General features: G+C 46.1%; 33 protein-coding genes and 2 pseudogenes (1 of these 35 running past the window's edge). 31 read left to right on the top strand and 4 right to left on the bottom strand.

What is annotated here, in order from left to right:
• The first annotated feature begins 283 nt into the window (after positions 1 to 283).
• Positions 284 to 409, top strand: coding sequence for a PadR family transcriptional regulator (locus MKY96_RS17045; protein ID WP_340941843.1), 126 nt, complete (start codon positions 284 to 286; stop codon positions 407 to 409).
• An 84-nt stretch (positions 410 to 493) separates the two neighbouring features.
• Complete coding sequence (locus MKY96_RS17040) at positions 494 to 1,321, top strand: permease prefix domain 1-containing protein (RefSeq protein WP_340941841.1); 828 nt, start codon at positions 494 to 496, stop codon at positions 1,319 to 1,321.
• A gap of 111 nt (positions 1,322 to 1,432) precedes the next feature.
• On the opposite strand, the pseudogene MKY96_RS17035 reads toward MKY96_RS17040, so the two are convergent.
• Positions 1,433 to 2,083 (bottom strand): annotated as a pseudogene (locus tag MKY96_RS17035) (type I glyceraldehyde-3-phosphate dehydrogenase); the annotation flags it as partial.
• A 189-nt stretch (positions 2,084 to 2,272) separates the two neighbouring features.
• On the opposite strand from MKY96_RS17035, the gene MKY96_RS17030 reads away from it, so the two are divergent.
• Positions 2,273 to 2,872: a TetR/AcrR family transcriptional regulator gene (locus MKY96_RS17030; protein ID WP_340941840.1), complete on the top strand. Its 600-nt coding sequence runs from the start codon at positions 2,273 to 2,275 to the stop codon at positions 2,870 to 2,872.
• 127 nt (positions 2,873 to 2,999) lie between these two features.
• Here the strand turns inward: MKY96_RS17030 and rarD are convergent, their stop codons facing one another.
• Positions 3,000 to 3,902, bottom strand: coding sequence for an EamA family transporter RarD (gene rarD, locus MKY96_RS17025; RefSeq protein ID WP_340941839.1), 903 nt, complete (start codon positions 3,900 to 3,902; stop codon positions 3,000 to 3,002).
• Between the two features lie 404 nt (positions 3,903 to 4,306).
• On the opposite strand from rarD, the gene MKY96_RS17020 reads away from it, so the two are divergent.
• On the top strand, positions 4,307 to 5,806 hold the full coding sequence (locus MKY96_RS17020) for a hypothetical protein (RefSeq protein ID WP_340941838.1): 1,500 nt from the start codon (positions 4,307 to 4,309) through the stop codon (positions 5,804 to 5,806).
• Between the two features lie 107 nt (positions 5,807 to 5,913).
• Positions 5,914 to 6,720 carry a hypothetical protein gene (locus MKY96_RS17015; RefSeq protein ID WP_340941837.1) on the top strand — a complete coding sequence of 269 codons (807 nt, stop codon included), beginning with the start codon at positions 5,914 to 5,916 and terminating at the stop codon, positions 6,718 to 6,720.
• 356 nt (positions 6,721 to 7,076) lie between these two features.
• On the opposite strand, the pseudogene MKY96_RS17010 reads toward MKY96_RS17015, so the two are convergent.
• Together MKY96_RS17010 and MKY96_RS17005 are read right to left on the bottom strand one after the other, a co-directional pair.
• A pseudogene (locus tag MKY96_RS17010) lies at positions 7,077 to 7,604 on the bottom strand (aldo/keto reductase).
• A 52-nt stretch (positions 7,605 to 7,656) separates the two neighbouring features.
• A complete protein-coding gene (locus MKY96_RS17005) occupies positions 7,657 to 7,800 on the bottom strand; it encodes a hypothetical protein (RefSeq protein WP_340941836.1) in 144 nt (47 codons plus the stop codon).
• Positions 7,801 to 7,931: 131 nt separating this feature from the next.
• On the opposite strand from MKY96_RS17005, the gene MKY96_RS17000 reads away from it, so the two are divergent.
• The 26 genes from MKY96_RS17000 to MKY96_RS16875 all read left to right on the top strand — a co-directional run.
• A complete protein-coding gene (locus MKY96_RS17000) occupies positions 7,932 to 9,464 on the top strand; it encodes a carboxylesterase/lipase family protein (protein ID WP_340941834.1) in 1,533 nt (510 codons plus the stop codon).
• A gap of 278 nt (positions 9,465 to 9,742) precedes the next feature.
• Positions 9,743 to 11,110 carry a cytochrome ubiquinol oxidase subunit I gene (locus MKY96_RS16995; protein ID WP_340941832.1) on the top strand — a complete coding sequence of 456 codons (1,368 nt, stop codon included), beginning with the start codon at positions 9,743 to 9,745 and terminating at the stop codon, positions 11,108 to 11,110.
• Positions 11,107 to 12,120 (top strand): cytochrome d ubiquinol oxidase subunit II, encoded by a 1,014-nt coding sequence (locus MKY96_RS16990; protein WP_340941831.1) that lies wholly within the window; start codon positions 11,107 to 11,109, stop codon positions 12,118 to 12,120. The genes MKY96_RS16995 and MKY96_RS16990 overlap by 4 nt, the downstream gene beginning before the upstream one ends.
• A complete protein-coding gene (gene cydD, locus MKY96_RS16985) occupies positions 12,121 to 13,881 on the top strand; it encodes a thiol reductant ABC exporter subunit CydD (RefSeq protein WP_340941829.1) in 1,761 nt (586 codons plus the stop codon).
• A complete protein-coding gene (gene cydC / locus MKY96_RS16980) occupies positions 13,878 to 15,599 on the top strand; it encodes a thiol reductant ABC exporter subunit CydC (RefSeq protein ID WP_340941827.1) in 1,722 nt (573 codons plus the stop codon). Before cydD ends, cydC begins: the two co-directional genes overlap by 4 nt.
• A 355-nt stretch (positions 15,600 to 15,954) precedes the next feature.
• A complete protein-coding gene (locus MKY96_RS16975) occupies positions 15,955 to 21,429 on the top strand; it encodes a type I polyketide synthase (RefSeq protein ID WP_340941825.1) in 5,475 nt (1,824 codons plus the stop codon).
• 24 nt (positions 21,430 to 21,453) lie between these two features.
• Positions 21,454 to 24,489, top strand: a complete 3,036-nt coding sequence (locus MKY96_RS16970; RefSeq protein WP_340941824.1) for a type I polyketide synthase — start codon at positions 21,454 to 21,456, stop codon at positions 24,487 to 24,489.
• Between the two features lie 26 nt (positions 24,490 to 24,515).
• Entirely contained in the window at positions 24,516 to 29,150 is a 4,635-nt protein-coding gene (locus MKY96_RS16965) for an amino acid adenylation domain-containing protein (protein WP_340941821.1), read from the top strand.
• A 31-nt stretch (positions 29,151 to 29,181) separates the two neighbouring features.
• On the top strand, positions 29,182 to 39,426 hold the full coding sequence (locus MKY96_RS16960) for an amino acid adenylation domain-containing protein (protein WP_340941819.1): 10,245 nt from the start codon (positions 29,182 to 29,184) through the stop codon (positions 39,424 to 39,426).
• A 15-nt stretch (positions 39,427 to 39,441) separates the two neighbouring features.
• On the top strand, positions 39,442 to 41,472 hold the full coding sequence (locus tag MKY96_RS16955) for a condensation domain-containing protein (RefSeq protein WP_340941816.1): 2,031 nt from the start codon (positions 39,442 to 39,444) through the stop codon (positions 41,470 to 41,472).
• Between the two features lie 22 nt (positions 41,473 to 41,494).
• Positions 41,495 to 41,737 (top strand): acyl carrier protein, encoded by a 243-nt coding sequence (locus tag MKY96_RS16950; protein WP_076073529.1) that lies wholly within the window; start codon positions 41,495 to 41,497, stop codon positions 41,735 to 41,737.
• Positions 41,721 to 42,674 carry a thiamine pyrophosphate-dependent dehydrogenase E1 component subunit alpha gene (locus tag MKY96_RS16945; protein ID WP_340941815.1) on the top strand — a complete coding sequence of 318 codons (954 nt, stop codon included), beginning with the start codon at positions 41,721 to 41,723 and terminating at the stop codon, positions 42,672 to 42,674. Before MKY96_RS16950 ends, MKY96_RS16945 begins: the two co-directional genes overlap by 17 nt.
• Complete coding sequence (locus tag MKY96_RS16940) at positions 42,652 to 43,677, top strand: alpha-ketoacid dehydrogenase subunit beta (protein WP_340941813.1); 1,026 nt, start codon at positions 42,652 to 42,654, stop codon at positions 43,675 to 43,677. The genes MKY96_RS16945 and MKY96_RS16940 overlap by 23 nt, the downstream gene beginning before the upstream one ends.
• A gap of 11 nt (positions 43,678 to 43,688) precedes the next feature.
• Entirely contained in the window at positions 43,689 to 44,795 is a 1,107-nt protein-coding gene (locus MKY96_RS16935; RefSeq protein WP_340941809.1) for a 2-oxo acid dehydrogenase subunit E2, read from the top strand.
• Positions 44,796 to 44,844: 49 nt separating this feature from the next.
• Positions 44,845 to 48,186: a thioester reductase domain-containing protein gene (locus tag MKY96_RS16930; RefSeq protein WP_340944605.1), complete on the top strand. Its 3,342-nt coding sequence runs from the start codon at positions 44,845 to 44,847 to the stop codon at positions 48,184 to 48,186.
• A 49-nt stretch (positions 48,187 to 48,235) separates the two neighbouring features.
• Positions 48,236 to 49,006, top strand: a complete 771-nt coding sequence (locus MKY96_RS16925; protein ID WP_076073539.1) for a hypothetical protein — start codon at positions 48,236 to 48,238, stop codon at positions 49,004 to 49,006.
• A 3-nt stretch (positions 49,007 to 49,009) separates the two neighbouring features.
• A complete protein-coding gene (locus MKY96_RS16920; RefSeq protein ID WP_340941808.1) occupies positions 49,010 to 49,495 on the top strand; it encodes a hypothetical protein in 486 nt (161 codons plus the stop codon).
• A 20-nt stretch (positions 49,496 to 49,515) separates the two neighbouring features.
• The gene (locus MKY96_RS16915; protein ID WP_340941807.1) at positions 49,516 to 50,337 is read left to right on the top strand and encodes a thioesterase II family protein; all 822 of its coding nucleotides are present in this window, start codon (positions 49,516 to 49,518) and stop codon (positions 50,335 to 50,337) included.
• A 37-nt stretch (positions 50,338 to 50,374) separates the two neighbouring features.
• Positions 50,375 to 51,298, top strand: coding sequence for an ABC transporter ATP-binding protein (locus MKY96_RS16910; protein WP_076073545.1), 924 nt, complete (start codon positions 50,375 to 50,377; stop codon positions 51,296 to 51,298).
• A gap of 29 nt (positions 51,299 to 51,327) precedes the next feature.
• Positions 51,328 to 52,461, top strand: coding sequence for an ABC transporter permease (locus tag MKY96_RS16905; protein WP_340941805.1), 1,134 nt, complete (start codon positions 51,328 to 51,330; stop codon positions 52,459 to 52,461).
• Positions 52,371 to 53,606 (top strand): ABC transporter permease, encoded by a 1,236-nt coding sequence (locus MKY96_RS16900; protein WP_340941803.1) that lies wholly within the window; start codon positions 52,371 to 52,373, stop codon positions 53,604 to 53,606. Before MKY96_RS16905 ends, MKY96_RS16900 begins: the two co-directional genes overlap by 91 nt.
• A 41-nt stretch (positions 53,607 to 53,647) precedes the next feature.
• Positions 53,648 to 54,337, top strand: coding sequence for a 4'-phosphopantetheinyl transferase family protein (locus tag MKY96_RS16895; RefSeq protein WP_340941801.1), 690 nt, complete (start codon positions 53,648 to 53,650; stop codon positions 54,335 to 54,337).
• 29 nt (positions 54,338 to 54,366) lie between these two features.
• Entirely contained in the window at positions 54,367 to 54,903 is a 537-nt protein-coding gene (locus MKY96_RS16890) for a hypothetical protein (RefSeq protein WP_340941799.1), read from the top strand.
• Positions 54,904 to 54,956: 53 nt separating this feature from the next.
• A complete protein-coding gene (locus MKY96_RS16885; RefSeq protein ID WP_340941798.1) occupies positions 54,957 to 56,612 on the top strand; it encodes an FAD-dependent oxidoreductase in 1,656 nt (551 codons plus the stop codon).
• A 16-nt stretch (positions 56,613 to 56,628) separates the two neighbouring features.
• The gene (locus MKY96_RS16880; RefSeq protein WP_340941797.1) at positions 56,629 to 57,339 is read left to right on the top strand and encodes a 2Fe-2S iron-sulfur cluster-binding protein; all 711 of its coding nucleotides are present in this window, start codon (positions 56,629 to 56,631) and stop codon (positions 57,337 to 57,339) included.
• Between the two features lie 50 nt (positions 57,340 to 57,389).
• A protein-coding gene (locus MKY96_RS16875; protein ID WP_340941796.1) for an LURP-one-related/scramblase family protein crosses the window boundary here: on the top strand, positions 57,390 to 57,671 show its 5' portion. 207 nt of this gene lie beyond the right edge of the window; only the first 282 of its 489 coding nucleotides appear in the window; the start codon lies at positions 57,390 to 57,392; the stop codon falls past the right edge of the window.

Raw genomic sequence — 57,671 nt, 5'->3', positions numbered from 1 at the left:
TCGGAGTATAATGCGCTGTTGCTTTAACGGGACTAAAAACGTTTTTAAGTGAAAAGAATTACGTAGTATGAATGAAATTCATTTCATATAGTAGATAGTGGAAACAAAGCTTTGACTTGCGTCACATAATGAAGCTACAAGGATTAACTAATCAAAAGCTCGTGGTTTAGACAGCACTACCTTGCAGTATGGAATACTTTGCATTATAAATAAATTACAAATCATAACATTCATGGTAACATAGAAATGAGGAAATGGAAGTAAAAATAGAGAATAGTTCGTATTGAAAGAAGGCACTCTTTACTTTTGCCTAAAGTGGCTTGAAAAGAACGAGTTGATTTATTCATACTGGAGCGATGAGCAAGTACCAGGTAGAAGAAGGAAATATTATAACATTACGCCCTTGTAAAAGAGATTTATACAGAAAAGTGCCTTTAATGGCGATTTATCAAAAGTATAATTGATACATTTTTTGGAGGGAGGAGATTAGAAAATGAAGCAAATCGAAGTATTTGTCGACTCAGTTTATCAAAACGCTAGTGGAAACAAAAAAGAAATAGATGAATTAAAAGCTGAAATGCGAAGCCACCTTCTGGAAGCAGTTTATGAACTGAAGAAAGACGGGAAATCAGACCAAGAGGCAATTAAACTTTCAATCGAACGTTTTGGTGGAGAGCAAGAAATACGCTTTGAAACTAACCAACATCATCACAAAAAAAGGCTATTTGAAAAAGGATTATTGTTTGCAGCAATAACGGCACTTATAGTTGCTTTACTCTCATTTCAATTCCTCTATCAAAGAGAGGAATTAAACAGTAATGATTTTCCACATCGCATTAACGAAAAAATAATAGATATTCTAAATGGCCAAGAATCAATTTCAGAAGAAGTAAAAAATGAACTAGAATTTATTGTACAAAGTAATAAAAGAATTCATCAAATAGATATTTATAATATTCAAGGTTTTGAGGAAGATGAATTATATAAGAAACTGGAAAATTCTAAGCCGATTTATTCATACTTTGAAGATGTTAGTAAACCTAAGTGGTTATGGGCAGGGTATAATCGCGGTGGTAACGGCATGGGAAACTGGTTTGTGTATACATCAGCATTTGGTTACTATGTAGTATCTTTTTTGATTCTTTTTTTCGGTATCGCTCTTTATTGGGCTCTATTCACGATATGGGCAATTGCCTATGCATTTCACACTACAAAAAAAGTAAGTGTCTTATGGATGTTGTCGTTTTTGTTCTTTAACATCATCGGATTTGCCGCCTTCTATTTGACTAATAAAAAGCGCATACATGAAATGAAAGTCTGATTTTAGGCATTTCATTTTTTGGACGGAGAAAATGAGATGATAGTTCGCCATATATGGTAAAAATGGTATAGTTAACAATATCATGATTCTTCATTGGAATGGAGAGGGGACTATGGCTTTAGCAGCACCAGTGGAGTAAGGAACGATGTCCTCTGCTGCCGCCCGAGCTGCGCGGAAATTTCCTTTTGAATCTGGCGCATCAAGGGTATTCTGGTTGCCTGTATAGGCGTGAACGGTGGTCATCAACCCGGACTGGATGCCAAATGTATCGTTCAAAGCTTTAGCCATGGGAGCGAGACAATTCGTTGTGCAAGAAGCAGCGGAAATGACGGTTTCTGTTCCGTCCAGTGTATCATGGTTTACGTTATATACGATGGTCTTCATGTCGCCTGTTGCCGGAGCGGAAATAACGACCTTATTGGCTCCGCCTTTCAGGTGCAGCTCTGCCTTTTCTTTGGTGGTGAAGAAACCGGTACATTCGAGTACGATAGCTACGCCAAGCTCGCCCCAGGTAATGTCTTCAGGGTTGCGGTTGGCCAGCACTTTAATTTCTTGGCCGTTAACAGAAATAGCTCCTTCATGAACCTCGATATCGCCTTGGAAGGTGCCTTGTGTAGTATCATATTTGAGCAGATGCGCGAGCATTTTGGCGTCAGTTAAATCGTTTATCGCTACAACCTCGACATTCTCCATTTCCTGAATGCGACGGAAAGCGAGTCTACCAATTCGCCCAAAACCATTAATGCCTACTTTTATTTTCATTGAATACTCCTCCTGATTCGTTTCAAACTCATTCCAAAGCCAAACAAGTTTGCCTTAAGAATGGGTTTGTTTTATAATAAAAGATACCGATTGGTACCTTTTATTATATCAGAACTTAAACCTTTGGCAAGGTTTCGGCTTAAATTTTGATATAATGTTAATTTAGAATAAGATCATCTGGAGGAACCTATGAAAAAAGGAGATCGGACAAGAGAGCACATTATTATGAAATCGTCAGCAATCTTTAATCAAAAAGGGTACGCTGGTACATCGTTAAACGATATTATTGCCGACACCGGGATTAAAAAGGGGGGCATCTATCGGCATTTTACCAATAAAGATGAGATTGCACTTGAAGCCTACAGCTACGCTGCCAGTATAGTTAACAGCAAATTTGCTGAGGCGGTCGGCCGGGAGCAGTCTGCGTCAGGAAAATTGCTTGCTTTTTTTCACGTATATGAAGATGTTGTGGGTAATCCACCATTTGTTGGCGGATGTCCTATGCAGAATACAGCAGTAGAAAGTGATGATACTCATGAGGAGCTTCGGGACCGGGCAAGACAAGGGCTGCATAACCATTTGGATACGCTAAAAAGTATCATTCTGAGCGGGATAAATAGCGGGGAGTTTAAGGAGGATTTGAATGCGGATGCACTTGCATCATTTACCTTTTCCTTGCTCGAAGGAGGTATTTTACTCAGCAAGTTAGACGGGGATAATAAGCATATGCATATGAATACAGCATCCTTTGCATTCTATTTACAGAATTGTTGTTTGAACAATAGTTAAAGCCCAGCGCTTTTTTTCATGAGGCCGCCTCGTTTCGGGAGATTGCAGGGGTATTAACCCTTTACCGAAGGAGGCGGCTTTTTGTCTTTTTGGCTAACTGACATCTGAAGGTCTCGTCAGATACTCGTCATACATAGTTTTTATCATGTTGAACATTCACCTTCACGACTTTGGTGCCACGAACGGATGCCACAGCGTATATAACAAGCGCTATCCAAATGAGTGCAAAGCCGATGAGAAGGGTAGAGGAAACCGATTCTTTAAACATAAAGATGCTCAGTATCAGCATGATTGTCGGTCCGATGTATTGTACGAATCCGAGTGTGGAGAACGCCATGCGGGCGGCTGCCCGTGCAAAGAAGAACAGCGGCAGTGCCGTTACTGCGCCCGAAAGGAGTAGTCCGATGAACATGGACGGAGGCAGTGTCCAGGCCGTCGCCTTGCCCGCGGAGGCCAGATAGACCCAGTAGCCGAGCGCAAGGGGGAGAACTACAACCGTTTCCGACAACAAGCCTACAGAAGCATCTAGAGCAATCTTTTTTTTCGCAAGGCCGTATAAGCCAAACGACGCTGCCAGCGAGATGGCGACCCACGGAAATCGTCCATAGTCGATTGCGATGAGGAGCACCGCCGCGCCAGCGACGGCAATCGCGAGCCACTGGCCCCGATTCGGCTTCTCATGAAGGAAGACGATCGCTAGTAACACGTTCAGCAGCGGGTTTAAATAATAGCCGAGGCTTGTCTCAACGACATGGTTGTTGTTGACAGCCCAGATGAAAATGAGCCAATTCGCAGCGATCAACAGTCCGCTGGTGGTGAGCGACAGCAGGAGCGAACGGCTAGTCACAATCCGCTTCATATCACCCCAGCGGCGCTGGACGGTGACGAGAAGAGCCATGAAGACAAATGACCAGACAACCCGGTGTGATAAAATCTCGCCTGCAGGCACATCATTAAACACCTTCCAGTAAAGCGGGAGCACTCCCCACATGATATAAGCGATAATTGCGTTGATTAACCCATTATTCATAATTAAATTCCTTCTTCCCGCCCCGATTTCTGTTCAGTGCCCCGTAACGCCAATTCATTGTAACACAATTCGTTACGTTCGTATTTTTCATCTTTTTATCTCCTTTTGTGTACTCTGGTTTGGATATCCGAGCCCGGCGCTATTTCATTCTTGAACAGCATGTGATACCAGTGAAAGGCAAGACGGGTCCATCCTAAATCCTGAACAGAAAGAACGAACACAATGAAAATTCCTGTCACGGGAGGTACGGGTCATTAATTAAACGTAAGATCTATATTCAATTCTTTAGTTTTTGAAATAAATGTTGAATTAGAGAGTTATATTACATCCCTCAAATCTTATTAATGTTAATCTTGTCTGCAAGATGCATTTTTAAATAATAAAGGTGATGAATTTTTTGGAGGGTGATTAAGAAATTGCAGTTTAATCAAAGTAAGTTTTTAGAGATTTATAAAAATAAATTTAGTGAAGAATTTTTTTTGGATTTTTCTCAAGAATTTGGACTTTCCTATGAAGAGTTCTTGAAGCAACAGTTTGAGGAAAAAAAGTATAAGGTGAAGGAACTTGCTACTTTTTTAGGCTTGAGTGAAAGGGAAATTAAGCAGCACCTTAAGTTCTACTCCATAAAGAAAACGATGGATTTTAGACAATGGCCTCGAGAACTAGCTGGAAGTATGTTTATTTATGTTTTAAGAGCCTTTTTAGGGCTTTTAGGTGCCATACCTGTTTTTCATTACATGGGTTACCTTATATTGTATGGATATTTTTTTGGCGCAGCAGATCATTCTTTGTTAGATGTACTTATTAAGGACGTTCCCATAAGTCGTTCCACATGTTATATCGCTGGATTTATATTTACAGCTATCTCCATTTTTTGGATTTCATCGGCCTTTTTATATCGTCATGTTGGAAAAGTGTTTTTTATTTTTAGTATGCTTTATTTTCTTTTTGCTACTTCCATGAGCTTTATGTTTATATTTTTCTCAGCTAATAGTTCTTTTAGTATTCCTGTTCTGGGGAAGTTTCTTTTAGTTTGGTTATCTCCAGCGCTTGTAGCTGCAATTATTTGGGGCTCAAACTACTTAGCCCAAAAATCATATATGTATGCTAAAGAAATTATTCTGGGGGTGCTTTCCGCTGCGGTTTCCTTTTTTCTGTTGAGGATATTAAATATGATTTGGATTGTACTTATCTATATCGGGCTAGCTGTTATATTTTCTGTTTTATTTATTTATATCTCTAAAAATTGTTCTAAACCTAAGGCAGAGATAAGTGCGGACAGTGACATTTCTTCCAAAAAAGTAATGGACTTCACCTTAAAAGAATTTATGGCCTATATTTCTCTTGTAGTATCTTTAATGATTGTAATTGTATTTCCCTTAACCTCATTCGTTGTGTTTTCAACAGGGAATTATCTGGGATTTAGCTTATCTACTTTTGACTTGTTAAAAAGTGAAAACATTCTAGTTAAAGACAGTGTAATTAAAGGGAAATTGGTTTCTAAAGATGACGATAATTTATACATCTCAACAACTTCTCGAACTCTATTAGAAATAAGTAAAGATGCTTCAATCCAAATCACAAGCTCAACTGCCAATCAAGTTTTTACTGGAAATTCAGCAAATTGGGAAGTACGTATAATTGTATCATTTAATAGTGATGAAGTTTGGTACACTGGCGTAATTAAGAAGAATAATTCGGATACAATTGATGAAATTTCTTATGAATTAGATGAACAGTCCTTAATTGGTCTAGAATACCCAGATCCATCTGAAGAATTTTATATTATCGATAAATTAAGTGATATCAGTTTTAAAGGCTTCAGTTCTATTAATATTAGCTGGGTTGAAGATGGGAAACCTCAAGAGGACAAAATACTACTGAAATCTACTAACTCCGAGTAAATGAATTAGATTATTGCCCAATTCTACTCTCGATAGGGAAGTCGTTTTTTGTTCGCGAAGTTTATAACACAAATTTGTTCTTGTTCTACACTAATAAGGAGAATTAAATGAATACAATAATTCAAATTGTTAATTTTTTTAATTATGGTGTAGTTGGTATAGTTATAGGCGCTTTTATTGGGCTTACAACAGGCTACTATTTCTCAACAAGAAAACTTATTTCTTATCAGACCGTTACTATCCCACTCTACTTTTCTGATATGAGCAGGGCACCCTTACATGGTTTCTATAAAGGTATCCCAGTCAGTAAATTGAGAAGGACTTACTTCTATGTTTGGAACTCCGGAAATACTGCCATATTGAGTAATGATGTACCCACATTGTCACCTGTTAGATTGGTTTGGCAAGATAATTTTGATTCAGCAGTCGCAGTTCCATATGTACATTTGCTCAAAAGAACCAATGCATCTAATAATATAAAATTAAAACCCTACATATATGAAATTACATTTGAATATTTAGGTGTCAATGATGGACTTGTACTAGAAGTGATTCATACAAAAGCTGTTAAATTTCAATTAAGCGGTACAATCATTGGTTCAAAAAAAAGCAACTTAATTAAGAGAAACGTTTCAATGTTTTTTGGAAGAAAGCTTCGCCATGTAAGACCTCGTATTTTTTTTATCACATTTTTAATCGTCATAACGTGTATGCACGTCTATAGTAGATTTACTGGTTTTTATCCATTTTTCGGTATTTATAGTTTTCCCAATCAAGCTATGTACTTATTATTTTTAAAGTTTTTTTCTTTATTTTTAATTTTATTAATCTTTCTTCATAAAGATATTCCCCGAAAATTAACTTTTAACATCTATTCACGGGTAACGAATACTCTCAATGATAGTGATCAGTAGCATCTTCATTGTTTGGATAAGCTCCAAATTCTAGCAAGCTATAGTTGATTACACTTGAAGGCATCAAATGAGCCCAAACCTCCTAAAGGCTTGGGCTCTTACTCACCATCAATCCCTCGTAAAATTCTCCAACATCCCAGCCGGATACCGACTGCCGGCAGATCCGTGCGGGAGGATCTCTCGAATACGCTGAAGATCAGCTTGGTTGAACTGAACATTCACAGCGCCAATGTTTTGCTCCACCTGCGCAGCGCTGCGTGTACCGGGGATCGGGACGATATGTCCTCCTTGGTGAAGAAGCTAGGTAGGGCCAATTGTGCTACCGAAATCCCTTTGGCAGAAGCAAGCTCTTTAAGTTACTCCGTTGCTTGTAGATTGTAGATATAGTTCTCTCCTTGCCAACGTTCATCGAAGCGGCGCATATCGCCTTCGGCGTACTCGTGAGAGGGTTTCACCGCATCGTTCAGGAACCCTCTGCCTAATGGAGAGTACGGTACCAGACCCAATTCATTCAGGGTTGCCAGGATATCGTCCTCGATCTCGCGTTCGAAGATGGAGTATTCCGTCTGAAGCACGGACACTGGGGTAACCGCGTGAGCCCGGCGGATGGTTCTGGGACCCGTATTACTCAACCCTAAATATTTCACTTTCCCTTCTTGGATAAGATCTCAAACGACCCCGGCTACCTCTTCGACAGGAACATCAGGATCAGGAATATGCTGAAAGAGAACATCAATGTAATCCGTCTGAAGATCTGCTACTTTACGAATATTGTCGGAACGGCTATTAAAGCGTGTTCCGGGTTGCTTGGCGGTCATGTCGAAGCCAAATTTGGTAGCCAGGACTACCTTGTCACGAAAATCCCTCACGGCTGTACCCAGCAACTGTTAATTGTGACCCGTTCCATATCCGTATAATTCTGCTGTATCAAAGAAGTTAACTCCAAAGCTCATAGGCCCGGCGTATCGTCGCTATGCCTTCTTTTTCATTGGAAGGACCGTATGCCATGGTCATCCCCATCGTACCCAAACCCATAACAGAGAATTCTATTCCTTGTTGACCGAGAATGCGAGTTTTCAATGTAGTTCCTCCCTTAGCACCGGCATGTTAGAATAGATCAATTACGGCCCTGCTTAGATCATTGTTTTGAGGCAAGGGGTCTATTAGAATTTGGGGGTAAGCAACGATGTGGATGTAAAGGAGACGGTAATGTGCTTAGATTGGTCAATGTGGAGAATGGCACGGTAAAAGGCTTGCCCGCAGCCGATCCCCGGATTACGAGCTTCAAGGGAATACCTTTCGCAGCTCCGCCTGTAGGCGAGAACCGCTGGCGGGCACCGCAGCCTGCCGAAGACTGGGAGGGTGTTCTTCAGGCCCACGAGTTCGCACCGGTCTCCATGCAGGTCAGACAGGAGCTGGATGATAACAATATCTATACCCGTGAGTGGGCGGTGGAGCCGGATATCGCGATGAGCGAGGATTGCCTGTACCTGAACGTATGGACCCCGGCCAAGCAGGCGGACGAGAAGCTACCCGTCTATGTATGGTATTTCGGCGGCGGGCTCCAGGTGGGCCATCCGGCGGAGATGGAATTCGACGGGGAACGGATTGCCCGCAGAGGGATTGTGGTGGTGACGATTAACTACCGGCTGAATATCTTCGGCTTCCTATGTCATCCCGAGATTACGGTGGAATCGCCGGAGGCGCCCGCCAACTTCGGCAACCTTGACCAGCAGGCCGCTACCCGCTGGGTGAAGCGCAATATTGCCGCCTTTGGCGGTGACCCGGACAACATCACCATCGGCGGGCAGTCTGCGGGCGGCGGCAGTGTCATGAGCCAGCTGACCTCTCCGCAGAACGAAGGATTGTTTCAGCGGGCGATTGTTGAAAGCGGTATCTTCACCGACCTGTATCCGGGAACCCTGCTGCCGCCGCTACGGGGGACGTTGCAGGAAGCGGAGCAGGACGGCATCGAGTTCTTTAACTATCTGGGTGTATCCTCCCTCGCGGAAGAGCGGAAGCTGGATGCGGTCTATCTGCGGGACAAGGCAGTAGCGCTTGGCGGGTTCTGGGGCACCGTTGCGGACCAGAAGTTCCAGGTGGGCAACCCGTTCGATCTGTTCGTGCAGAACAGACGCTTGAAGGTGCCAATTATGCTAGGCCATACCTCCTCCGAGTTCTTCAGCACTCCGAATGTGCAGTCCTACGGGGAGCTCAAGCAGCTTGCGGCGGACATGTTCGGGGAGGATGCGGAGACCTTCCTGAAGCTTAGCGGCGCTAGGCCGGATGCTGTTCAGGAAGCGGCGGAGCGGGCAGCGGTAAGCGGGGTCGAATACGCCATCCGGATCGCCGGGCAGGCGAATGCGGATACCGGAAGCGAAACCCCGCTCTATTACTATAACTTCGATGAGGAGATTCCGGGATGGGATAACCCGGGCACCTTCCACTCGGTGGATCTGTGGTTCTTCTTCGAGACGCTGGCCAAGTGCTGGCGGCCGTTTGTCGGCAAGCATTATGATCTGGCCCGCCAGATGTGCAATTATACCGCTCACTTCATCCGTACCGGCGACCCGAACGGACAAGATTCCACAGGCGAAGCATTGCCGCGCTGGGAGCCGTACACCCCGGAAGCACCTTACGGGATGCTGTTCGCAGACAAGGCGGAGTTCTCCAGAGAACAACCGGGCGAGATCATGAATTTTCTGGTGCAGCAGTACTTCAAGAAGAGTGGCAGTCCGGTCTGAGGGGATTCTGCTCTTGATAGGATCAGCGGCAGTTTAAGACTTTATTTATTGAGTCTTAGATTGCCGCTGTTTTTATTGCCGGACCATCCCTTACCATGTTATTCCCTATCTAACAATAGCCCGATAGAGTAGTTTCGGCGGTATTCACTAAGATGTAAGAAAGAGTTGATGCTTCCATGAACGTTTGAAGGCAAAAAGGTGACCGGAGCCGATTTACTTAAAATTAAAGATATAATAATTCAAAATATCTACGATTTTTATAAGGAGGCACTACCGTAATGGGCATCGATACCGTGCTGTGGAGCAGACTGGTGACAGGCTTGACACTGGGGTTCCACGTTATTTTCGCAACAATTGGCGTTGGGGTTCCGCTGATGATCGCTATTGCAGAATTCATGGGCATACGCAAAAAAGACCCTCACTACACGCTGATGGCGAAGAGATGGGCCCGCGGGTTTGTCATTTCTGTAGCGGTGGGTGTGGTGACAGGTACAGCGATTTCATTGCAGCTGGCCTTGGTCTGGCCGAATTTCATGAAGCTGGCCGGTAACGTGATTGCGCTCCCGTTATTTATGGAAGTGTTTGCTTTCTTTTTTGAGGCCATCTTCCTGGGCATTTACCTCTATACCTGGGACCGGTTCAAAAAACCGTATATCCACTGGCTCCTTACGATTCCGATTGTTGCCGGTGCCGGGATGTCCGCTGTTTTTATCACGACCGTAAACGGGTTCATGAATCAGCCCGAGGGCTTTGCTATGGCGGGAGGGCAATTCATCGCAGTGAATCCGGTGGAGGCGATGCTGAATACAGCGACGTTCTCCAAGGTGTTCCATGTCTTAAGCTCAGCCTATCTGACCGGAGCTGCACTGCTGGCAGGCATTGCCGCGTTCGCACTCCTGAAGAAGGGTGCCTCCGAATACCATAAAAAAGCGCTGAAGCTGATGATGGCCGTGGTGATGGTGTTTGGACTGCTGAATGCACTTGCTGGAGATACGTCTGCAAAATTTTTGGCGGAGCATCAGCCGGAGAAGCTGGCTGCGGCAGAGTGGCATTTTGAAACGGAGAGCGGAGCAGATCTGATTCTGTTAGGCTGGCTTAACGCAGAGCATGAGGTGCTGGGCGCACTTCACATTCCCAAATTTCTCAGCTTCCTCGCCTTTGGAGATTTTAATGCAGAAGTGACCGGTCTGAATGAATTTCCTGCGGATGAGCGGCCGCCGCTCCTGGTTCATTATTTGTTTGATCTGATGGTCGGTGTAGGGTTCGCACTACTAGGCATTTCGTTCCTGTATTTCCTGTTTGTCTTCTGGAAAAAACGCAATGAGCATAACAAATGGCTGCTTCGCGCTATCGCGTTAGGCGCACCGCTTGCTTTTCTGGGAGTCGAGCTGGGCTGGTTCTACGCTGAAATCGGGCGGCAGCCCTGGATCTTAAGGGGATACATGCGTGTAGAAGAGGGGGCTACGGCATCACCGAGCGTGAGAATCCTGTTTTTTGTGTTCCTGCTGCTGTACATCCTGTTAGGCACGGTCTGTGTGCTTGTGCTGCGGCGCATGTTCAAGGACAATCCGGCGGAAACCGAGATGGAGAAGTGGAATCAGCATCCCGGCGGCAAATCCACAGTGAGGGGTGAGCACGCAAAATGAGTTATGAGCTGATTGGAATTTCAGTGCTCTGGCTGTTTTTATACGGCTATTTAATTGTGGCCTCCATTGATTTTGGAGCCGGGTTCTTTGCCTTTTATGCCCGGCTGACGAAGCAGGATCATCTGATTAACCGTTTGATCTCCCGCTACTTATCGCCTGTCTGGGAGATTACGAATGTATTTTTCGTCTTTTTTTACATTGGACTTGTCGGCTTCTTCCCGGATACCGCTTATTATTACGGCTCGGCACTGCTTGTTCCGGGAAGCATTGCGCTTATCCTGATCGCGATCCGCGGTTCGTTCTATGCGTTCGAGAACTACGGCTCCAAGAATAACATCGTATATCTGTTCCTGTACGGCGCTTCGGGCCTGCTGATTCCCGCGTCCTTGTCGGTGGCACTTACCCTGTCGGAAGGCGGCTTTATCTTTAAGCAGGGAGAGACCGTGTCTCTGGATTACTGGGCATTGTTCACTAACCCGTTATCCTGGAGCATTGTGGGCTTGGCGATTGTATCTGTGCTGTTCATCAGCGCCTCCTTTTTGGCCTTTTATGCTTCCCGGGCAGAGGATCAGCCCGCACTGAAGCTTATGCGTACTTATGCGCTGTTCTGGAGCACGCCGACGATTGTTATCGCGCTGACGGCCTTTATTTATCTGGGCCAGCACAATGAGCGGCATTTTCAAAATATGATGGATCTATGGTGGCTGCTTGCGCTGTCCGTTGCTTTCTTCATGCTTGCCATGTGGCTGCTGTACAGCGGACGCCGTTACGGGTTGGCGTTCATAAGCATCATGCTGCAATTTCTCTGCGCCTTCTTCGCATACGGCATCGGGCAGTATCCTTATATTCTGGACCCGTTCATTACGCTGGAGAACAGCATCACTTCACCGGCCATGGGCCTGGCGCTGGTCATTGTGTTCATCGGGGGCATGTGCTTGCTCATTCCTTCCCTGATTCTGGTGTTCAAGCTGTTCCTCTTTGACGCAGATTATGTGAAAGGAAAGAAATAAATGGACAAGACAACAAGCCTGATCGCTGAGCAAATGTCACGGCAACGCAAACGATTGGTTATGCTTGCCATTCTGTCGCTCCTGCTCGGCATTGCGATTGTAAGTCAGGCCAGGCTGCTGGCGGAAGCGGTCCAGCGGGTGTTCGTGGAGAAGGCTTCGTTATCTTCGGTTGCTCTGCTGCTCGCGCTTCTGCTGTCAGTGATGGCGATCCGCACGTTGCTGTTATATGCAAATGGGAAAATAGGCCTAACTATGGCGGCCGCCGCTAAGGCAAATATGCGTTCAGCCGTGCTGCAGAAGCTTACCCATGCGTCCATGCCTTCAACGCTGCGGGGGCAGACGGGAGGAAAGGTCAGTGTGGCGCTGGATGCAGTGGACGAGGCGGACAGCTATTTCAGTCAGTACATGCCGCGGATGGCCGAAGCAGCTATTATCCCGGTTCTAATATTGGTGGTTACGTTCATCTTACATGCGAATACGGGCTTCATTCTGCTGTTTACGGCACCATTCATCCCGCTGTTCATGATTCTGGTGGGACTGCAAACGAAGAATAAATCCGAAGAAAAATATGCGCAGCTCGCAGAATTCTCCGGCACCTTCCTGGATTCGCTCCAGGGGCTTGTTACCTTGAAAATATTCGGACAATCCCGCCGCCAGCAGCAGCAGATTGAGCGCAGCAGCCTGGGGTACCGTAACGCGACCATGGATATTCTGAAGGTTGCCTTTACGAATACGTTTATGCTGGAATCCATCGTCATGCTGAGCATCGGGATTGTTGCCCTTGAATTGGCTATTCAACTGCTCGTATTTAAATCGATGCCGTTCCACACTGCCTTTCTTGTGCTGCTGCTTGTTCCTGAATTCTTTAATTTGCTCAAAAATACAGGCACTGCCTTTCACAGCGGGCGGACCAGTATGGGGGCAGTCCGTAAGGTGGAGCAGATGCTTGCGGAAATAGGCGGCGGCACAGGTGCACAGCCGGAAGCGGGCGGGGAGTCCTCAGCCAAGTTTATCAAAATGCCGCCATCCATTGCGCTGGATCAGGTGCATTTCCATTATGCACCCGGTTCATTTGAGCTTAAGGCCGGACCCGTTTCCATAGGATCGGGAGAGCATGTTGCGATTGTCGGTAAAAGCGGCTCTGGCAAAACAACCTTGCTCCATCTCATTGCCGGGCTGCTGAAGCCGGTATCCGGGACCGTGCTGGTGAACGGAAGCCCGCTGACGGAGTGGGAGGAAGACTCATGGTTTGAGCAGGTCAGCTACATTACGCAGCACCCCTATATTTTTGCCGGTACCTTTGCTGAGAATATCGCCATCGGTGCCGGACGTAAGGTCTCCAGGGAAGAAATCAGGCAGGCCGCAGAGGAAGCGGGACTTGCAACGCTGGTTGCCGGGCTGGAGCAGGGACTGGACACCTATGTCGGGGAAGGCGGCAGGGGACTGTCGGGAGGAGAAAAGCAGCGGCTTGCTTTAGCGAGGGCATTTCTGAAACGTCCGGCTCTGATCCTGTTCGATGAGCCTACGGTGGGCCTCGACTTGCAGACCGAACAAATCCTGCAAAGCTCCATAACCAAGCTGGCCCAAAAGGCAACGATGATCACAGTCGCGCACCGGTTATATACGATCCGGCAAGCGGATCACATTTTGTTTATGGACCATGGCGTATTAGCGGCGGCAGGACCTCACGACGAGCTCCTTGAGCGTGTGCCTCAATATGCCGAGATGGTTGATATTCAGCGAAAAGGAGGGTCAGCATGAACGAACTGGCGATTTTGTCCAAAGCTATGATAGCAGAACGGAAGGATATTCTCCTATCGATTCTGGGAGGGTTTATTGCCGGTGCAGCCGGTGTGGCCCTCTTCTCCGCGAGCGGGTATCTGATTTCACAGACGGTCTTTATGCCACCGCTCTACACCCTGATCATACTGACTTCGCTGGTCAAGCTACTGGGTTTGCTCCGCGCGGCAAGCCGTTACGGGGAACGTCTGTATTCGCACAGAGCTACCTTTTCTATGCTTAGCCGTTTGCGCACAGGCTTTTTTGCCAGGCTGATTCCGTTAACGCCTGGTATCTTGAACAAGAATCGCAGCGGAGATCTGCTGGCGAGGATTGTTGGGGATGTAGAGAGCCTGCAGAATTATTTTTTGCGTGTCGCTTATCCGCCGGTGATCGTCATCACGGTGTTTCTGGCCACCATGGTGTTCAGTGCTTCTTATTCATTCTGGATCGCCTGCTTGTTTGTAACAGGAATGCTGCTAACCGCGTTGGTTGTACCGGGAATCGTATTACTGGGCCAGCGGGCGATTAATGGCCGTGTCCGCAAGCAGCGGGCGCTGCTGTCAACGGAAGTGACCGAGGTCTTGTATGGCTTCCGCGATCTGAAGGTGTACGGGCAATTGCCGCAGCGGGAGCAGCAGCTCCAGGCGGCTTCGGCAGCACTGACAGCAGAGCAGCAGCGTGCGGCAGGCCATCTGCTGCGCGGACAGGCGATGCATACCTTTGTCACCTTTTTTATTTCCTGGGGTGTACTGACGTTAGGAGCCTATCTAATTATGGAAGGTGCGCTGGCCGGCGTATTTCTGGCGATGCTTGTCATGGCCTCACAGACGGTGTTCGAAGAAGCCGCAGCCATGGCTACTATGCCAGCCTATAAGCAAGACAGCGAGCACGCAGCCAAAAGGCTGACTGAAACTGTAGGCACTGCCGGTGACTTACCTGTGCAGCCGGGCCTCATTCTGCCAGCAGACGATGCTGTTTCGGTGGAGCTGTCCTGCGTTACGTTCCAATATGAAGACGAGTGGCGGCCCGCACTGAAGGAAGTATCGCTGCACCTCCCGGCAGGCTCCCGAACGGCCGTGGTCGGACCAAGCGGGTCCGGCAAATCCACGCTGATCGATTTGCTGCTCAAGCTGCGTATGCCTGTATCCGGGGACATCCGTTTGGGCGGCATTCCGGTGCAAGAGCTGGATGAGTCAGGCATTTGGGAGGCCTCGAATGTCGTCTTACAGCAAGGTCATTTTTTCCGTGGAACAGTCCGTGACAACCTGCTGCTGAATGGAGAAGAACCATCTGACGAAGTATTGTTAGAAGCTCTCGCTAAGGCCCAATTGCCGGATGTGGCTTTAACCGATGTGGTATTCGAGAAAGGAGAAAACCTGTCTGACGGTGAGAAGCAGCGTCTGGCGCTGGCCCGGGTCATGCTCCGCAAAGGGCGGTTGTGGCTGCTGGATGAACCGACATCCTCGCTGGATTATGTAACGGAAGAGCGCGTGTTAACCCGTCTCTACGAGCAGTCCGCAGGAGATACATTACTGCTCATATGCCACCGGCTTACCGGCCTGGAAGGTATGGACAGGATTATCGTCATGGAGCAGGGCAGGGTCATCGAAACAGGTTCATATGCGGAGCTAATGGAGCAAGAGGGCTACTTGTACCGTATGAAGCAAATAGAGCTGCAAATGATTGGAGAGCTATAGACAGAAGTTCTCTATCGCGAGGCGATTATTCATAAATTGATTAACAATGCGACCATCGATATGGGTTATGCTGCTCACCTTAAGGTGAGCTTTTTTTGGTGAAGAAAGTCACATTTTAATTATGGGATATATGCTATTTTTATCTTGTTAAATGTAAATATTGCCTCTTATACTAATTCTCCCTACTTTATACCTATTCAACCCCGTAAATGGTAATAGTTAATTTTCACCACTTTGAAGTCTACCAATCCCTTGTAAAATGCATGTTTATTCAAAAAAATACATATATATTTTAATGGAATTTTTTTGTGATTTACAGTCGTGAATGATAAGCATAGTAAAAGGAGCGATAGGTATGAATAAGCAGACAGACAAGCTAGTGGCGATTGTGGGGATGGGCTGCAGGTTCCCGGGAAGCGCAAATAATGTAGAACAGTTCTGGGACATCTTGAAGTCAGGCAAGGATACGATTACGGATATTCCCGAGGATAGATGGAGTATTGAAGAATATTATCATCCCAACAAACAGGTAAAAGGAAAAAGCCACGCCAGGCGCGGAGGATTTATCGATAAGTTTGATCAATTTGATGCAAAGTTCTTTGGAATTAATGCCAGAGAGGCCGATCAGATCGATCCGCAACAGAGACAAATGCTGGAGATTGTCTGGGAGGCGTTAGAAGACGCAGGAATTAAGCCCGGCAGTCTGAGCGGTTCCCACACCGGTGTGTTTATCGGCGGATTTACGCTCGATTATAAAATCCTGCAATTTGCTGACGCTGCACAAATTGGAACCCATGCTGCAGTAGGAAGCATGATGACGATGTTATCGAATAGAATCTCGTACATATACAATTTAATGGGTCCCTCTCTATCCATAGATACAGCCTGCTCGTCCTCTGTGGTTTCTGTTCATGAGGCCTGCAAAAGCCTGCACAACGGTGAATGCGATCTGGCCTTGGCAGGCGGCATGGAACTGATCTATGCCCCGGAATATTTCATAGCCGAATCCAAAGGCGGATTCTTATCGGTGGACGGAAGCTGCAAGACCTTCGACGCTGCTGCGAACGGTTATGTCAGGGGAGAAGGGGGCGGAATCCTTGTCCTTAAAAGTCTGGAAAAAGCGCTCGAAGACGGCGACTATGTGTATGCCGTGATCAGAGAGAGCCTTGTGAACCAGGACGGAAAAACGAATGGTATTACGGTTCCTAACGGCGAATCACAAAAGATGCTGCTGCAGGATGTATATGCGAGAGCAGGAATTGCCTCCGATGAAGTTCAGTATGTCGAATTGCACGGAACCGGAACAGCACTGGGTGATCCCATTGAAGTCAATGCGGTCGGTGAGTTCTTTGGTGAGCACAGAACTGAAGATAACAGATGTATCATGGCTTCGGTCAAACCGAACATCGGTCATCTGGAGGCAGCCTCCGGCGTAGCATCGGTAATCAAGGCGGCGTGCATTCTTGATCATCGACAGATTGTGCCGCATATCGGGATGAAAGAGCTTAATCCTGAGCTTGATCTGGACAAGCTGAGGATAAGAATTCCCTTAACCAATGAAAGCTGGCCGCAGGATGGTAAAGCTGCCATCGTCGGTGTCAATTCGTTCGGATTTGGCGGAACCAATGCGCACGTGATTTTACAGGGAATAACGGGTGACAGAAAGTACGATGGAACAGTCAACGAAGAACTGCCTCAAGTATTAACCATCTCCGCAAAAACAGAGCAATCCTTAAAGGCTCTTGCCGCAGAATACACTGAATTTCTGAATCATACAGAAGAAAGTTTACCGGATATTTGTTATTCCGCCCTTACCAAACGTGAGAAATTCCCGAAATCCCTTGTGTTATTCGGAGGGAATACACAGGAGATCATTCAGGGTCTGACAGATTATCAGCAGGATACTCTGCCGCAGAATGTGGTTGCGGGCAATGAGGGCAAAGACAAGAGACTGGTGTTTATTTTCACCGGCATGGGTCCTCAATGGTACGCGATGGGACGCGAGCTCTATCATGCGAATACGGTATTCCGCCATACGGTCGAGAAGTGCCACGCTGAGTTCTCCCGATACTTGTCCTGGTCATTGCTGGATGAATTCCTGATTCCTGAGGAACAATCCAGCATGCAGTTCACCGAAGTCTCCCAGCCGTTGAATTTTACGGTGCAGGTGGCCTTGGTGGAGATGTGGAAGAGCATGGGGGTCGTCCCGGATCTGATTATCGGACACAGTGTGGGTGAAGTGGCAGGATTGTATGCTGCCGGTGTCTACAGTTTTGAAGATGCGGTCCGGATTTCGTATTACCGCAGTATGCTCCAGCAGCGGCTGACGGGTAAAGGCGGTATGCTTGCGGTTGGCTTGAATGAAGAACAGGCCGCAGAGCTGATTGCTGACAATAACGACAAAGTATCCATTGCGGCAATCAACAGCAACACAAGCGTAACCCTGTCCGGAGATATGGCCTGTCTTACAGAGATCAGCAGCAAGCTTGAAGCTGACGGTGTTTTTAACAAGTTCTTAAGAGTAACGGTACCTTATCATAGTGTGTTTATGAATGAGATTAAATCGGAGCTGCTGGAAGCCCTGCGCGATATTCATCCGCAACCAACCAAAATCAGAACGTATACCACCGGAAATGGCCAGCTGGCGGAAGGGCCGGAGCTGGATAATGAATACTGGTGGCTGAATGTATCCGGTTCCGTGTACTTTGCCAAGGCCATGGAACAGATTTTGGAGGAAGGCTATGCCTGTTTTGTTGAGGTTGGCCCTCATCCGGTACTGGCGAATTCAGTCAGTGAGCTTGCGGGTGAGATGGATCTGGAAGTCCTGATCTCGCCCTCCCTCCGCAGAAATGATCCGGAAATACCAAGGATGCTTAGAACCTTGTCTGAGCTATTCTGTGCAGGCTATGAAATTGACTGGTCCCGGATCTACAGAGGAACCTTTAAGTATGTGAAGCTGCCGCATTATCAGTGGGAGCATGAGAGGTTCTGGAAAGAATCCAAAGAGCATATGAAGAGACGCCTTGGACAGAAAGAGCATCCTTTTATCGGATACCGCAAGAACAGCGTGGTTCCGGCATGGGAAGCGGAAATCAATGATTATATTATGCCGTTCGTCTCAGACCATTGTGTAAATGGCAGTGTACTGCTGGCCGGGGCCCATTTCATTGAAGCCGCGTTCCAAATGCTCCGTGATTATAGCAAATTAAGCATGGATGAGGTGTATGGTTTATATCATATCCACTTTAAAAGAGCGCTGTTCCTTGATGAGAATAATGCCGGCCACATGTCTATTAACTATGATCCGCAGCATGGTGTGGTGAAGATCGGAAGCCTGGCAGATGGCGATGTATCCAGAACTACCGAGAATTTCCGTGGGGAATTTGTCAGAAAACAGACCTTCCCGGTCAACCGGACAGCCGATCTGGAGGCTCTTAAGCACAGTGCCAGGGAAATTCTGAATCAGGCGGAATGCTACGGGCTGCTGGAGAAAATGAATTTCACCTACGGGCCTATGTTCCAGGGGCTTAAGAAGGTATGGATTAATCATAATGAAGTCCTGGCTGAGATCTGCATGCTGGAGGAGTTAGGCATCCAGGACATGGATAATATCCTGCATCCGGTTATTCTTGATGCTGCCTTTCAGTCGCTGCTCGCTAATCAATTTGATGAGCTGAGAGATCACGGGCAAGTTGATATTAAGCTGCCGGATACGGTGGACTCGGTCGTTGTATACGGTAAGACATCCGGTCCATTGCGGGTCCGTTCTATAGTGAAGGAATCGAATAAGGAGTTCATTGCCGGGGATATTGAAATCTATGATGAGCAAGGAAATATTGTTGTCATTGTAGACAACTTTGTGGCCAGATCAGTAGATAAAAGTCCGGAAGATGCCGTGCTTAGCGAGAAGAATCTGAAAGAATGGTTCTATGCCATTGAATGGAAGGCTCAGGAGGCAGAGAACGATGAGCAACTGATCGCGGCCCGTAATTCGTATACGAACTGGGTTGTGCTGTGTGATGCTTCCGGCATGGGTGACAGGATTGCCGACAACTTAAGCGGCAGAGGCTATAACTGCAAACGGTTCTACGCGGATTATCAGAATCCCGCCAACCGGGATGCAGGCAGTGTTATCGTCAGCAATAATCAAGAGGATTATATCAAGCTGATTCAGCACATGGATCAACAGCAGGAATACGGCATTATCCACCTGTGGGGTCTGGACATTTCAAGTCATGATCAGATGGATACGGATGATATTGAGGCTTCCAAGCAGAAGGCGGTCAACAGTATCCGCCATGTTATGAATACTTTGAATGAGCACTCCATGAAATATCGTACTTGGGCAGTTACCCAAGGGGCAGTCAGTGTTGACGGCAAAGAGCCAGTTGATGTCCTGCAGGGAGCGGCTATCGGTATGTGCAGAGTAATCAGCCACTCCGAGTGCATTGGAAGCTGGGGAGCAAGTATGGATATCGATCATCACCCCGCCTCAGTCGAACTTCTGATCAATGATCTGGAGAACTATACACGTGAAGATCAACTGGCGTATAGAAACGGTGTCCGTTATGTTGCCAGATTGGAGCATATCTACGATCTGGACGGGAACATCCCGGTCACTATGGCGGACAATAAGATTTATCTGGTCACGGGTGCAATGGGCTCACTCGGGCAAATCACTGTGAATTGGATGTACGAGAAGGGAGCCAGACATTTTGTATTGGTGGGCCGTACTCCGTTCCCTGGTAAAAAAGAAAGAAAAGGGATGGCTTCATCCCATAAGCTGTACAGCCAGGTGCAATTTATCAATGAGCTTGAACGGAAAGGCTGTACCGTTGAAGTAGCCGCGCTGGACATCGCGGATGAAGCAGCAGTCGGGGAGCTTACGCATCGATTGATTCATGAAGAAACCATGCCGATCGGCGGTGTGATCCATATTGCCGGTGTAGTCAAAGACAAATTAATGATGCAGATGGAGCAACATGAGTTCGATGAGGTCTATGACACCAAAGTTAAAGGCGCCTGGTTATTGAATAAATATCTTGAAGAGGTTGAACTGGACTTTTTCATCATGTATTCATCCACCGGATCGGTTGTCACGGCGGTTGGACAAGTGAATTATGCCGCAGCGAATTCCTTTATGGATTCACTGGCCTGCTACCGCCGCAATAAAGGCAAAACTGCCTTGAGTCTGGGCTGGGGACCATGGGGTGTGGGGATGGTTAAAGAAAAGAATTTGATTGATCATTATAAATATCAAAGAGGCATGAACCCAATCTACGCGGTGAATGGCATGCAGGCCCTGGAAAGAGTGTTCGGACAACAGCTATGCCATGCGGTAATCGGTGAAGCGGACTGGCCGCTGGCGCTGAATAATTATCCGGGCAAGCCTGCATTGTACAATCACCTCGCCGTGCAAAACGAAGATACTGCCGGGGACATGCAGGAGACCGACTTGTTCAGCATTCTGGCCAAAGTCTCCGGGATGGAAGAAAAATGTGCGGTTATCATGGATTTCTTCGCTGAGATCATTGCTGAGACCATTCATGCCAAGAAGGAAGCACTTGTTCTTGATGAGCCGATCAGTTCGGTTGGAGTGGACTCCATTATAGCTGCAGAGATCAGAAATAAAATAAATAAAAAATGCAGTATTAACATTTCCATTGTTGACCTTCTGGGTGGAATCAGCATTGCTGACTTGGCCGGAAAACACTTCAATGACATCAACGACCTGATTATTGAAGACGAATCCGAAGCGGACCTGGAGGCTTTATTGAACCAGTTAGAGAATCTGACAGAAGAAGAGGCTGCGCTTCTACTATCTAAATAAAAACGGAAAGGAGGATACAGAAGCATGGAAATATCCGCTCAGAATGATGATCTTAGAGACCTCGATATTGCTATTATCGGGATGGACTGCCAGGTTCCGGGAGCAGATAACGTAATGCAGTATTGGGAGAATCTGTGCAACGGAACGGAGTCGCTTACCTTCTTCACCGATGAGGAGCTTCGGGCAGCAGGGATACCGGAAGAACTGCTCACCAATCCGGAGTACAGAAAGTGCGGCTTCAAAATAAATGATATTGAGCAATTTGATGCGGCGTTCTTTGGCTTCACGCCCAGGGAAGCGGCCCTGATGGACCCGCAGCAAAGAATTCTGCTTGAGAGCTCATGGCGGCTGATGGAAAGTGCCGGGTACCAATCGGACCAGTATGCAGGGAAGGTTGGCGTATTCGTCGGGACGGGAACCAGCAAGTATTTATTGAAGAATATTATGTCCAGTATGGATCTGGATTCCACTCCAGAGATCAGACAAATATGGATTGGGAACGATGTTCATTATGCTTCGACCATGATTTCCTACAAGCTGAATCTGAAGGGACCGAGCGTGAACGTGCAGACTGCATGTTCCACTTCCCTGACCGCCGTGGTTCTGGGCTGTCAGGCTCTGCTGAATTATCAATGCGATATGGCCATTGCCGGAGGGAGCTCCCTGTCGCTTCCTCAGGATAGCGGTTATCTCTACATCAAAGGAGAGGTTCTTGCGGAGGACGGACATTGCCGGCCGTTTGATAAAGATTGCAGCGGTTCATTAAGCGGCAGCGGAGTAGGAACCGTGCTGCTGAAAAGATTGGAAGATGCTGTAAACGACCGGGATCATATCATCGCTGTCATTAAGGGAGCCGCCTTTAATAATGACGGTTCGGCAAAGGTTGGTTATTCGGCACCAAGCATTGAAGGCGAACGCAATGCGATTAAGAGCGCCCAGATCCTAAGCGAGATCGATGAAGAAACGATTACTTATATTGAGACTCATGGAACAGCGACTCCCATGGGGGACCCCATAGAGATACAAGCACTTACAGAAGCCTTCTCAGAAGCCACGGACAAGCTGAATTTCTGCGCCCTGGGTGCAGTGAAAGCCAATATTGGACATCTGGATTCTGCAGCAGGTACGGCCGGGTTAATCAAAACCAGTCTGATGCTCCAGAAGCAGAAGCTTGTACCCTGCATCAATTATAAAGAAACCAATCCCAACATTGATTTGCAGAACTCCCCGTTCTATGTAAATACCCGTCTCAGAGACTGGAACACGGATTGCCGGGTAAGAAGAGCGGGCGTCAGCTCGTTTGGCATTGGCGGTACCAATGTTCATGTAGTCTTGGAAGAAGCGATCGACACCCGCAAAGTCGAGAGCCATGAGGAATTTCAATTGCTGCTGCTATCCGCAAAGACAAAGACCGCCTATGAAGAGGTGGCCGGACAATTGCTGGATTTTGTGCAAAATAATAAAGATATTGATTACCGGAATATCCTGTATACGATGAATATCGGAAGAAAGAGACTGCCCTATCGAGGCGGTCTGGTCTGTAACAGCAGAGAAGAGCTGATTCATAAATTGGGCGCCAGCCTTCCTGCGGTGAAATCTCCAAATGAGAACGAAAAGGAAATTGTGTTCCTGTTCCCGGGACAAGGCGTGCAGTATGTGAATATGACAAAACAACTGTACGATACGAAGCCTATATTCCGGCATGAGCTGGATAAGTGTTTCGAGATTCTTCAGAAGCAGTTGAACTATGATTTAAGACAGCTTATCTTTGCAGATCAAGCGGATGCTAAGGGTGAGGAGACGCTCACCGAAACCCGGAATACACAGGTTGCTCTATTTGCCGTTGAGTACTGCTTGGCCAAGACTTTGATGCATTGGGGAATTACTCCCAAAGCTCTGCTGGGGCATAGTGTTGGGGAGTACGTAGCCGCTTGTCTGGCCGGGGTATTCTCACTCGAGGATGGTCTTAGATTAATGGTCATGCGGGGCCGGATCATCCAAAGTCTGCCGGCGGGCGAAATGCTGTATGTGAATATGAACGAGCAGGAAGCGCAGGCCTATATTAACGGGAAGGTCTCACTGGCCTTGATTAATTCCGAGAACCGGGTGGTATTGGCCGGGGATAGCGCAGCGCTGCAGGAAGTGGTCGAACAGATTACAGAGCAGCGGGAGTACAGAATTCTTCACACCTCCCATGCTTTTCATTCCTATATGATGCAGGGTGCAGTGGAGGACATGCTGAAGGTGCTTCAGACGGTGACGTTCAACAAGCCGATGATCCCGATCATGTCCAATGTCACGGGAGAGTGGCTGAAGCCGGAAGAGGCGATGAGTGCCGACTATTGGATACAGCATATGCTGGGCACCGTCAGATTTAAAGATGCTGCACTTCATTTGGCACAGAAAAATTATAAATACTTCATCGAAGTGGGTCCGGGAAAAACGCTCTCTGTCTTCATGCAGGATAATTTGAAAGACTACGCGGAGTGCCTATTGTTCCAAACGGTCCGCGGCATTAAGAATACGATGAATGATAATAAATTTCTGGCGGAGTTCGTAAAGAAGGCCTGGATCAGCGGACTAACCATTGATTTTGCAAAATATTACGGAGATGAAATCTTATTCAGAACCCCTTTGCCGACGTATCCTTTTGAAAGGAAGAGACATTGGATTGAAGCTGGCAAGCAGAAGGCTTATGAAGCGGCTGTAAGCAACGGCTGGGATAGGGAGCTTTCAGCAGACAGTGCTGTAGAAGCGGACACGATAGAGTATAACCGGCCGGATATATCGGTGGAATATGAACAGCCTGACAATGCGATTGAAGAGAGTATAGTGGAAATCCTCCAGGATATTATGGGGATCACGCCGATTGGAATCAACGATAACTTCTTTGAGCTTGGCGGACATTCTCTGATGATCACACAAGTCGTCCTGAGAATAAAGGAACTCTATGGGATTGAATTGCAGTTGAAGCTGTTTATCGAAGCACCGACTGTCAAGAATGTAGCTGACCTTGTATTGGAAGAGTTGTCAGAAAGCCTCGATTTGGATGCAGTCTAAATATGGACAGATAGAGGTGTGGAGAGATGCAGAACAACGAAAGCGGAAGTGTGAAAAACAGAGTGAATGCCTTATCGGACGCCAAGAGACTGCTGCTGGAGAGTCTCTTGGAGGAACAAAGAAAAAAGAAAAGACAGATCATCCTGCAAGAGAAAGGGCTGCATAGGGTCATCAAGAGAGCACCGGAGTTGACCGTGTTGCCTTCCAACTATATGCAAAAGAAAATTTGGTATGTCGAACAACTCTTCAATGAATCGGTTACGTATAATGTTTCGGGTTATGTGACATTCCATGGCAAGCTTCAAGTGGAGCTTTTGCACAAGGCCTTCAGAACGGTGGTTAAGCAGCAGGAGGTGCTGCGTTCTAAATTCAAGGGAGGACAAGGACAGCTTGAGGTTGAGCTCAGCGAAGATACCGAAGAGCCGGTCTTCAAAAGTTATGATTGCTCCCAGGCAGGGATGGAACTGTCTCCTGATGATATCAGGCAAAGGATGTACACGGAAGGAATACAGCCGTTCCGGTTAGCTGAGGGCAAGCTTATTCGCCTGATCTGTTACAAGCTTAGTGAGACCGAATGGATTGGACAAATTGTTTGGCATCATATTGTATCGGACGGCTATTCAAGCGGCATTTTTATTAGAGAATTGCTTCAACTGTATGAAGCCTATGCAGGCGCAAGCATGGCACCTGTAGAGGAACCCGCTGTGCAATATTATGATTATGTCATCCACATGAATGACCGGATTGCCAAAGGCGAGTTCGATCATCAGCTTAAGTTCTGGAGGGAACAATTGTCGGGCAGCAGCATGACCTGTATGCTTCCAACGGATTACACGGCCGGTCATGGGCTTACCTATCATGGCGAACGGGTAGCTTTTTCAATCCGCAAGGAGCTGAAAATAAAACTGGAAGCTGCTGCAAAAAAACACGGGGTTACACTGTTTGTTTTGTTAATGAGCGCACTCAAAATTATGCTGCATAAGTACGTACACCAAAACGATATTATTGTCGGGGTCCCGGTTACCGGCAGAAATGAAGAGGAATGCCAGAGCATCATCGGGTGCTTCCTGAACATGCTGCCGATCCGCAGTACTATTGGAGAAGATCAACAATTATTCGATTATATCCAGGCGGAGAATGCCCAGGTGATGCAAGCCCTGAAGAATCAGGATTTGCCGTTTGATTTCATAGTAGAGGACTTGAAGGTAGAAAGAGATTTGCTGTCTACCCCGATCTATCAGGTGGTGTTCAGTTATGAGACCCATGCGTTAAAGGATATTACAACAAAGGATTTCTACATAGAGTTCGAAGAACTGGATTTAAAAACGGCCAAGGTGGACTTGGCGCTGGAAGTCAATGATGACAAGGATGGGTTAATCGCCTGGTTTGAGTATAATTCGGATAAATTCTCCCGGGAGCGGATTGAAAAGATTAAGGATTATTATCTGAATATTCTGCAATTCATTGCTGAATATGACAATCGGGCCATTGCAAATATTGAAATGATCTCGGAAGAAGAAAAGGATGAGATCCTCTACTCTTTTAACGAAAAGGTTACGGACTATAAGCCACAGACTATCAAGCAGCTATTCGAGACCCAGGCGGCGCTCCGGGAAGAGGCAGTAGCCGTAGTATGCGGCAATGAGAAGATTACCTATAAAGAACTGAATAACCGCAGCAATCAACTGGCACATCATCTGCGGAAAACCGGTGTGGGCTGCGAGAGTCTGGTTGCCATTATGCTGGATAAATCCATTGAGGCCATCATTGCCATACTGGGGGTAACCAAGGCTGGCGGTGCTTATATGCCGGTGGATTTGACTTATCCCCGGGAGCGGATGGAGTACATTCTGGAAGACAGCAAAGTCCGGTATATGATAACTTCCGGCATCCATCAGGATTATGCAGGTATTGAGCAGATTTCAATGGGTGATAAGCGCATTGAGACCGAGTCCACGGACAATCTTACGGACCACAGTAATCCGGATAATCTTGCTTATGTAATCTATACCTCGGGAACTACAGGTCAGCCTAAAGGCGTGATGGTGGAACACAGCGGTATTGTTAACTTGAGAGATTATTTTTGGAATAAATACAAAGTGACCACGGATGATACGATCCTGCAATTTGCCAATCTTGTTTTTGATGCCTCTGTCTGGGAAATGATTATGGGAATTCTCACGGGTGCAAGACTATGCATCATTACCAAAGAAGTTGCGCTGGATGTGAATCTGCTGGAACTGGAGCTGAAAAGGCATAACGTAACCGTTGCCACCTTGCCTCCGCCATACTGGAATGTAATAGCGGATAGAGCCATCGGAATCCGTCTGTTGATCACAGCGGGATCAGCAACAAGCGTCAATCTGGTCGAAAAATTGGCAGAGCCGATTGAATATTTCAATGCGTATGGACCTACCGAGACTACGGTCTGTGCATCGGACTGGCAATACGAAAGGACTGTTCAAATCCCGAATCGAATTCCGATTGGCAAGCCAATTGCCAATATGCAAATCTATATTATGAATTATACTTCCTTATGTGGAAAAGGAATTATCGGAGAATTATGTATAGCAGGAGCAGGCATTGCCCGGGGGTATCTGAACAGGCCGGAACTGACAGCGGAGAAATTTATTGATAATCCCTATGGTCCCGGTAAATTGTACCGGACGGGGGATTATGCTAGCTGGCTGAACGACGGAAATATTGCTTTTACCGGAAGAATAGATAATCAGGTCAAGATCAGGGGACACCGGATCGAAATCGGAGAGATTGAGAATAAGCTCTCTTCTCATAACAAAGTGATTGAGGCGGTTGTTATCCCGGAGATTGACCACCAGAGCAATCTTTATCTGGCAGCTTATTTAGTTGTGGATGCAGCAGTGACTCTGACAGAAATCAGAAGCTTTTTGAACGATGGATTACCTTCGTATATGATTCCATCAGCATTTAATACGCTTGAGGCCATTCCGCTTAATATGAACGGTAAGCCGGATAACAGCAGATTAGCGTCCTTAGGCCAGCCTATGGAAGCGGAGAACGATTTCGCTGAACCGTCCACAGAGATTGAAAGAACGCTGGAACGAATCTGGTCTGAGCTCTTAGGGGTCCGGCGGGTTAGTATCCGTGATCATTTCTTCGAAATTGGCGGAGACTCCATTATCAGCATGCAGGTTATCGCCAAGGCGGCAGAGGCAGGAATTAAGCTCGAATTAAAGTCTTTTTACGATGATAAATGTATTGAACAAATGGCATTAAAGGCTGAGGCAGTTGAACAAATCTGCTGTGATCAGGGAGAGGTTACAGGTACTTACCTGTTGACACCTATCCAGCAGTGGTTCTTCACCAATAATTTCCCGGAAAATAACCATTGGAATCAGTCTGTAAGCTTTGAATTGAAGGAGACTGTAGATGCCGGGCGATTGAATGAAGCGCTCAATGAAGTGTGCCGGCAGCATGATTTGTTAAGAACCCGCGTACTTCCCGGAACGGCTCCAAGGTATGCGGATATTCTGCCGTTTGCCTACAGCGAACGCTTGAAGACAGTAGAGATTCCAGCTCATGATGACTATGAACAGCGGATGCAGCAGGAATTGACAGCTTTTCAGCAATCTCTTAATTTGCAAGCGGGAGAAGTATTTAAAGGGCTGCTTATTGTATCCGATACGTTGTCAGGCAGCAGACTGGTATTGACAGCACATCATCTGGTATGCGACGCGGTGTCCTTCAGGTTCATCGTCGAGGATCTATTGAATGGCTATCAGGCCTTAACAGATAAGCGGGAAGTCAGACTTCCGCAGAAAACCTCATCCTTCATAAGCTGGAGCAACGCGGCAGAAGCATACGCCGGCAGCCATGAAGCAGTGAGCAAAAAAAAGGAGTGGACAAAAGAAATTGCGGCTCATTCAAGAAAAACCAAAAGAGGCCGCTCCAGCATAGACAATCTTGAAGGAGAAGCAGAGCAATGCCTGTTCTCCTTAACGGAAGAAGATACCGCCAAGCTAATGATTGAAGTGCCTAAGCATTACAGCATTCAGCCTATTGAGGTGATGATTGCCGCCCTGGAAACGATGCTGCATGCATGGGATGGGGCAGACCATACCTTATATCTGGAAAGTCACGGAAGAGATATGCTTGCCGGTCAGGTGGATCTGTCAAGAACGGTAGGCTGGTTTACCAACCTGTATCCTTTTTACTTCTCCGCAGATGATATTTCAACTACTGGAGCTACGTTAAAAAAAGTGAAAGACAGATTAGCTGCCGTGCAGAAGCGTAAGTTCGAGTTCTTGCTTAGTGATGGCCCCCGTGAAGCTATTGATATTGTTTTTAATTACATGGGGCATTTGGATAACAAAACCTCCGAGCATGCACATTTCCGGCTGCTTACCGGAGAACCGCTGTATACCAGGGGATTGAAGAATGCAAGAGTTAGTCTGCTTGAAGTCAACGCGTATATCCGGCAGGATCGCTTAACCTTCGAGTGGGGATATCACCCGAATATCCATTCCGGGGAGAACATCGTGCAGCAGGCAAATGCCTTCACGGATACGCTTAGGGGGATGATCAGCTACTGTATTGAATCTGAGGATGATGGAGTTTCCGCTGCAGATTTTGACGATGTGGATATGGAAGATTTAGATTTCATCTTGGCAAAGTTCAATTAAGGTCACTCAGGGACAAGAAAGAGGAGAATAAATGAACAAGAGGAACGTTGCAGATATCTATGGATTATCCACCATGCAGGAAGGCATGCTGTTCCACAGCTTGAAAAGTGAAAGCAGCAGCATGTATTTGGAGCAATTCTCGTGCAAATTACACGGGCAGATTAATTTCGAATATTTTTGGGATGCCTGGCAGAAGGTCATTAACGATCATTCCGCTCTAAGAACCGCCTTTGTCTGGGAAGGTGTGAAAAAACCTGTTCAGGTAGTTCTGAAGCAATGCGAATGCAGCTACATTCAGTATGACTGGAGCAATCTGCCGAGGGAAGAAATCGAGCATGATTATAGCATGTTTCTTGAAAATGACCGAATGATGGGTTTTGAACTGGACAAGGCTCCGCTGATGAGATTTGCTCTAATTCAAATTACAGAAGACAGCTATTATTTTGTCTGGAGCTTTCACCACATTATAATGGATGGCTGGTCACTGCCTCTGGTACTGGAGGAAATGTTCGGGAATTATAAAGCGTTCAAGACAGGGGAGGCACCGGCGAAGCACAAATCCGCATCATTTAAGGACTATATCCATTGGCTGCATAAACAGGATGCCGGGGTCTCCAGACAGTACTGGAAAGAAAAGCTGAAGGGCTTTGAGGAAGCTTTGCCTCTGTATACTGAACCTGCAGTGGAAGAGCAGAAGGGTGAGACCCGTAAACTCTCCTTACGGCTTTCAGAGGATATACATCATTCTATCGAGCAGATCACTAAAAATAACGGGTTCAGCGCCTACCAATTGTATAATCTTGCCTTTGCCATCTTGTTGAGTAAATACAGTGGAAAAGAAGATGTCGTCTATGGGACGACTGTATCGGGAAGACCTGCGGAATTAAAAGGTATCGATCACACCGTAGGCATCTTTATCAATACCATTCCGGTCCGTGTTCAGTTAGATGGTAATCTTACCTTGCTGGAGTGCCTGGAGAACCTCACACAGGATCAAATCAGCCGCAGTCCCCATGAATATATGTCTTTGGCTGAGATCAGCAGCGCCCATAATCTGCCTCAATTATTCCAGAGTATTTTTGTATATGAGAATTATGCCAACGCACAGGCTTATAAGGATATCACAGAGTTCTCAATCACAGAGCTGCAATTAAGAGAAGAAATTAATTATCCGCTGGCCTGGGTGGTTAAGCCGGATCACGGAATTCTTGTGGAGACGATTTATAATTCCGCTTATTTCAGCGACAGGATCATTGAAGAATTTCAAAGGAGCTTCATAACGATTTTGGATGAAATGGTCCTTAAAATAAATGAAGCTATCCGCACGATTCAACTGCTTCCATCGGAGCAGAATACAGATTTCAAAGCAGGGAAGGCAGTATCCGCCGTTGTGAACCTGCATAACCAGCCTATCCCTCAGAGTTCGGCTTCCGCTATACCGCGCGTTCTGATTGTTGATCCCTATGGGCATCCGCTTCCGGACGGATTCGAGGGCAGTGTATGTACGCCGGATCAGACCGCTTCCGGGTATAGGGGCCGTTATTATGCAGATGGAACGTTAATGATTAATGAGACCTTAAGCACCAGCATGATGATTGGCGGAATCAAACGTGATTTGCCTGCGCTGGAGCGTGCCCTAAGAGCGGAATCATTAGTAGATGATGTGAAGCTGCTTCACCGTTATAACAGGAAGGGTGAATCCAAGCTTGTAGTCTATTATGTGGAACCGGTGACGGATGCAGTAGTGGAACAAGCGGCATTCGATGAAGAACGAACTGGAGCCATAAGAAGTGCAATCGTCGACAGATTGTGCACCTTGCTTGACTTCAATAAGAAGGATTGTCTGGCAGCAGCAGAGCTCGTTCCTGTGTCACACATTCCTTATTACAGAGATGGCGTTGTCAAAATCAATGATCTGCTCGAACTGGAAATTATTAATGACAACCTCATTCAGCGCTGGAGTAATTTAGTTATCCCGGATGAGCAGAGCGCTATGAGTGAATCTCCTGTGAAGTTCGTGCGCAAGGCCGCAAGAATCAGCCGGGATAACGTGCATATCTCCGATTTGGCCGATAATTATTCTTTTATTAAGAAGAAGAGCTCCGGCAAAATGGACAAGGCTGAAGGGGTTGAGACCCGCAAGGAAGAGAGCAGCGCTGAAACACAGCTATCCCTCATTGTTGGAGAAGACGTGATCATTCCTGAGAATACCGTCTTTGATCTGGGTTATTACATCAAACGGGCTGCCGATCAAGCTCCTGATGATTATGGAATCCGGTTCGTTAATTATGATGGCAGCATTGACTTTGCTAACTATAAGCAGGTCTACAGTGAAGCCAAGGCTATCTGCTGCGGTCTTATCGAAAGAGGCTTGCAGCCTGGGGATAAGGTCATCTATCAGATGGATAACAACCGGAATTATGTAAATACGTTCTGGGCTTGTATGTTAGGCGGCTTTATCGGGATTCCGGCCACGGTAGCTGCTTCTTATAAAGAAGATAATGCAGTAATCCGCAAACTATTGAATGCTTGGAAAATGCTTGAACAGCCTGTGATTGTGACGGATGAAGCGCTGGCTGCAAGTATTCGCAGTGTTCCCGGAGTTCTTGGCGGCGAAGAAGAGTTCACCGTGTATTCCGCTGAACAATTGATGAAGAGCCGGGATATAGAAATCACCTACGAGGTGAAGCCGGATGATGTAGCGCTGCTGCTGCTTACCTCAGGAAGCACAGGAATGCCGAAAGGAGTTATGCAGACCCACAGAAATATTCTGAGACGCACGATTGCCGCCTGCCAAAATAACGGGTTTGGTCCAGAAGAAGTAACCTTTAACTGGATGCCTATGGACCATGTGGGCGGAATTGTTATGTGTAATGTAAGAGACATCTATCTGCATTGCCAGGAGATTCTGGCACCTGTTAATTATATTCTGGAAGCTCCGCTCCGGTGGCTTACGCTGATGAGTGATTTTAGAGCTACGAATACCTGGGCACCGAACTTTGCCTTTAATCTGATTAACAGCCTTGAGAGTGGAATCAAAGCACTGAATATTGACCTGTCTGCCCTGCGGTTTATAACTAACGGCGGAGAAGTGGTAGTGGCGCGGACCGCCCTGAAGTTTAATGAGATCCTTAAGCCATATAACCTGGATAAGTCGGCAATGATGCCGTGCTTCGGGATGTCCGAGACTTGTGCGGGTTCCATATACTCCACTGATTTCGGTCTGGATGTAGTGAAGCAGGAGGATAGCAGTGTAAGTGTAGGCAGACCTCTTCCAGGGAACAGCATCCGTATTGTCGATGCTCAGAATGAATTAGTGCCTCTCTATACAGAAGGACGCTTTCAGATGGCCGGGGTGTGCATTACACCGGGATATTACAATAACCCCAAAGCAAACGCCGAAGCATTTACGCCAGACGGCTGGTTCGATACGGGGGATCTGGGAATTATAACCGACCGGGGACTTACCATTACAGGTAGGGCCAAAGACATCATTATCATCAATGGTGTCAACTATAATAATTCGGAAATTGAGGCCATCCTTGAGGAGATTGACGGGGTTGAAGTATCTTATACAGCTGCGGTATCCGTCAAAGCAAGCGGTTCACAAGAGGAAGAATTAGCGATATTCTTCCATCCGGTATCCATGGATGCCGGGAGGCTCAAAGGGATCATCAAAGAGATGCAAAAGGTAATCACTTCAAAAATCGGGCTTGTTATTGAATACATCATCCCTCTGGCTAAAAAAGAGATTCCAAAGACAGGAATTGGTAAAATTCAGCGGATTCTGTTAAGAGATTCCCTGCTTGCCGGCAAATACGATGCTGTCCTGAAAAAACTCGAAATCGTCAGAAATAAGAACACCGTAAAGCCATGGATATTCAAGAAAGTATGGAAGCCGCTGAGCTTTAAGGTTGAAGAGGGCTCCGTACCCTGCGTCAATATCCTGGTGTTTGAGGACCGCCACGGATTGGCGGCTGAATTCATAGAATGTATGGGCCTGGATGCAACCAGGGTCATATCGGTCAAGCAAGAGGACCGCTTCCAGGTATATGACCGGAATCATTATGGCTGTGATTATACCTGTTATGAGGGCTGCAAAGAGCTGTTTGACTATTTTAAGCAAATCGGGTGGACGGCCGATCATATGATCTATCTTCCCACTTATCAAATAAACGCTAGCGGACATGCAGATATCTCAAACAGTAACCAACTCGGTGTCTTTAGTCTAATCCACTTACTGCAGGTATTGGCGAACAATGACCTATGCGCTTCTACAAGCCTGTATGTGGGTAGCAGCAATGTGTTCCCGGATGCAGGCGGCCTGGAAACCCGTTATGATAATGCCGCATTAATCGGCTTCATGGCTACTCTGGATACGGAGAATACGGGTGTACGATCGCTGCTGATCGATTTGGAAGGAAGGGATATCAAGCAGGATGCCCGCTTATTACGCGCTGAGATTATGCACGGAGAGACTGCTGTGAAGGAAATCAGTTACCGTGACGGCAGGAGATTAACATGGAAGCTCCGGAATGTGCCTTTACGGAAAGCAGAACCCAAGACAAAGATCAAACAAGGCGGACATTATGTGGTAACCGGGGGCCTTGGGGGCATCGGCACAAAAATCTGCAGTCAGCTCATTGAAAACTATCAGGCTAATCTTCTGATTCTGGGAAGAAGCGATCTGGGGACTCTTGAGGATAAGGATAGCAGAGTTCAGCATTACGACCAATTAGTTGCACTAGGAACTTCCATCAGTTACCGGCAGGCGGATGTGTGTGATCTGGATTCCATCATTCAGGCGGTTGAAGATTATGAGCAATCGAAGGGAATTCAGATTGATGGAATTATACATCTTGCCGGGAATTCAAGCTACCAGCGGCATTTTGACAACCGGGATTCATACCTGATTTCGGAAATCGGACAGCAGACTTTTGCCGAAGAATTCGATGCCAAGGTCTATGGTGTGCTAAATCTGTTTGAACTCTTGAAAAGCAGAAAAGATGCGATGCTGATCACTTTCTCTTCGGTGACCTCGCTGCTCGGAAGTGCGACCTTCAGTGCCTATGCGGCAGGGAACAGCTTCCTGGAAATGTTCTGTAAGTATGCAGCCGGCCAATTAGGATATGCAGTGAAATGTATCTCTTGGACGATGTGGGATAAGATCGGAATGACTGCGGGAAGCCTGCAATCCATTAACAGTCTCAGTGAATCCATCGGGCAGCATGTGATCAGTGAGCAGGATGGCCTGTTATTCTTTGAAGCCCTGTTGAATCTTGGCGACGACATGGTCTATGTAGGGATTGACGAGAATAATGTGCATATCAGCCACAGAATTGATGAGAAAGTGTATGCCAAAGAATATCTTGCTGTCTACAGGCAGGAAGATACAGAGGCTCTTCTCCAGCTTGAGAACGCCAGGGTCCTGGATGATTATGGCGCGGTAAGCAAGCTGAAGATGCTCACGGTCAACAGGGATGGCGAAGTGATCGAAGAGGAACAAGCAGAGCAATATGTAGAAGCGTCTACAGATGCTGAGAGAATCATAAGCAACATTTGGTCCGAAGTATTAGCCGCCGGGAAAATAGGGATGAATGATAACTTCTTTGAGCTTGGAGGACATTCCTTAAAGGCAACCCAGGTCGTCTCCAGAATTAAAAAAGAATACGGGATCGAATTTGCCATCAATGACTTATTCTATCATCCGACTGTTGGAGCGCTGGCTAAGCTTGTGGAAGAGAGAGTTCACCCGGCTACGGATTCCAAGGGAGAAGTTCACCTTCCAAAATTATCTGATGAAGAGAAGAAACAGGGCATACCGGTTTCTTATGCCCAGCAAAGACTTTGGTTCTTAAAACAATATGATGAAGAAAGCGCGTTTTACAATATTCTGGAAAGCATCAGGCTTAAAGGCGAGTTAAATGTCTCCTGCCTGCAGCAGGCTGTTACAGAAATCGTCAAGCGCCATGAAGGACTCAGAACGACCTTCGACAACATTGAAGGGCAAATTATGCAGGTTCTGCATGATGTGGATGCCATCGAGATTCCTTTGCAGAATCTAATGCATGTGGAAGAAGAGGCAAGAGAGCAGGTAATTACCAAACTGGCAGATGAAGAAGTCCATCAGGAATTTGATTTCAAAAACGGACCGTTGATCAGATGTAAGCTGCTTAAATTTGCTGCGGATGAGCATGTTATTTTCCTCACCATGCATCATATTATTTCCGACGGCTGGTCTATGGGAGTCTTTGTACATGAATTCGTCGAGCTATATGATGCCTTAGTGAATCAAAGGCCGGCCGAATTACCCGAAATTGAATGGCAGTATGCGGATTATACCCAGTGGCAGAGAGACTGGTTCACCGGAAAGGTTAAAGAAGACCAGTTCCTGTATTGGAAGAGCAAGCTCAAGGATGTTGCTACCCTGGATATCCCGTCGGATTACGACAGACCGAAAGTACAAACCTTTAACGGGAAAAAGGACTTCTTTGTATATAGCAAGAGCATGATGGACCGGGTGAATGAACTGGCAGAAGCTACGGGCGCTACACCCTTTATGATTTATCTGGCGGCGGTCGATGTCCTGTTCGCGAGATATACCGGACAGGAGGATATCGCCATTGGAACTCCGATTGCCAACCGGACGCGGATGGAAACAGAGAATACGATCGGATTCTTTGTGAACACCCTGGTGCTCCGCAATGATTTGTCAGGCGATATTTCCTTCATGGAATTGATTGAACGGGTAAAGACAAGTGCGCTGGAGTCCTATGATGCGCAGGATATGCCGTTCGAGATGCTGGTGGATGAATTGGAGCTGGAACGCGATTTAAGCAGAAACCCGTTGTTCCAAGTGATGTTCTCCCTTCAAAATGAAGCACTGCCTGATTTCAAGCTGCCGAATCTTGCGATTACCCGAGTGGAAACAGACAATAAATCAGCAATGTTCGATTTCTGGATTTCTATGAGAGAGCTGGAAGACGGAGTGCACACCTTATGTGAATACAATACGGATATCTATAAAACAGGCACCATACGGAAGATGATGCGGCATCTGGAGAACATCATCAACAGCCTATGCGCAGATCCTTATCAAAAAATCAAGCAGTTCAATTTCATGGATAAAGAAGAAATCAATGAAATCCTCTATGAGCACAATAAAACGGATGTTCCATTGGAGAAAGAATTATTTATCCATGAATTATTTGAAGAACAGGCGCTTTTAAGACCGGATGCGCCGGCGCTGAAATTCCAGGGAGACACGCTTACGTATCTGGAATTTAATATGCGGGTGAATCAAGTCGCCCATTATCTGATTGCGCAGGGAATAGGCAGTGAAGATTTCGTTGGTGTGTACGCAGACCGGTCCATTGAAATGATGGTAGCCGTCTATGGAATTCTAAAAGCAGGCGCGGCCTATATCCCTATTGATCCAACCTATCCCCGGGACCGGGTAGATTATATGCTTCAGGATTCTGAGGTTAAGCTGGTGCTGACCTGCATGGACGAGACCGATGCGCTTGCGGGAATCCGTAAGGTGGATTTGCGGGACAAGGAACTGTTCCTGCCGATGAGTACCGGTAATCCCGGAGTAAAGGTTGAAGGTACCCACGCGGCGTACATGATTTATACCTCAGGTTCGACAGGAAAGCCTAAAGGAACGATTAATATTCACAGCGGCATCCGAAACCGTATTGTATGGGGCCAAAAAGAATTTGGGATGCAGCCGGGAGATCGGCAGGTGCAGAAGACACCCTTCAGCTTCGATGTATCCTGCAGCGAGATTTTTTGGGCGCTGACGGTAGGTGCCTGTCTGGTTATAGCCAAGCCTGAAGGGCATAAAGACGTGGAGTATCTCGCTCAGCTGATCAGGGATGAACAGATTACCATCTCTCATTTTGTGCCTTCGATCCTGAAGCTGTTCCTGGAGCATCCCGGAGCCAAGCAGGCAGGAAGCAGTCTGAGAAAAGTGTTCTGCAGCGGGGAGGCATTGCCGTACCGGTTAAAGGAACAGTTCTTCCAGACCTTCGATGCAGGTCTATACAACCTGTATGGCCCTACCGAAGCCTCCGTTGAAGTATCTTACTACGATTGCAGCGAGAAGCTGGATAAAGAGATTGTGCCGATCGGCAAGCCCATCTCCAATGTGCAGCTGTATGTACTGGACGAGTACATGAATCCCGTTCCCTATAATGTGAGCGGAGAGCTATTCATTGCCGGTGCGAACCTGGCCAGAGGGTACTACAAACGTGACGATCTGACAGCCGAGAAATTCATTCCGAATCCGTTCAGTAAATATGTGGCTGCACGGATGTACCGGACCGGTGACATTGTCAAATTGCTGCCGGACGGCAACATCAACTTTATAGGACGCGCTGACAATCAGGTCAAAGTAAGAGGACTGCGCATTGAATTAGGGGAAATCGAAAAGGTGATTCAGTCGCATCCTTCCGTTAAGGATAACGTAGTCATCAACTTAGAGGATGGAAATGATGTAAGAATCGTGTCCTACATTGTCCGTGATGTGAATTATAGAGAACAGGACGTCATGGAGGAGAGCAAGGAGCAGGTCACCCAGTGGGAATCGATATTCGATAATGCCTACAACAAAGAGGAAACGATTCAAGATTTCAGTCTAAATACAATCAGCTGGAACAGCAGCTACACCGGGGAGAAGCTTGGTACCCCGGAAATGGAAGAGTGGCTTGCCGATTCCGTCGATCTGATTAAGAGCTTTAAGCCGCGTAGAGTACTGGAGGTCGGTTGCGGTACAGGGATGATTCTGTTCAAAATCGCCCCGTTATGCGAAGAGTACGTGGGTATTGATTTATCGAGGATAGGCCTCGATTATATCGAACGGAATTTGGACAGCTCCATGAATGTCAGACTATATCAGAAATCGGCTGATGAGCTTGGCGAACTGCAGAATGAGACATTCGACACCATTATTATCAACTCTGTCATTCAGTACTTCCCGAGCGGAGAGTATCTGAATGAGGTAATTACTACTCTTTTAGGCATGCTGGACAAAGAGGGAACCCTCTTTATCGGTGATGTACGTTCCCTGCCGCTGCTAAGAAGCTATCATACTTCGGTGGAATGGTATAAGGCACCTGCAGATACTACCGTGCAAGAATTAAACGACCGGATTAAGAATTCCATTGTAGCGGAGAATGAGCTGCTGGTAGACTCCAAATATTTCTTGAGCCTTAAGGATTCCCTGGAGCAGGTTCACCATGTCTCCATTCTGCCTAAAGTAACAAAATTCGAGAATGAGATGAGTAAATTCCGCTATCAGGTAGTGATCCGGACGAAAGAAGCAGAGCAACTGGAGAATATCGTTCAGCTCAGCTGGCGGAATATACAATCAGAGCAGGGGCTCCAGGATATATTCACCGGGCGGCAGGATGAGGTTATTGTAATTCAAGATGTCCTGATGGATAAGCTGGTTCATGAGAACAAGCTTGAGTCGCTGCTGAACGACCCTGCGGTGCAAGCTGCAACTGTCCGTGAGCTGAGTGAAGACGTTAGGGAGCTTCAACTGTATGCTCCAAGCTTATATGATTTGCTCGTGCAGGATGGCGGGAATTACCGGCTTCGCGCTTTGTGGAATGGTCATGGCGAGAGCGGAGATTATCAGCTGATCCTGTTCCATAAGAATAAATATGGAGCGGACACCTGTGCCTATGATTATGAAGTGCCGAATTTCATCCGCTACAATGAGGACCAAAGTGTATACTTCACCAATCCATTGGAGTGGAAAGATATCCACCAGTATATTCCTGTCATCAGAGAACATATCAGAAGTCAGTTGCAGGATTATATGATTCCATCGTTCTTTATGGTCTTGCCGGAGATGCCGTTATTGCCAAATGGCAAGCTGAATAAGAAAATGCTTCCTGAGCCTGGAAGTATAAGAAGAAGCGTAAGGAATGAATTTGTAGAAGCAGCCAATGACAACGAAGCCAAGGTCAAGCGGATATGGGAAGCCGTCCTGAATGCCCGGAACATTGGCGTCAATGATAATTTCTTTGATATTGGCGGCCATTCGCTGCTTGTGGTTCAGGTCTATTACAAGATCAAGGAGAGCTTTGATACGAATATTACGGTGGTGGATATGTTCAAATACCCAACCATCCGCAGTCTTTGTGAATATCTGGAGGAGACAACGAACAGCTTTGCCGAAGTCGCTTCTGCCAGTGAAGTGATGGAGACAGAGAAGGAAGCCATGAAGGTAAAGAGGAAGCGCCTTAAGGAGCTTTTGAAAAGATAAGTAAGGAGTACTTATATGGAGACTAAGAAGGATAAACTCAAATCCTTATCAAGGGAACAGCTCGCAGGCCTGATTACGAAGTCCAAAGACAGCAAAAAAAGGGATATTGAGAGGGTCGCCAGAACCTCGAATGCGTTCAGCCAGTCCTTTTCACAGCAAAGACAATGGTTTATGGAGCAGTTCATGAACGGAGGCGTATATAATGTCCCGCAGTCCTATCGGCTCAAAGGCGATATAAGACTTGATATTCTGGAAGATGTGCTCAATGCAGTCGTTGAGAAACATGAAAGTCTTAGAACAGTGTTCAACACCATAGACTATATACCGTCACAGATTATCAAACCTTATGAAAGATTCCGGCTGGATATTATTCATTTGGAAGAATACGACGGTGCGATGAGGGATGCAAAGATCCGGGAGGTTAACAGTGAAATTGCAAGACGGCCCTTTGATTTGACTGTAGGCCCTTTGTGGCGGTTCTATGTGTTGAGATTGTCTGCAGAAGAAATCGTCTTAACCCTCTCCCTTCATCATATTATCTGTGATGGCTGGTCCTTCGGTGTAATTATGAATGAAATTGCCGGGGGCTACCGGGACAGGCTTCATGGACAAGTTGCCCGTTCACCGCTCCAGGTACAATATGTCGATTATTCGGAATGGCAGCGTAAAAGAATTGAAGGCGGCCAGCTGGATAATCAGCTGGAGTATTGGATTGGCAAGCTTAAAGATGCACCAAAGGCCATTCATTTACCCTACGATTATAAAAGAGGCAGCACACAGACTTACCGGGGAAGGACGGAGTACTTTCTCATTGAAAAAGAAGCAGTGAAGGCAATGAGCGACAGATGTGTGCAAATGAATGGCTCGATGTACCATATGATGATGTCCGCGCTAACCCTTCTGATGCATGGCTACAGTCTGGATAATAAGCTCTGTATTGGAACACCGGTTGCCAACAGAAACCAGCTTGAATTGGAGAAATTAATCGGCCTGTTCATTAATACGGTAGTTATCCAAAGTGAAATAGCGAGCAGCATGACCTTTGCAGAGTTATTCACCCAGGTTAGAGACCATTGCATGGAAGCCTTTAATCATGCGGAGATTCCGTTTGAGCAAGTGGTCACGGGCCTTGATATTGAACGTCAGATGCAGCATTCACCAGTGTTCCAGGTGCTGTATGTTCAGACCGAGGAGTCGATGCTGAGTGTTAGTATTCCGGGAATTGAGGTTGAAGTACTCCCGGTATCGGTAGAAACGGCACAATTCGATTTGTCCTTGTACGCAACCATTCTGAAGCATGGAATATCTGCCGGGTTCGAGTACAATACGGATCTGTTCGCCCAGGATACCATTCTGCAGATGATTGAGGATTTCAAGCTATTAATCCAGTTGATTACTGAGAATCCTGACCGGACCATCGGGGAATTCGTCTCCTCTATATCGCGTAAGAAAGTAGTGATGACGGTAGTCTCCTCCTTCGAATCCGGACCTGTAGGAGAGCCGATGGAATTCTGGCTGGACAAGCTCCGGATCGACTATAAGCTGCAATTCGCACCGTATAGCCAGATGTTCCAGCAATTGATTGATGATACGGGACTGTTATGCAGAAGCAGTCAGGGTATAGGAATCCTGTTACTCCGTTTGGAAGACTGGATTCAAGGCATGGATGCTAAGGATGCCAGGCTTGCAGCCGTGCTGACGGACAATACGAACCGGTTCATCCAATGTGTCTCCAGCTTTGTGAACAAGCATCAGTCCAAGGTCATTCTGTACCTGTGTCCGGCATCGGATAAAGTCAATCAGATGACTGAAGCCAAGCGGCTCATTCAACAGTCGGAGCAAAAAATAGCTGCGGAATGTGCGAATAACGGGAATATTTCTGTACTTCATGGAGACGAAATCGCTGTGAAATATAAGCTTAGTGAGTATAACGACGGTCTTGGTGATGAAGAAGGGCATGTTCCTTATTTAAGAGAGTATTACACGGCGATGGGCACAGAACTGGTCATGAGTATTTACAATACAGCAATGCAGTCAACGGGCTGAATGATGAGAGGATGCTGACGTTATGACATTAAAAGAGATTGTTGCGGATATTCTGGCCATCCCGGACCAAGAAACGATTCACGAAGACTTGTCACCGCAGAATGCTCCGGAATGGACAAGCCTGAAGCATATCAAGTTAATCACAACCATTGAAGATACCTATAAGGTCAAGTTCACCTTCAAGGAAGTGAAAAGCTTGAAAAATCTTGCCGCCTTTATAACGGTCTTAAAGAGCAAAGGAGTAAGCAATGAAATCTTTGAATAATGCCATTGCCGGGCAGGCGGTTCTGGCGGGAAGCACTAGTGATCATGATCTGGAAAGAATGCTGTTGATCCGTCAATATGAGCTATCGATCCTCGGGCTTTTTTCAAGCGGACATGTCACAGGGACCACTCATACCTGCATGGGACAAGAATATATCCCGGTAGCCTTGAATCCGTTCATTGAAGAAGAAGACTTTGTGATCAGCAATCACCGGGGGCATGGGCATTATATTGCCAGATATGGGGATGCTGAGGGCTTGCTGGCAGAGGTCATGGGCAAACAAGGCGCTGTATGTAATGGAATCGGAGGAAGCCAGCACATTCGCAGAGACCGCTTTATATCTACAGGGATTCAGGCCGAAGGCATAGCAGTAGGCACAGGCATCGCCTGGAGTTATAAATACAAGCAACAAGATAATCTGGTATTTGTCTATATTGGCGACGGAACCTTTGGCAGGGGCTGCGTGTACGAAAGCTTGAACTTTGCCGGCATCTGGAATCTCCCGATGGTCATCGTTGTAGAGAACAATGGAATAGCGATATCAACCCATCAAAGCTACAGCATGTCGGGAAGCATAGAAGGCCGGGTGCGGGGGTTCGATCTTGATTATCTGTGCATCCAGAGCAAAGCTGTTAATGAAATAAGAGAACAGACTGGTGACGCTATACACCGTGTCCGCAAGGAATCCAAACCCCTGGTCATTGAATTCATAACAGATCGGGTCGCGTCCCACAGTAAAGGCGATGACACTAGAAGTGCTGATGAGCTTGAAAGAGTCCGGGAGAATTACTGGTACAACCAAATGAAAGCCAGCGATGAGGCAAGGGTAGATAAGCTTGAAGAAGCTGTCCAGAATCAAATGCAAACGCTGCAGGAACTTGTCATACACAGAGAGGGAGCAGAATGGGCGGACTATGAAAAAAGAAAAAATAAATGAGAATTTGCGACATGCCATTCATCAGCTGATGTGTGAGGACGAGGCAGTCGTTGTAATCGGGGAAGATGTACGTGAGCCTTATGGGGGTGCCTTCAAAATCAACAAGGGATTATCTGATGATTATCCGGACAGAGTGATTGGCACGCCGATAAGTGAAGAGGGATTTGTCAACATGGCAAGCGGAATGGCAATCATGGGCCACAAACCGATCGTGGATATGATGTTTTCGGATTTCACTACATTGTCATTTGATCCTCTGCTCAATTTTGCATCCAAGTCCGTAACCATGTACGGAGACAAGCTGGATCTCAGCATGATTGTCAGATGTGCGAATGGCGGTTACAGGGGGTACGGACCCACACACAGCCAAAGCATGCAAAAATACTTCATGGGCATCCCTAATCTAAGCGTGTATGAGCTGTCTCCTTTTCATGATAATTATGATGTGTTTAACCGGATGTTGAGTGAAAAAAATCCTTGTATTTTTTTTGAAGAAAAAATAATATATTCCCAGTACAGGTATGAAAATGGCGTGATCGATGAGCTTTTCAACTATTCCTTTAAAGGTGACCATGAGAACTGGGCAGTCGCCAGTATAGAAGAAAACAGTGTACCGGATGTTCTTATCCTTTGCCCCGGAGGCTTGGCTTCCATGTGCATGAAAGTGGCTGAAAAGCTGATTATGGCGGATGAAATTGAAGTTAAGGTAGCGGTACCTTCCAAGCTGTATCCCTGCGGAATCGAGGCCATTGTTGAAGATGCGGTTGCAGCCGGCAAGATTCTCATTGTGGAAGAGGGGACCAGCGGGCATACCTGGGGCGAAGGAATAGCGGTCAAATTATATCCATATCTCAATAAGCAGAAGGATGGAGCCATTGAGCTCTTAAGTTCTTCTGACAGCATTATTCCCGCATCCATGTATTATGAAAGCCAGGTACTGGTAGGGGAACAGGACATTTATGAAAGTGTACTGAAGCTGATGAAAATCGCTAAAGAAGGGTGACGGAGGCGGGTATGAGACCAATTGTTGTTCCACAGTTAAATGCGAATGATAACAGCTGCTTGATCCAGAACTTTTATTGCGCTGAGGGCGAATTCATTCATTCCGGTGATCTAATCACCACCTTAGAGACCTCCAAGGCAGCTATTGATGTCGAATGTGAAGCAGACGGCTATTTTTATCCTGCGGCGAAAGAACACACCGATGTGAGGACCGGCGAGGTTATTGCCTTTGTTTTTGAGTCCCTCCAAGAAATGAATACATACAAGGAATTATCCGTGGGCAGTGCCACCGCAGACAGCACGGCCAATTACAAACTTTCCAATCAGGCAGAAGCGTTTGCCGCATTGCACCAATTTTCGCAGCAGGAGCTGTCATCCTTAAATAAGAAATTGATTAAATTAAGTGACTTGGAAGAGCTGCTGAAGCAAAGAATCGATGGGGATGAGTCCCGGATTCTCTTGAGTAAGAATCAAAAACAGGTCTCTAAAACAGTAACCCAATCGCATACGAATATTCCAAACGCATTTTTATTAATGAAAGTATATTGTGATGAAGCTCTAACCGGAATGCGGGAAATCGGTGAGCAGCTTGAGGTCATTGTGGGGTTTGGAGAAGTATTACCGGTGCTGCTGGTAGCGATTAAGGATGAATTCCCGTTGATGTACGGAAAGCTGAAGGATGAAGATACATTTATTCCTGCTGCAGAAGTCAACGTCGGTGTGACCATCGATGTGGGGACAGGTCTCTACATTCCGGTAATTAAAGCTGAACACGCTGGAAGGATTGAGCATACTGCAGAAATAATGATGGAATATAAATATAAAGCATTAAGAAGCAGTTTTGCTGAAACGGATCTGATGGACGGAACGATAACGATTAGTCTGAATACAAGCGCCGATGTTGTCAGCGTTATTCCTATCATTCTGCCGGGACAGACCGGGATGATATCCGTGGGTGCGGTAATGAAGGAATTGGTCCTGAATGAAGGGACAGTGGCAGAAAGAAGCTATATCAATCTTGGCCTGGCGTACGATCATCGTGTAGTGAACGGATTCTATGCGGTCGAATTTTTGGCGCGGCTGAAGAGCAAGATTGAACATTTTGAGATCAATGTGTAAGGTGTGAGCCCGGAAGCGGAGAGTGAAGGAGGAGGATATAGTGAGTGACATGCCGCGCAATATTTATGTATTGTCCAGCTTCACTGCTGATTTACTGGAAGACTATCTTGAAGAAGAGATCAAGGAACTCGGGCTTCAGTCCAAAATTGAAACCGGACCTTATAATCAGATTATTTCCCAGTGCATGGACCCGGACAGCTTATTATTTCAGAAGAAACCGGATTATTTAGTCATCTGGACCCGGTTGGAAGATATGATAGGCCGGAAAGATTTCTATCGGAAAGAGAGCTTTAATTCATGCAAGGCTGATCTGTCGATGTTGATCGAGGCCGTTCTGCATGCCAAGGCGGCACTCCGCTGCAAGCTGATTTTTATGCTCCCCCCTGTCTATGAGAACAGGCCTCTGGGAGCCGGTGACCTGCAAATTATGTACGGTGCAATGGAAACTTCCATGATGCTGCGAAAGTTGATGATAGATAAGCTTAGAGTCGTTGAAGGCATATACCTGGCAGACGGGGAAGAGCTGATCCGCAGATACGGCGCAGGTCAGAGCTATCACATGGGCATGTATGCTTTTGCCAAAGCTCCTTATGTGAATAGCATCTACAAAGAGGCTGCAAGACAGATTAGCCGGCTCATCAAGCTGGATCTGAGAAATAAGCGCAATATCCTTGTATTTGATGCGGATGTCCTATTGTGTGAGCAAGAGGAACAGGAAGGACACGCAGTTCTTCATGAATTGGATGAGCAAAGAGTGGTTACCGATGATTCCTATCTTTTATTTCAGAGCTATCTGCAGGAACTTGTAAGCTGGGGAAATGAAATCATGCTGTGTTCCAGATCCGCTCCAGGACAATTGAATGCCATATTGGACAGGGAAGATCTCATCCTCACCAAGCAAGAATGTAAGTATATGAGCTGTGAGTGTGAATCGATAACAGAAGCAATCCTGCAAATACATAGAGAACATGGCGTTTCACTGGATCAATTCATTGTACTGGATACGAAAGAGCTGTACTTAAGCGGAATACGCCAGCTGCTGCTGCCGGAGGATTCTACACTTTGGATGCAGAGCGTAGAGGCCTCGGGGATTCTGGATTATATATCCGCTGAAGCTTCCCATTACAGCCATGGCGAAGATGTCTTGGCAGACAGCACAGAGGAATACAGTCTGGAGGAATTCCTTCAATCCATCCAGCTGGAAGTCACTCTATGGGAAATCAATGAGCGGCAGGCCGAGAAGATCGAGCATATCCTCCATAATACCAAAGACTTCAACCTGACAGGGTTACTATGGACACAGGAAGAAATCATCGGAGCACTTAACGGGGATAATCAATTGATTTATTCCGTAAAGGTACAAGACAGATTTGGAGATTACGGTACGGCCGGTACCATCATTGGGACAGTTGATAAGCAGAGCTTCAAGGTTGACGCTCTGCTCTTAAATTGCCGGGTGCTCGGTAAAAATGTTGAATATCATTTAATGAAGGAATTAGCCCATAGAATTAGAGAACACCAGTGTGACTCTATAGTGTTCCACTATCAATCCAGCGGCAGGAATGAGAGTGCGGCTCAGTTTCTGGCCAGGATTACCCGCACGGACTTGAAGCGTGTTCACTCAGGTGAAGCCCTGACAATTTCTTGTGAAAAGCTCGCGGATTATGCGAATGAAGCACTCCATCCTAACAAAGCAGACAAAGTAGCAGATACTCCAGACGAACCGCACAAGGCAGACCGCAGCTTCGACCCCTACCAGTTCATTTTCAATAGATGGAATAAGCTGGATGAAGCCGAAAAAGATCAAATTAACGATCTGGTTAGTCATACGCAGTCTATTGAAGAAATAATGAGGGCGATTGCGGATTCGAAAATGAAAACAAGAACAGGCGTTAAGGTTGAATATATGCAGCCGAGAACGGAAACGGAGCAAAAAATCGCCGGCTTGTGGGCAGATATTCTTAACGTTGACAAAGTGGGAGTTTTGGATAACTTTTTCGAGCTTGGCGGAACCTCCATCATGGCGGCCCAGCTCATTGTAAAGTTCAAGAATGCCTTTGATATTATGCTGCCGGTGCGGATTTTCTTCGACAGTTCGTCCATTGAGCAAATGGCGATGTATATTGAAGCGGTCAAAAGCGAGCAAAATAAACAGGATATCAATGAATCCGCCGTAAGTAATTTCCGCTATAAGACACGGGAATTCTTGAAAAATGAGGTGTGGCTGGACGAGGAAATTACCGGAGCAAAGGAACTTCAAGCGTGGGATCATACCCGGGTCCATAACGTCCTTTTGACAGGTGTGACGGGATTCCTTGGGGCATTTCTGCTACAGGAGCTTATCGCTATGACAGATTATCATCTGGTGCTGTTGGTCCGTGCGGACAGTGTGCAGAGCGGCTACGACAGAGTTGTGGCTAATATGAAAATGTACCATTTATGGGACGAAGCTTACAGCAGCAGAATGGAAGTCTGCACGGGTGATCTTGCCAGACCTTTACTCGGCCTACAGCTGCAGGATTTCAACGAATTGGCAGCCCGAGTCGATGCTATCTATCATGCGGGCGCTATCACTAATTTCATGGAGCCTTATAACAAGATTAAAGATGTAAACGTACAGGGAGTTCAGGAGATTTTACGTCTGGCATCCACTCATAAGTTGAAGCAGGTACATTATGTGTCAACTCATTATGTATTCTCTACGCTCTCACACGAAAACGGCTATATCGCATACGAGGATACCATTCCGTCCGATCATGAGGTGCTTGTACTGGGATATCAGCAGAGCAAGTGGGTTGGCGAGAGAATTATAGCTCTGGCCAAAGAGAGAGGCATTCCGGTAAGTATCTACCGCGTCGGCAGAATATCCGGCTCCAGTACCACAGGGGCATGTCAAACCAGAGATATCATGTGGCTTATGATCAAAAGCTGTGTAGAGGCAGGAGTATTGTTCGAGGAGAATGTGAATATAGAATTTATTCCAGTGGATTATGTCAGCAAGTCTATTGTAGCATTGTCCACCCAAGCGGGATCAAGCAACAAAAACTTCCATATTGTCGCCAGTAAAATGAACACCCTAAACCAAGTGTATACCTGGATGAATTCGTACGGGTTCAAGGTTGAAAAAATGCCGTATGAGCAGTGGAAGGATGAGTTGGTGGACAGAGTTGCCGAGAATCCTTATCTGAATACCACCAAGGCTATGCTACCGTTCATTCCGGAAGATATGGGGGAATGGGATGTGGAAATAACCTATGACATTACCAATGTTACCAAAGGCTTGAGTGAAACTGCGATCACATGCCCTGAGGTAGGAGAGGAGGTGTTCAACCGGTATTTGGATTACTTTGTGAAGACAAAGTATTTTGAATTACCCGTTGAGGTCAAGTGAAGGATCAGAAAAGTATACATTATATGATTTTATATGAGGAGGAACAATGATGAAGGAAAGATTGGATGTAATTACAGCAAAGAAAATGAGCCTGTACACTAGCGGGATGTGGGTCTCGCTCCTCATAGGCTTGCTCTATATGGGAATAGGCATTCTGATGCCTATTGATCCGGCGGAGAAATACAGAGGAACGGAATTCTATGAACAAATTGCCGCCCATCCGTTTATTCCGCATTTATGGAGATATATCTTCGTAGCGATCGGCTTCTTGTCCATCTACTGGATATCGACGGCAGTGTCAACAGTGAGATCCAAAAGCTATGAATGGGAAGGCTTTTACAAATGGGTAACCATTGTTGGTTATGGCGGCGCGGGCTTGCTGTCCCTGGAGTGGATGAGAGAAATATTTATTATGAAGGTTATGACTTTGTATTCCACAGGCAATGAAATGTACCGGGTAGCCTTGGAAGTAGCAGCTTTCCCGCTCGACCCTGACTTTATCTGGATGTTTGGCGGCTTTGGATTATGGTATCTGGTGACTTCGCTGTTGGGCAAAAGAAATCAGGTTTTCTCCTCCAAGCTCAACATTTTGGGCATTATCGTCGGACTGGATTTGATCATCACCATGGTTTTTGCAATGACGGATACGATCATTTATTTCGATGGCGGTCAGATGACCGTTATGCAGATTACGGCTCTCCTCGGCGGTATTATGGGAGCTGTGTATCACATCTGGATGTTCTTTGATATGAGAAAGAATAAAGCGATGTTCGAAAAAAGCATTACCACCCTGCTGGAGCAAAAAAAGAGCGCGGCATAAACGATGAAACCAACCTTAACTAAAAACAGGCTCGGCTTTTCTCTCAAGGGCCTGATTATTCTTTTGCTGGTATTGCTTCCTAATCTGTTATTTTACGCATTTGCGGTAAACGGAACTGCCGGAACCGGGGCGGCCTTCGGCAACAGGTATGAAATCCTTAGTTATATTGAACGTTCGAGCCAAATATTGTTAATGCTTGTATTAATATTTCGCGTAAACAAAAGCTCTCCGTCATTGCAAAGCAAATATGTGTTTGGAATGGCCGTATTTTTACTGCTCTATTACGCTTTATGGATTCGCTATTTTGCGGGCGGGATGGACTATACCTTGATCAGCGGGACTTTTTTCGTATTCATGGGGATGTCCATCTTCCCGTCCGTGTATTTCGCTTTAGCAGAGAAATGGCTGGGGGATCATTTGGGAGTAGGGGTCGCCATTACCTTCGGGGTATTCCACACCCTTAACACCTATCTGAATTTTGCAGCTTAATGAGAAGAGTGGAGGATAACATGAAACAAGAGGTTAAACCATGGTTTTTTTTCAAAAGAAACGCTGAAAAGTCCGAAATCAGATTACGTTTGTTTTTGTTCCCTCCTGCCGGTGGAGATGTTTCAACCTTTTTGCACTGGGAAGAGCAGATGCCGCGGGATGTGGAGACCTGCTTTGTCAGGCTGCCTGGCAGAGGGGCCAGAATAACGGAGCCGGCCATTGATAATGTGGATATACTTACAGATCTATTACTCCAGGAAATGAAAGAGTACACTGATGTGCCGTACGTGTTGTTCGGGCATAGCATGGGAGGGCTGGTCTCCTATGAGCTGACGCAAAAAATATATAAACAGGGGCTTCCTTTACCGGAATATGTAATTATCTCAAGCATGAAAGCACCCAACTATATGAACAAGTTCACGGAGAGTCTGACAGAAGACGGCAATGACAAATTATATCTGAAAAGCAACGCTGAATTTATGGATAGAATCATCAGTCTTGGCGGAATCCCGGACGCTTTCAGTGAGAACAGAGAGTTTCTGGAATTAATCCTGCCTACCTTTAGAAAAGACATGAAAATTTGTGAAACGTATAATCCTGAGAGTGCGCAAGCCGTCCCGGTGTCATTTGATATCTATGGCGGGAACCGCGATAGCATTGCTACTAAGAAAGAACTAGAGGGATGGAAGAAATACACCACCCGAAAATACGCACTCACCCTCTTTCAGGGGAACCATTTTTATTTTATGGATAATCCCAATATGCTTCTGTTCCATCTGCGTAATAAATTAATGGATATAGGGAATAGGCTTACGGATCAAGCTCAAAGAGAGGCACTATAACACCGGCTTGCCATTTAAAAAGAGTGGAGGATGAAAGATGAATGTGATTCAAATCGATAACCTGGTCAAAAAATTTGGTGACTATACCGCAGTAAACGGACTCAATCTGTCCATTGAAAAAGGTGAGGTGTTTGGTCTGTTAGGCCCGAATGGAGCCGGCAAGAGTACCACGATTAATCTGGTATGCGGCCTGCTTCATGCGACATCGGGGAACATCAGGCTATTCGGGAATAAGGTGGAGGATGAGAAAAGAAAGCTTGGCTTTGTCCCGCAAAACATTGCCCTGTATGATAATTTCACTGCGTATGAGAACGTTAAGTTCTTTGGTGAGCTGTATGGACTGAAAGGGAAAGAATTGGAGAATGGAATCGATGAAGCCTTGGAATTCACCGGCCTGTCCGATGTCAAACGTAAAAAAGCGAAGACCTTCTCCGGCGGGATGTTAAGACGATTGAATATTGCCACTGCTTTGGTCCATCAACCACAGATTCTTATTATGGATGAGCCAACGGTCGGGATTGATCCGCAGTCCAGAAACCACATCCTGAAGTCTGTCCAGCGGTTAAATGAGAAAGGCGTGACGATTGTCTACACAACACATTATATGGAGGAAGTTGAAGCGATCTGTAATCGCATAGCCATTATTGACAAAGGCCAGGTCATTGCTTCGGGGACAAAGAAAGAATTAACAGATCTGATCAGTGATAAGAAATCTCTGCAGTTAACTGTGGATGATGCCCTTGAACTGGATAAGGAAGCAATCTCCCAAATTGATGGCGTGGTTAATGTGGAAATCAATGACAACCTGATCCAGGTGGAGTCGTTAAAAGAAAATGATAATTTGAATGCAATTATTGCATACGTAAACAGCAAAAATGTGAAAATCAGAAGTATCGGCACCACTGATGTTACTTTGGAAACCGTATTCCTGACATTGACAGGGCGTAAGTTACGCGACTGACCATAGAGTCTAGAGGAAAGGAAGATCATATGTTTCAGATCATAAAGAAAATCATTAAAAATCAAATCAGAAATCCAAAGTGGTTATTATTCTTGATGATATTCCCTATCTTTTTAATGATTCTGATCGGTTCGATTCTGACCGGAGCCTTCTCAGACAAATCAAACCTGACCATGGTTGATGTTGCATTGCTCAATCAATCGGAGGGAATGGCAGCCGAGGTTATTGATGCCTTAACCACAGCCTCTGTATCCATTGAAAAAGATTACGGGATAAAAATGGGCTACACCGGCTCAGAGAAAGAAGGCAAAAAAGAGGCACGGGTGAACAAAAAAGTATTCGTGCACCTGGATAAGGAGAAGATCCTGGTCTACGGAAATGAATCGGAGCCGTTAAATACGGCCAGAGTGGTAGCCTTATTCCGAAGCGTGGCCAGCAGCATCCAGACGGTTAAGGAAGCCTATAAAATTGACGGGGAAAAAGCGATTGAACTGATTGGTGCGGATAATGCCACGTATGAAGTGCCTGTAGAACTGATTCCCTCCAAAAGTGCCATGAGCTCCTATGATTACTATGGGGTGGTGGAATTAACGCTTATGGTGATGTATATGATGCTGATTCCCATTGGGGATTTATTTACGGACAAAAGAACCAAAATCAAAGAGAGAATTTTACTTACAGGACTTAGCCGGGTGAAGTATTATCTTGCCTCCTTGGCCGCGTACTCTATTTTTGCCTTTGTGGTATTTATTCCAGCCTTTATTTTCTCAATAACCTACTTGGATGTGAACTGGGGCAATTATTCTTTATTCATGTACCTGTATATTGTTTTATTTGCCATCTTCAATGTAGCTCTAGGCATGTTAGTGGCCCAATTATTAAAAGCGCGCGGCAAAGTGGATGTGATTCTTTCTGTGATTATCCTGCCGATTTTCTCCTTTCTCGGGGGATCGTATACCCCATTTCCTTACGATATGGACGGTGTATTCGGCAAAGTCTTGCTGGTCTCCCCGTTACGATGGGTGAATATTGGTATTTTAAAAAGTACCTACGCGCATGACAACCAAATGATATGGGTAAGCTCTGCCATATTTCTCCTTTTAATATTCGTCAGTCTATTTATCGTTGTTGCCAAAGAAAAGAAGGAGGAATTAAGAGCATGAGAACATTTTATGCATTAATAAAAAATAACTTAAGAATTACGATAATGCATAAACCGATTTCTTTTCTGTTAATGACCATCACTCCGATTATCGTCTTAATCATTGCCAGTAAAATGGTCAGTTACTCGACAACCTTTGTTAACGTGGGTATTGTGGATGGAGATCAAACCCGGGCCTCGGAAGCCATCACCCAAATTGTTGACGGTCTGGAGGGCATCAAGGTCTTCAAGATGAATGAGAATGAAGTGGAGGCCAATTTTCAAAGTAATAAAATAAATACAGCTTTGGTCATCCACAGCGGATTCCAGGATGGGTTGTTAAATAATTCTATTGAGCAGCTTGTGGTGAAAGGAAACGAAGAGCAGAATGTATATACGTTGCTTCAGGCTATCCTCAAAAATCATTTGCTCAATTTGCGCAACCTGGGCAAGATTTCAGGGGGGGATGCTGCTGTATTCGAGAATGCGGTAGGCAATTATATCGCCAGCTCTGAGTTTGTGGAGAAAACCTCTCTTAACGATTTGTATACGGAATACAACAACTCCAATATCTTTGTCGGTTTTTTGATCTTGTTTATTTTCTTCAATTCCTCGGCCATAGCGAATGTAATTAATATTGACAGGGAGCGCAATATTTACTCCAGGATCTTCCTCTCTCCGGCTAAAGTATGGATGTATTATCTGTCCAATGTACTCTGCAATTTGGTCATTGTCGCCTTTCAAATTCTGGCCGCAATCCTCAGCATGGAATACTTCACGAATACCTCCATTGGCGTGGAGCCCGGTGTGCTGTTCTTGATTCTCTTCCTGACGGCTATGGTGGCTGTCTCCTTGGGGACATTCTATGTTTCCATTACGGAAGAGGCAGATGCTGCTTCCATGATTTCCAATTTTGCGAACCTGCTGATTGTTATTTTGGGCGGCTGCTTTATTCAGGTGGAACTGTTTCCTAAATTAATCAATGCCATTTCCTATATTTCACCGGCTAGATGGGCTATGGGAAGTATTCTGGATTTACAGCAAGGATTAACCTTAGGGGATATAGCTGGTAAGGCGTCTTTACTGGGCGGCATGGCAGCGGTGATTCTAGCCATATCGGTCATCATAACCAGCAAGCGGGAAAAGAAATTCAGAAGTCTGTCCTAAAGTGGCAACGAATTCAACTAGACAAGGATAGGAATATAACTATGGCAGAACTCTATTATATTAATATCGAAGACCCCATAAGTGCTGAAGATTATCAGACGTTACTGGCTGCATGTGCTTCAGACAAAAGGGAAGCCTTACACAAATTCAGATTTGAGGCAGACCGAAAAAGAACCTTGTACGGGGAAGTGCTGGCCAGATTCATGATCGCCAAGAAAACCGGAGTTACGATGAAAGACATTGAATTTGACAAAAATTCATACGGAAAACCTTATGTAAAGGATCAGAATGAGGTATTTTACAATATATCTCATTCTGGAAAGTATGTAGTCTGCGGATTGGATACTGAGGATATTGGCATAGATATTGAAGAAATCCGGGACATTGATTTGGATATTGCTAAACGCTTCTTCCATGTCAAAGAATATGAGGATATCATTTCTCGGGAAATAGGAGAGCAGGTTCATTCGCTGTATGATTACTGGACGTTAAAAGAAAGTTATATTAAGTTTTTGGGCGTCGGGCTGAGTAAGCCGCTGAACTCATTTTATTTCATGATTAACGGAGAATCCGTACAGCTCTGCTCCCAAGAAGACCATAGAGTTTATTTTAACCGTTACTGGCTGCAGGATAATTACAGGCTTGCCGTTTGTGTAAGCACACCTGATCATATCCATATGGAAAAAATATCACTTCATGACCTTGTAGCCTATATTAAGAGTGAAAGTTAATGGATAAAATCTGGTAAGGAGTTCCTGGCATGAAGAAAATAGTTGCGATTTCCGGAGCATTAAGCACTTTGTTTTTTTTGATACATCTTATAGTGGCCTGTATCTATTACGCAGGAATCATGCCGTATGGATATATTCATATGACAATCGGCGGAATTCTGTCCATTGTCATGTCCGTCCATATGCTTTCCGCGATCTTCCTGATGGTGAAAAATCGCCAAAGGGATAAACAAGCCAAGCAATATCCGCAGCTCAATATGGGCACTGTAATCCAGTCCGCAACGGGTATTTTCACAGGGATATTTTTATTGGTGCATATCCTGGTGATTGAATTAAGTAAACGGATAGACGGGACTATGTTTAATATTATTTATGTTTCAGCAGAGTTTTTGTTTCTCTTAACTGTAGGTCTGCATATGGCCATCAGTGTACCCAAACTCTTTATATCCATGGGAGTCATTAAAAAACGGGAGCATTACCCGCTCTTCATCAGAGGGACCTATGTCTTCTTAGCCTTGGTGCTGGTGATGTATATGGGGTCCCAAATTGTGTTCTGGGCAGCATAGACAGCCGGGTGAACCTTGTTGTCTGAGGGAGAGAGAGGAGTGTCAGCATTCGGATGAAGAATATACTTGTAATGGGCAGCGGCCTGGCCGGAATGACGGCAGCGCTGAAGCTTGTGGAAGAAGGAGCAGCTGTTACCTTGGTGTCACCGGCGTATTCAGAGAGAGCGCAGTCTGTAATGGCCATGGGCGGAATTAATGCTGCCCTGAATACCAAACAAGAAGATGATTCGATAGATGAGCATTTTGCGGATACCATGCGGGGAGGCAGTGAGCTTAATGACCCTGAAGCCGTGGCTAATCTGGTACGGAGGGCTCCGGAGATCATCCGCTGGCTTGAAGAAATCGGTGTGAATTTCACCCGGGATGAGAAGGGCAGAGTGGATTTACGGAATTTCGGCGGACAAAAAAAGAAACGTACTGCCTACGCGGGTGCGCGTACCGGTAAACAAATTGCCACAGCTATTATAGCAAAATGCCGGAAATATGAAGCTGCAGGACAAATCAAGCGGCTGACGGGCTGGAGATTCCACTCCCTATTAATAGAGGGCCAGGAATGTGCGGGTGCTGTTCTGCTGCACGAAAACACGAACGAATTGAAAAGCCTGGTTGCCGATGCAGTGATTATGGCCGTCGGAGGGCCGAATGGCGTTTTCGGAAAAACTACCGGCTCCAGATTAAATGATGGCTATGCCGCAGGAATGCTGCTTGAACAAGGGGTCGAATTTTCCAATCTGGAGATGATTCAATATCATCCTACAACAGTACATACCCCTTCCAAACGTATGCTGATTACGGAGGCTGCACGTGGCGTCGGAGGAAGATTGTACGTCATTAGAGAGGGGCAGCCCTGGTACTTCATGGAGGAGTGGTTTCCGGGATATGGGGCATTAATGCCGCGTGATGTGGTGAGTCAGAGTATCTATAAAGTATGTAATGAGATGAAGCTGGGCATTAACGGGAGCCAGGAGGTTTATTTGGATGTCTCTCATCTGTCCCCGGAAATTATTGATGTACAGTTAGACGAAGTTGTCAGCATCTGTTCGAAATTCTTAAAGGTCAACCCGTATAAGGAACCCATTCCGGTTGCTCCAGGGATTCATTACTTTATGGGGGGAATCAAGACGGATAAGAATCATACAACGAATCTGGCGAGACTTTTTGCCGCAGGAGAATGCTCCGCTCAATATCATGGGGCAAACAGACTGGGCGGAAATTCGTTACTAGGCGCGATTTGTGGAGGATGGGTTGCAGCCGAAAGCTCTCTAAGGGTCAGCCCAATGGATACTGCTGCCGCAGACAAAATAGGTGAACAGCAGCTGGAGACAGCAAAACAGGAGCTGCAGCATTGGGAGAAGAGGGCGAACACTTCTATAAAAGGCTATTTTCAGATCAAACAAGAATTATCAGAGCTTATGTACGGCGCCATGGGTATATATAGAAAAGAGAGACAGCTGCTTGAAGCGAAAAAAAGGCTGGAGGAAATGAACAACGACACCGCAGAGTCATGGTATCATCATCATTTTTATGAATACAAAACTTTATCAGCCAATATTGTATTGGCAAGGGGAATGGTCGAGTCGGCATTGGCCAGAAAAGAGAGCCGGGGGGCACATCAGAGAATCGATTATAGTGAAAAAAATGATAAACAATTCAAGAAATCTACGAATGCAGTATTTCTGAATAATAGTATCTGCATTGAGTTTAATTAAGAAAAGAGGCAGTACTATGAGTATCAGGATTAATATCAAGCGGCAGGAAGATGCAACGAAGGAAGCGTACTGGCAGAATTTTGAATACTCGGGTGAATTACATGTATCCATAGGGACTCTAATTAATAATCTGAATAGTGAAATGCTCGAAAGGGATGAGGGAGAACGGCCGATACGCTGGGACTGCAGCTGTGAACAGGGACTTTGCGGAGCATGTGCAATGGTGGTTAATGAGAAGCCGGTACTGTCCTGCCAATTATTTTGCGATGATCTGGTACAAGAGAACAATGAAATTACGATTCATCCCCTAAGTAAATTCCCTGTCATAAGCGATTTGGCAGTGGACCGGAGTCAAATGTTCGAAGTGATGAAGGACATGAAGCTATGGCTGGAAGAGCCGGCAAAGGTTAGAACCGCCAATTTAACGCTGCAATATGAAGTGTCCCAATGCCTGATGTGCGGCAGTTGTCTGGAGGTCTGTCCCAATTATAGCCTGGGTGAATTATTTACTGGAATGTCCTCTGCGATGTCGATGACTAATCTGACCTTATTAAGTGAGGACAAAGCCTATAAAAAACAATATACCCAAAGAGTATATGATGGCTGTTCCAAATCTCTTGCCTGCCAGGAGGTTTGCCCCATGGACATTCCGATTGTGGAGGCGATCTCCAAAATGAATAGAGTATCGGTCTGGGGAATGTGGAATATGTTTGGGAAGCATGGATAAGATGAAACTGATGAATGACATTACCAAACTACGATAGCGGAGGACACACCATGAAACAACTCTACATCAAGCAAAAGGTATTCAGCATAGGCGAGAAGTTCACGGTGAAGGATGAGCGGGAACAGGATGTGTATTACGTGGAGGGCAGCTTCATGCGGATTCCAAAGACCTTCTCGATTATGAATGCAGGCGGAAGGGAAGTTGCACAGATTACGAAGAAGGTGTTCAGCTTCCTGCCCAAGTTCTTCGTGGAAGCGGATGGCCGTGAGGTGCTCACCATTAAGAAGGAGCTGTCGTTCTTCAAGGCGCGCTATTCGATAGATTCGGCGGAT

This window comes from Paenibacillus sp. FSL R7-0302 (assembly GCF_038006885.1).
Taxonomy (GTDB): Bacteria; Bacillota; Bacilli; order Paenibacillales; family Paenibacillaceae; genus Paenibacillus_AQ.
Note: the sequence above shows the minus strand (reverse complement) of the source record. Positions and strands in the feature narration are given on the sequence as shown.

Excerpts from the sequence above, each read along its gene's own strand:
- MKY96_RS17040 (WP_340941841.1), top strand. The coding sequence starts at position 494 with ATGAAGCAAATCGAAGTATTTGTCGACTCAGTTTATCAAAACGCTAGT.
- MKY96_RS17030 (WP_340941840.1), top strand. The coding sequence starts at position 2,273 with ATGAAAAAAGGAGATCGGACAAGAGAGCACATTATTATGAAATCGTCA.
- rarD (WP_340941839.1), bottom strand. The coding sequence starts at position 3,902 with ATGAATAATGGGTTAATCAACGCAATTATCGCTTATATCATGTGGGGA.
- MKY96_RS17015 (WP_340941837.1), top strand. The coding sequence starts at position 5,914 with ATGAATACAATAATTCAAATTGTTAATTTTTTTAATTATGGTGTAGTT.
- MKY96_RS16995 (WP_340941832.1), top strand. The coding sequence starts at position 9,743 with ATGGGCATCGATACCGTGCTGTGGAGCAGACTGGTGACAGGCTTGACA.
- MKY96_RS16990 (WP_340941831.1), top strand. The coding sequence starts at position 11,107 with ATGAGTTATGAGCTGATTGGAATTTCAGTGCTCTGGCTGTTTTTATAC.
- cydD (WP_340941829.1), top strand. The coding sequence starts at position 12,121 with ATGGACAAGACAACAAGCCTGATCGCTGAGCAAATGTCACGGCAACGC.
- cydC (WP_340941827.1), top strand. The coding sequence starts at position 13,878 with ATGAACGAACTGGCGATTTTGTCCAAAGCTATGATAGCAGAACGGAAG.
- MKY96_RS16975 (WP_340941825.1), top strand. The coding sequence starts at position 15,955 with ATGAATAAGCAGACAGACAAGCTAGTGGCGATTGTGGGGATGGGCTGC.
- MKY96_RS16970 (WP_340941824.1), top strand. The coding sequence starts at position 21,454 with ATGGAAATATCCGCTCAGAATGATGATCTTAGAGACCTCGATATTGCT.
- MKY96_RS16965 (WP_340941821.1), top strand. The coding sequence starts at position 24,516 with ATGCAGAACAACGAAAGCGGAAGTGTGAAAAACAGAGTGAATGCCTTA.
- MKY96_RS16960 (WP_340941819.1), top strand. The coding sequence starts at position 29,182 with ATGAACAAGAGGAACGTTGCAGATATCTATGGATTATCCACCATGCAG.
- MKY96_RS16955 (WP_340941816.1), top strand. The coding sequence starts at position 39,442 with ATGGAGACTAAGAAGGATAAACTCAAATCCTTATCAAGGGAACAGCTC.
- MKY96_RS16950 (WP_076073529.1), top strand. The coding sequence starts at position 41,495 with ATGACATTAAAAGAGATTGTTGCGGATATTCTGGCCATCCCGGACCAA.
- MKY96_RS16945 (WP_340941815.1), top strand. The coding sequence starts at position 41,721 with ATGAAATCTTTGAATAATGCCATTGCCGGGCAGGCGGTTCTGGCGGGA.
- MKY96_RS16940 (WP_340941813.1), top strand. The coding sequence starts at position 42,652 with ATGAAAAAAGAAAAAATAAATGAGAATTTGCGACATGCCATTCATCAG.
- MKY96_RS16935 (WP_340941809.1), top strand. The coding sequence starts at position 43,689 with ATGAGACCAATTGTTGTTCCACAGTTAAATGCGAATGATAACAGCTGC.
- MKY96_RS16930 (WP_340944605.1), top strand. The coding sequence starts at position 44,845 with ATGCCGCGCAATATTTATGTATTGTCCAGCTTCACTGCTGATTTACTG.
- MKY96_RS16925 (WP_076073539.1), top strand. The coding sequence starts at position 48,236 with ATGAAGGAAAGATTGGATGTAATTACAGCAAAGAAAATGAGCCTGTAC.
- MKY96_RS16920 (WP_340941808.1), top strand. The coding sequence starts at position 49,010 with ATGAAACCAACCTTAACTAAAAACAGGCTCGGCTTTTCTCTCAAGGGC.
- MKY96_RS16915 (WP_340941807.1), top strand. The coding sequence starts at position 49,516 with ATGAAACAAGAGGTTAAACCATGGTTTTTTTTCAAAAGAAACGCTGAA.
- MKY96_RS16910 (WP_076073545.1), top strand. The coding sequence starts at position 50,375 with ATGAATGTGATTCAAATCGATAACCTGGTCAAAAAATTTGGTGACTAT.
- MKY96_RS16905 (WP_340941805.1), top strand. The coding sequence starts at position 51,328 with ATGTTTCAGATCATAAAGAAAATCATTAAAAATCAAATCAGAAATCCA.
- MKY96_RS16900 (WP_340941803.1), top strand. The coding sequence starts at position 52,371 with ATGGGTAAGCTCTGCCATATTTCTCCTTTTAATATTCGTCAGTCTATT.
- MKY96_RS16895 (WP_340941801.1), top strand. The coding sequence starts at position 53,648 with ATGGCAGAACTCTATTATATTAATATCGAAGACCCCATAAGTGCTGAA.
- MKY96_RS16890 (WP_340941799.1), top strand. The coding sequence starts at position 54,367 with ATGAAGAAAATAGTTGCGATTTCCGGAGCATTAAGCACTTTGTTTTTT.
- MKY96_RS16885 (WP_340941798.1), top strand. The coding sequence starts at position 54,957 with ATGAAGAATATACTTGTAATGGGCAGCGGCCTGGCCGGAATGACGGCA.
- MKY96_RS16880 (WP_340941797.1), top strand. The coding sequence starts at position 56,629 with ATGAGTATCAGGATTAATATCAAGCGGCAGGAAGATGCAACGAAGGAA.